Source organism: Paenibacillus oenotherae (assembly GCF_019443105.1).
Classification (GTDB): Bacteria; Bacillota; Bacilli; order Paenibacillales; family Paenibacillaceae; genus Paenibacillus_Z; species Paenibacillus_Z oenotherae.
On sequence record NZ_JAHZIJ010000012.1, the window covers coordinates 1 to 57,671 of the forward strand.

Genomic DNA, 57,671 nt, shown 5'->3' on the forward strand with positions numbered 1-57,671 from the left:
AGCCCCCCTCAAGATGAGATTTCCCAATTCGTAAGACCCCTGGTAGACGACCAGGTTGATAGGTTCGGGGTGGAAGTGCAGCAATGCATGCAGCTGACGAATACTAATCGGTCGAGGGCTTATCCTACTTTGGTATAAACCAGCTAATATTTACGCAAACCTTTCGTATCCAGTTTTCAGGGTGTAATTACCCGTATCGTTCCCTGATAGCTCAGTTGGTAGAGCACTCGACTGTTAATCGAGTTGTCACAGGTTCGAGTCCTGTTCGGGGAGCCATATATGCTCTCATAGCTCAGTCGGTAGAGTGCATCCATGGTAAGGATGAGGTCACCGGTTCGATCCCGGTTGAGAGCTCCAGTATAATTAGGGCCCGTTGGTCAAGGGGTTAAGACACCTCCCTTTCACGGAGGTAACAGGGGTTCGAATCCCCTACGGGTCACCATAATATTCCCAATTGTGAGCTGTACTTAATGTGTATACATTGTCCTTTTTGAAGACATACTATTCACTTACGGAGGCTTAGCTCAGCTGGGAGAGCATCTGCCTTACAAGCAGAGGGTCGGCGGTTCGATCCCGTCAGCCTCCACCATGACGATGGGGATTAGCCAAGCGGTAAGGCAACGGACTTTGACTCCGTCATCCCTAGGTTCGAATCCTAGATCCCCAGCCATTTTAATTATGAGCCATTAGCTCAGTTGGTAGAGCACCTGACTTTTAATCAGGGTGTCGTAGGTTCGAGTCCTACATGGCTCACCATTTTCACCTAACGAAAATGGAACTTCATACTTCGCGCGTATGGCGGAATTGGCAGACGCACCAGACTTAGGATCTGGCGGGCAACCGTGGGGGTTCAAGTCCCTCTACGCGCATCAAACAAAGAAAGAACCCTTGATTGATTATCAAGGGTTCTTTCTTTGTTAAGCGGAAAGGCCCATGGAATGGGCCTTTCGCGCTTTTGATAAGGTGATGGGGCAGAGGCTGCGTAATATGCGAAGATTGGGTTGTAAAAGTTGAGGACGTTTTATTAATAGCCTTTGCCATAGCCGCCAACGAAGCCCATGCAGCTACAAGCGACAATCACCAATAAAATGAAAAGCACTAGAATTGTTCCAGTATTTGTGAAAGCACCACCAACTTGACTGGACATTATCCCTTCACCTCCTTGCGTAAAGCGTATGCTGTAATCTATGTCAGAGGCCTGCTTTGTGATTGGGTGTTTGTTACCGAGATATTTAAACAATGCCATTCGTTTAGATAATGGTATACCGTCCAAGCTGTTAGCCTTATGAAGGTGAGAGAGCCTGAATATTAATGGCGCTTATTGTTGACGGTTTGAAATATTTTCATAAAACCGTGCAGTCCTATTCAAACTTTATTGGAAGATCGCCGTCGTATATGAAAGAGAATGAAAGGCGGTGCTGCTGTTATGGAAATTAAAATCACTTCATTAAGCAAGCGATACGGGAGTGAGCGCGTTGCTTTGAAGGATATCAATCTGGCATTCGGAAAAGGGTTATTCGGGCTGCTGGGACCTAATGGTGCTGGAAAAAGCACACTGATGCAAATTATGGCGACGGTAATGCCTCCTACTGGCGGCACGGTGGAGTATGGCTCTTACCGGATCGGCAAGAATGATCATGAGATTCGCCGTATTCTGGGGTATTTGCCGCAGAGGCTGGGGCTGTACGATAAGCTGACAGGCGAAGAGTTTCTTAATTATATTGCCTTGCTCAAGGGGATGAAAGACTCTGCAGCCAGACGCATTAAGGTTCTTGAGATGCTGGAGAGGGTGAATCTGCAGGATAAGGCAAGGCGCAAGATTAAAACCTATTCAGGCGGAATGAAGCAGCGAATCGGAATCGCCCAGGCATTAATTGGCGACCCGCAGGTGATGATCGTCGATGAGCCTACGGCCGGACTTGATCCTGAAGAAAGAATCCGGTTCCGTGATCTGCTGGAGGAGCTTGGACTGGAACGGACCATTCTGATATCGACCCATATTGTCGCTGATATCGAGACAAGCTGCAATGCGCTTGCCGTGATGAATAAGGGGGAGATGGTATATCAGGGGACGATTCCACAGCTGCTGAAGAAAGTCGATGGCAAAGTATGGACAGGCCAATTGGAGGAAGGGGACCTGCATGGATTGGTGAACAGGAGCGGTATTGTAAGCCGGCGCAAAACGGCGACAGGGTACGATATCCGCATCGTTGCAGATGCTTGTCCTTTCTATAGCGCCATTCCTGCTGTACCGGGATTGGAAGATGCTTATATTTTCCTGACGGGAAGTGGACATCATGCGTGAGTGGTGGGGACATTGCAAGACAGAATGGCGTCTTTCTGTCCGGGGAGCCCATCTGTGGCTGCTGCTCTTCGTTGGAGCGACGCATGCATGGCTCGTCCATTCCTTGAATAAGGATTGGAAGCATTTTGGCTATTACATCCATCAATTCGAATTTCTGTTTCTGGGAGCATTGGCCATCCTTGCGGTGTTGTCTGGCGTCTATTCTGCAAGGAGAGATCGTGCGAATGGCGTGGAGCAGCTAATGGGCAGCATTCCCTATAGCTCTGTGTCGCGCTGGTCTGCAAAATTTATTGTATTTACGATACCGTTTCTATTATTTGCTATAGCTCCTGTCGTTATTTATTTGTGGGGATGGAAGACAAGGTTCCCGGATGCCAGCTTGTATCCTGCCCTATTCCTGCTGTCCATGATCGTCCCGATGCTGTATGCTGGCATGCTCGGCTGGTTCCTCGGCGTACTGCTGAATAATCGTTTCGGTTATTTCCTCGGGTTCCTGCTCTTTTTCCTACATATCTATGGCGGTATGCTGATGATTGTGCCGAATCTGCCTAAGGCTGCCAGACTGCTGCCTAATTTTTTGTTGCTGGATTACAAGTCAATGAGCTACTTCGATGATCAATGGGGCTTCTCTCATGATCTATCATTTTGGATGCATAGGGGCTTCTATTTCTTTCTTGCTGGCACTCTCTTCTTCTTGTTTATTCTAGCTGCGGCCAGCAGGAGGAAGGAACGGGGGATTCGAGTTCATCGGACGGCTGCCTTTCTGTGCTTGATGGCAGCAGTTGTCTGTCTGATCTCCCATGTCGCAATAAAATCCGGCCAGAAGGAGATTGGAAGTTCGATGGCTCCTCTGAGTGCGGCAGACTTTGCAGCTCTATATGACACCGAGGTTGTTGTGGTGAAGCCGGTTATTGATTATGAGCTTGCGATAGAGCCGTTGGGAGGCGAGAATGTCCGTATTAAGGCAACCTTGCTCAATCCAGATGCTTTGGAACCAGCTAACTCAACTGTGAGTCTGTTATTGAACCCGCTATTTGAGGTTGAAACGGTAAAAGCAGACGAGAAGATCCTGACGTTCCAACGCAATGATAATCGTCTTGACATCGAGCTGCCGGAAGCTTTGAGCAAAGGGACTGCTCTAACGGTTCTATACAAAGGAAAGATAAAGGATCATCACACGACCTCGGACGGTCTTATGACGCCGATTCATGCTGCGAATAAGTGGAAGGTTAATCTCCCGGCGGATTTTGAATGGTATCCGCAAGCGGCTAATGGCCATTCTGGTCCGAGAAGCGTGACTGTAACGTATCCGGAACCGATCAGGCTGTTCAGTAATTTTGATCGACTAGAGCGAGCTGTTGAGGCGAAGCAGCAGGTTGTCCGGTTTCAGTCGAAGGATGCAAGAGGCTTTAGTCTATGGGGTGGAGCGCTCAAGGAGATTGCAGTAAGCTCTGATGGCTTTCACACGAAAGCCGTTGTGAACGAGCTGGTTGATGATGAATATGCGAGGAAGCAAGTGAATATTTTTCATCACGCCAATAGAATGATGGAGGAGCTGTATCAGCCTGAAAGTATGACTCCAGCGGCCGCCCTCTTGCTGAGAGATTGGATTCAAAGCGGGGTCAGGGGCAGTTATTTGACTCCAGCGGGTTATTTTCAAATGCAAGGCTACCTGTTCAATGGCCTGTATAGTGATGAAGAAGCAGTGAAGAGAATAATCTCCTGTTTGGTTGCCTCGTATGAGCTGTTCTCGGGGCCATTGGGAGAGGAGAATGAAAGCATCTTCCTCGGAGCACTCTCTGCGTACCTGGAACAGCAGCTGGATGGGGAGGGGTATCAATTCTCTGCGTCCTCAGCCGGGATGGAGGGGGTAGAGCCACTGATTGCTTATATAAAGGCGCATGGAAAGGAACAGAACGAACGGCTTCTGAGAGACCTCTATAATGAGCTCAGAAATAATGAGTCTGCCGTTCCAGATATCGCTGCTCTCCTGCAGAAGGCAAGGTGACAGGATGAGCCGAATCTGGTTGAATGTAAAGCTGATCAACTCATCACTCGTCTGGGCAGCTGCCGGAGTGGCCGTTGTTCTTGTGCTGCTGGCCTTGCTTCTTGAGCCGTGGCATTTTGTCGAGAGGGCGGAACTCTATCATATACAATCGATCTATGAATATATGTTTCCTCTTGTGGCGGTCTTTATGATGTCACAGCTCTTTGCCGAAGAGCTGCAGCCGGACGTGGCCGGATGGCTGATGTCTCTTCCATTCCGCAGCTGGAAGCTGCTGCTGGGCAGGTGGCTGCTCGGCATGGCCATGCTGGCGCTGCTCTATTTGGGAGGAATTCTGATCATTCATTATTGCGTGCTGCCGATTTCACTCCCTGCTTTGTCGTATCAGGTTCTTCCTCCGGCATTGTGGCTAGGGCAGCTGGCTATGCTGGGCAGCATAGCAGGAAGAAGCTACGCGGTGGGGCTGGGGATTCCGCTGTTCTACTGGGTGCTGGAGACGCTAACAGCCGGTGTGTTCACGAGGAGACTATATTTGTTCGCTGGGAAAATGCCGGAATATGCGGAATGGGTCTGGAATCGGAATATGCTGCTCGCTTTAAGCGGATTGGCGCTGCTGCTGAGCCTGCTTATTTTCTCAAGGCGATCCTACTTTATCAGATGACAGGAGGTGCGGAGATGACCGATGAGGAGCTGTTGAAGGAATTGAGCAGGGGCCATACTTCCGCACTGGAAACGCTGGTTTTTCGTTATCACGCTGCAATCCGTACGTATGTATACCGGATGCTTCAATCACGAACGCTGGCTGATGATGTGACGCAGGAAAGCTTTGTTCGTGTTATGACTTCCATCAAGCAGGGGAGACTTCCCGAGAAATTCAAACCATGGCTGTACAAAATTGCGACGAACCTGTGCCGCGACCATTGGCGAAAGGCGTACAACCGCGAGGAGCCGATGAGCGATGAGACGCTTCAGCAATTGTCTGCACCGGATAATGTAGCGCTTATCTATGAGAAGCAGATCGATCGCGAGAGGGTAATCAGAGCATTGAATGAGCTGCCGGATGAACGAAAACATCTGATGATTCTGCGGTTCTATCAGGAGCTTAAGCTTGAGGAAATTGCGGATATTCTCGATATCCCATTGAACACGGTCAAGTCGAGGCTCTATTATGGCATCAAACAGTTGAATCGAATCCTGTCTGGCGGCCTTATAGAAGAGGCTGAGATTGCAGCTCAGCCTCGACAGGCGGCAGCAGGCACTGCAGCAGCTGTCCGGCGGGATAGCCGCAGCAAGGAACAGATCCATGACGGCAGGGAGGGGAACAAGGATGAACGATAGGGACGACAATCGAACGAAGGAGCCGAAGCTGGCGGCCAGCGGCTCCGTTGAAACGTGCCCGGACGCCGAGGAGAAGGAGCTGCTCCGCTTCCTGGAGAGGTACACGGTAGAGGTTCCAACGGTTAAGGAAACGGCCCAATTTGCTGAAGGTCTTCTTCAGCAATGGGAGAGGACAGCGGCTCCCGCTCCTGCTGCCAATATGAGAAAGCCGCTGTACATACTGAGAATAATTCAATCGCATCTCAAGCTGTTCCAATGGTCCTTCTGGCTTGCTTCCGCCGCTGTGCTTGTGCTGGGTTTGGTCGCGGATGTAGCATCGGGCACTGGATCCGAGGTGGAGCCGTTTATATTCACCGCACCGCTGCTTGCTGCATTAGGGGTATGTTTTGCCTTCCGTGCGTATGGGACCCCGATGTTCCAATTGGAGATGTCGCTGCCGGTCATGCCAATGATGATGATTTTCGGCCGTTTAACGATCATTATCACCTACAATTCCGCGATCGGGTTGCTGCTCTCGTTGTTTCTTCATGGAGCTGACTCGGCATTGAGCCTGTACGTCTTTAGTTGGCTTGTTCCACTTGGGGTATCCTGTCTGCTGGCGCTGATTGTGATGTTATATTTCGGTCTATATGCCGGTGTGTTTACTTCGATTGTTGTATGGAGCATTCAGCTCTGGATGAATAAGCATCTGGGCATGCTGTATTTGTTCAGCGGGAAGACAAACGGCTACTGGATCGAGAGTAAGCTGATCGGCGTTCTCTGTATACTGCTGCTCACAGCTCTCCTGTGGTTTAGAATCCGCCGGCTGCATGCCGGAGGAAGGATGGCTGTCCAATGACAGTTAAACTCAATAAGGTAAGGGGCCAGGCTGCGGACGGGAATGCTGCGGGAGTGATCGGCCCTATCAGCATGAAGCTGTATCCCGGGCTGACTGGTCTCGTAGGAGCCAATGGCGCAGGCAAAAGCATCCTGATTGGACTGCTCGCCCAAGTATGGAAGCCGACAGCAGGGAATATTGTGTATGAGATGAACGGCCTGCCGCTGAATGCCTTTGAAGTGCGTCAATATTTGGGCTATGTGCCCCAGGAGATTGCGATCTACAGTGATATGACCGTTGGAGCTTACTTGCAATATATCGCCGGGCTCAAATGTCTGGATAAGTGGGCTGTTGCAGCCACAATAAGAAAAATGAGCGAAATCTTCGATATTGCGGCTATCCGCGATGAAAGATTAGGCCAGCTGTCGGTAGGTCAGCAGCGCTTGGTGGTGATCGCTCAGGCGTTACTCGGGAATCCGGCCTTTCTCTTCCTTGATGAACCGTTCGAGAATCTGGATATCAGGCAGAGAAGGGACTTGCTGGGCATGCTGTCGGAGGCAGCTCAACATGCAGTCGTGCTTGTCTCAAGCCATATAACAGAGGAGATGAATCGGGAATACGATACTATCATCAAGCTGGTGAATGGGAGCATTGAAGAGCCGGCGGCAGAATTCTGATCAAAAATGCCTGGAGAGCAGCCGCATGCGCAGATTGAACCATAAAGCTGCTCTCCAGGCAGAACATGAACTATTTATGCAGTGTTTTATTAATGGGACGAATCATACATGATGTCTAGCTTGTACTGCTCATAAGCCGCTGTATATTCCATCGTCCGGGCGACATCCGCAATAAAGGCCTCGTCATACCCTGCTCTCCTTAGCAAGTGAAAGCCCATTTCCATCCCCGAGGCGATGCCGCCTGCGGTAATTATACGTCCGGCATCCACTACCCGCGCACGGGATATGCGGCAGGCTGGAGCTATTTCGGCCAGGCGGTCTATCGGGATCATACCGGTTCCCGATGCCTCCAGACGATCCGGCTCCTTGCGGTTCGTTGCCGCGATCCCATCCAGCAGCCCCATCCTGCCGTATACCCATGATCCTGTGCATACACTCGTCAGCAGACATGCCTCAGGCAGCGCTTTAATGAAGGAATGCAGCTTGCCGTTATACATCTCCTGTCTGGTGCCGAATCCGCCGGGGATCAGAAAAGCGTCCATATCCGGAAGGTCCTGGAAGGAGTAGTTAGGTACAACTGTCAATCCTGCCTGTGTCTGCACGGTACGCATCGCATCGCTGATCAAGAAGGCGTCCAGTGATGGATCCAGCCGTCTTGCAACCGAGAATACACCGTAAGGCGCAGCATAGTCGATTATTTCCGCATCCTTGAACACATAAATGCCAAGCCGAAATCCTTGTTTCAACGTCATCGCAAGCTCATCTCCTTGTAAAAGCTCAAGTTAAGTTCATGCTTCAACGATAACAAAGGAATTGATATTATAATAACGAATAGTTATGATGTTACATATTCGAATACTGAATATCAGGTGATGAGAATGATTGATAAGCTTGATGGCCGCATCGTGCAGACGTTCATAGCGGTGTGGGAGGAGAGAAGCATTAGCAGAGCGGCTGAACGGCTTGGTTATGTCCAGTCCACGGTAACGATTCAGCTGCGGGCGCTGGAGGAAGCCTTCGGCGGGAAGCTGTTCGAGCGATTGCCCAGAGGAGTGGAGCCGACCGCTGCGGGCATAAAGGCTGCTCCGTTCTTCTACCGCTTCGTACAGCTTGGCGAGGTGATGCAGGAAGCGATGAATAACTCGGGGGAGCCGGACGGAGAGGTGCGCGTTCGTCTGCTGGAATCCTTTTGCGTAACGCACATGCCGTCCTTCTTCCACCAGTTTCTGCAGGACAATCCCCGCATTAAAATTCGGCTGGAGACGGGATTTCAACAGGATATCGTTCAAGAGCTGCTCCGGCATCGGGTTGATTGTGGCATAGTGCCTGCACAGCCTGATGATGATCAGCTCTCCTACTATCCGCTGGTGATGGACGAATTAGTATGCGCTGCGCCAAGACGGCTGGCGGATGCTTCAAGTACTGACCGAACATGGCTGGAGCGGGAGCCGGTCATATCGTTCGGGGGCAGATGCCTGTATCATACTGTAGCGGCTCAGGCGCTTGCGCGGCTTGGCGTGGGGACGGCGAATCATCTGGAATTCGCCAGTCTTGAGATGATAAAGCAGATGGTAGCAGAAGGAATAGGCGTGGCTGTCCTTCCGGTATCAGCCATAAGGGATGAGGTGGAGCGGGGAGATCTATGCGTGCTGCCGCTGGATCGGCCATACCCGCTGCAGCATGGCCTCATCGTTCACCGCGACCGCGAGCTGGGAGCAGCGGCAGTGCGCTTTCGTGATGCTGTTATCGCATGGTTCGGCAGGCCGCAGGATGCGCGCGACGACAAACGGACAGAGTAGCTCGCCATAATTAACTGGCAGAGAAGAAGCAGCAATAGAATAGGCAAAGAAATGGGCATCGTCAAATTCTGCAGCATGCAGAGAGTTGACGATGTTCTTTTCTATATAGAGCATGCAGTTCACTTGACGTAGATACTGAGAATCGTTATCATGTAATTATTGAGAATAATTATCAACCTTTGATGATAAATAAGTTGAACGCGAGAAATGACAACAGGGCGGAACAGGGGAAAGGATTGTGGAGATGCGTAAGCGCTCGCCCTTGTTCCCAGATAATGGCTAGTTGAAGGGAGAAGAATGGGATGATACGGTTATCCACCTCGCAATTGAATATCGGCTATGATGAACGACTGATCGTCGAGGATCTGAATGTTGCCATTCCACAAGGGAAAATTACGGCTCTGGTTGGAGCGAATGGCTCGGGAAAATCAACCATACTGAAGACAATGGCCCGCATTATGTCGCCGGCCAAAGGGACGGTTATGCTGGATGGCAAGTCCATTCATAAGCAATCGACTCGTGAAGTGGCCAAACAGCTGGCTATTCTGCCGCAAAATCCGACAGCTCCAGATGGCCTCACGGTATCGGAGCTTGTTTCCTATGGGCGCTTTCCTTATCAGAAAGGATTCGGTTCCTTGACCCGCGAGGATCGTGACGTGATCCAATGGGCAATCCAGGCGACCAGAATGACTGAATTCGCAGACCGTCCCATCGAGCAGCTGTCCGGCGGCCAGCGTCAGCGGGCATGGATCGCGATGGCATTGGCCCAGCAGACCGATATTCTCTTCCTGGACGAACCAACCACCTTCCTGGATATGGCTCATCAGCTTGAGGTGCTGGAGCTGCTGCAGGAGCTGAATGCGAATTCAGGCCGCACCATTATTATGGTTGTGCATGACTTGAATCATGCTTCCCGCTATGCGCAGCATGTGATTGCGATCAAGAAGGGGAAAGTAGCCGGAGAAGGGTCTCCGCAGGCGGTCATCACCAAAGATATTATGCGTGAGGTATTCGGTATTGAAGCAGATATCATTCCGGACCCTCGGACGGGCGTGCCTCTGTGTCTGCCCTATTCACTTGCCGGAAATACAAGCAGCCATGGCGAAGAACTGATGGTTGAGGGTGCTCGGTCCCTCATGAAAGCAGCAGGTGCCTGATGAGTACGAAGCAGAGCAATGCAATCGATATCCCTTTCATTGAGGATCAATATGCTGTCGTATTCCAGCGGCCGGAACAATTTAAATCTGAATTCTCTTTCCTTGAATTAACTAATTCTGAGGTTGCCCGGAGCTTATTGCTGTCGTATGCGGAAGTGTTGAAGGCATCCGATATTACTCCTGCCGCGACTTATTTCGTTTCATGGCTGCGCGGGCTGAGCGTCACGGCTCAGCTGCTATTGTCCGCGCATGATTCCACCCTGGATTGGTCGATCAGCAATTGGAGGCTGTTTGTAACCGAGGAGGATGGGCGGATGGGTTTTGCTTTCCACCCTATGAATGCAAGCATTGTCTCGGCCAACCCGCTGAACGGGGCTGAACGCGATAGCTGGCGAAACGGGCTTCTGGAGGATCTGTACTCGAATACGCTGCGTCCAATCGTTGATACGATGGCACAAGCGGCAGACTTAAACAGCGGGCAGCTGTGGGCGCTTATGGCGAGCGGCATGTATTACTGCCGGGAACGCCTGCTGACGGTATACGGCGAGGATTCCCCGGAATTTGCCCAAGTGGAGGCAGACTATCGTTTTACGATGCAGGAGATGAAGGGAACGGTCTTTGGCCGCTCAAGGAATCCGCTTGCGGTTAAGTTCCGTCTGGTGGAGAATCCGCGCTGCAAGGGGGAGATGCTGCCGCTCAAGGCGTCCTGCTGCCTGGCATACAAGACAGAGGGCCACGGCTATTGCTATACCTGTCCGAAGCTGTCGGAGGAGCAGCGTCTGGAGAGAGGCCGCGAGCTCGCGGCGAAAGCAGCGCACTGAATAGAAGGGTCGAATTTCGAAGCCGAGCATAGCGAATATGCGCGGCTTTTTCTTTATTTTCGAAGGTGCCTGAAGAGGCGAAAATAGCCCTAAAACCGACTAGAATATTCTGAATAGTTTTTCTTTAAAAAAACATTTGCATTCTGTTTCGGAAGGTGATATATTATTACTTGTCGCTCGGGACAAACGGTTCTGACGAAAACGACAAATGCGGAAGTGGCTCAGCGGTAGAGCATCGCCTTGCCAAGGCGAGGGTCGCGGGTTCGATTCCCGTCTTCCGCTCCATAAGTGCCCTTAGCTCAGCTGGATAGAGCGTTTGACTACGAATCAAAAGGTCGGGAGTTCGAATCTCTCAGGGCACGCCATTTACACAACATAGCAGTTAATAACTTCGGGACGTAGCTCAGCTTGGTAGAGCACCTGGTTTGGGACCAGGGGGTCGCATGTTCAAATCGTGTCGTCCCGACCATATTTATTGCGGGTGTAGTTCAATGGTAGAACTTTAGCCTTCCAAGCTAATAGCGTGGGTTCGATTCCCATCACCCGCTCCATTATAACTGCGACAAAGCCTTGTATATCAAGGCTTTTTTTATTTATTTTACCTTAAAAAAACCGGATCGAAAAGCTTCAACCGTGCACTATTTTGTAGTATGATGTAGAAAGTGATTTTGTGTCCGAAGGGATACGAGCAAATTTGTTGTGAGTTGGGTTTGCCAGGGCAAAGCCTTAAGGAGGATCAGTATGTCGGACCAAGCTGCATCGACATTAGTGACGAGCCGGCCGCAAGCGAATAACCTGCTGCGTCGTGATGTTCGTTTTCTAGGGAATATATTAGGGGATGTACTCGTGCACCAAGGTGGGCACGAGCTTCTTGAGATTGTTGAGAAAATTCGTGAGATGAGCAAAGCGCTGCGTGCTGAATTTGTTCCCGAGCTGTATGAGGAATTCAAGCAGGTCATCAATTCGCTCAATACGGAGAAGCGCCATCAGGTCATTCGGGCGTTTGCGATTTATTTCCAATTAGTTAATATTGCCGAGCAGAACCATCGTATCCGCCGCAAGCGGGATTATGAACGGTCAGCTGGCGAAACGGTTCAACCCGGCAGCATCGAGAATGCTGTGCAGGTTCTTAAAGAGCAGGGCATTCCGGCCGAAGAGGTTCGGACGATGCTGGAAGGAATCTCGCTGGAGCTCGTTATGACAGCACATCCTACAGAAGCGACCCGCCGCGCGGTTCTCGACATTCACCAGCGCCTTGCGCATGATGTGATGGAGCTGGACAATCCGACGCTTACTTACCGTGAGCGCGAGAAGCTGCGTGAGAAGCTGCTCAACGAGGTGCTGACACTGTGGCAGACGGATGAGCTTCGTGACCGCAAGCCTACTGTTATTGATGAAGTGCGAAACGGCATGTATTACTTTGATGAGACGCTCTTCGAGGTGCTTCCAAGCGTGTATGAAGAGCTGGAGCGTTGCCTTGACAAGTGTTATCCCGGAGAGCGCTGGCATGTGCCTACTTACCTGCGCTTTGGCTCGTGGATCGGCGGGGACCGGGACGGCAATCCGTCCGTAACCGCGAAGGTTACGTGGGAGACGCTGACATTGCAGCGCGAGCTGGTGCTTCACAAGTATGAGGAGCTGCTCAAGGATCTGATGGGCATTCTCAGCTTCAGCACGAATATTGTTAATGTGTCGGATGAGCTGCTTCGCTCGATGAAGAACGACCGGACACTGGTGGAGATTCGCTGCGTTGATATCTGGCGCAATGAGAAGGAGCCTTACCGTATCAAGCTGGGCTACATGCTGGAGAAGCTGGCGAACACGCTTGACGAATCGCTCAAGGGATCGCCTCAACGCTACAACAGCCCGGATGAGCTCAAAGAAGATCTGTTAATTATCGACCGAAGCCTGCGCCATCATTTTGCCGACTATGTAGCGGATACCCATATCCGCAAGCTGGTACGCCAGGTGGAGCTGTTCGGCTTCCATCTTGCGGCACTGGATGTAAGGCAGCATAGTCAGGAGCATGAGAGCGCGATGACTGAAATCCTCGCGCACATGAACATTGTGGAAGATTATGCTTCCCTGTCCGAGACGGACAAAATCGATCTGCTTCACCGTCTGTTGAATGATCCGCGTCCGCTTACTTCACCGCACTTTGATTATACGGAGAGCACACGTGAATGTCTGGATGTCTACCATACGATCTACCGCGCCCAGCAGGAGTTTGGCGGCAACTGTATCTCCAGCTACTTGATCAGTATGACCGAAGGCGCCAGCGACATGCTGGAGGTTATGGTATTCGCGAAGGAAGTCGGATTGTTCCGCAAGGAGATGAACGGTCAGGTTCGCTGCACGCTTCAAGCGGTGCCGCTGTTCGAAACGATCGACGACCTGCATGCTGCACCGGCTATTATGGAGACGCTCTTCGAGCTTCCGATCTATCGCCAAGCGGTTGAGGTTATGGGCAATATGCACGAAATTATGCTGGGCTACTCAGACAGCAATAAAGACGGCGGCGTAGTGACTGCGAACTGGGAGCTGCGCGTTGCGCTGAATGATATTACGCATGCAGCCAAGAAGCACAATGTGAAGCTGAAGTTCTTCCATGGCCGCGGCGGAGCGCTCGGTCGCGGCGGTATGCCGCTGAATAGAAGCATTCTGGCACAGCCTCCTCATACGGTTGGCGCCGGAATCAAAATTACGGAGCAAGGCGAGGTGCTCTCCTCCCGTTATTCCATGCAAGGCATTGCTTACCGGAGTCTGGAGCAAGCGACCTGGGCGCTTATTACAGCGGCCCGGCTTGCCAAGTATCCGCAGCAGGAAGCGGTTGAGGAAGCGGAGTGGGATGAGATTGCGAAAGGAATATCAGAATCCGCACTGACGAAATATCAGGATCTGATCTTCCGCGATCCGGATTTCATGACCTTCTTCAAGGAATCGACGCCACTTCCCGAAGTGGGAGAGCTGAATATCGGCTCTCGTCCTTCCAAGCGGAAGGGAAGCGACCGGTTCGAGGATTTGCGTGCCATTCCATGGGTGTTCGCTTGGACGCAAAGCCGTTATTTGCTGCCAGCATGGTATGCGGCAGGCACGGCGATGCAGGGCTACATTCAAGGAGATGAAGGGAAGCTGGAGACATTGCGCGTCATGTACGCGAAATTCCCATTCTTCACTTCACTTATTGATAATCTGCAGATGGCGCTTGCCAAGGCGGATTTGGTCATTGCCAAGGAATATGCCGGCATGATTACAGACAAGACGATTCGTGACCGTATCTTCACGCAGATTGAAGAGGAATATGCGCAAACTTCCGCCCTCATTCTGCAAATAACAGGGCAAGCGGAGATTCTGGATAATGTTCCAGTCATTCAGGAATCGATCCGATTACGCAACCCGTACGTTGATCCGCTGAGCTACATGCAGGTTCAATTGCTTGCTGAGCTGCGCGATCTTCGTTCCCGTGACGAGGATGATCCGGAGCTGCTTCGTGAAGTGCTGCTTACGATCAACGGAATTGCAGCTGGCCTTCGCAATACGGGCTAATCGAACATATAGGGCGCAGCTGCATCAGTGCGCCAATGCATGAAGGAGGCTGGATACCCGGCGGGCGGTTGTCCGCACGGGTATCCAGCCTTTATTGTATGGAGGGGGCGTCAGGAGATGAAACGAACGCCGCTCTACTGGATGTCGGTGCTATCTGTGCTGCTTGGGGCATCAAGCTATGGCTTTCTATCGCCTTTTATTAAGGAGGCGTATGATGCAGGCTTTACTTTTGAGCAAGTAACACTGTACCAGACGGGGATCGGCACGCTGCTGCTGTGGATCATTGCACTGGTGAGGATCAAGTGGTGGAGAAATCCTTTTCGCGGCCCATGGATAAAGCTTGCGGTTATTGGAATTGTCGGGTTGATGTTGACGACGATACTGTATAATAGGGCGCTTGAGAGGCTGGATGCTTCGCTTGCGATTGTGTTGCTTTTTCAGTTTACTTGGATTACCATTTTGTTAGATAGTATAAGGCGGCGGACATGGCCGGGCAAGTTCCGGATCATTGCGATTATCGTTGTGATGGCAGGCACGCTGCTGGCTGTAGGTCTGTTGGAAGCAAAGGTTGCGAATATGGATGCGGCAGGTGTTGCATTCGGCTTGCTTGCAGCGGTGACCTATAGTTTGTTCCTTTGGCTTACGGGACTTGTGCAGGAGGAGATGGATCCTGTCATCAAGTCAGCCGTTATGATGAGTGCCGGGTTTTTATTGGTGGCGCTGTTATATGGCTCCAAAGCCGTTCATGACGGAGCAGACGGCAGCTTGCTTGGATGGGGGCTTCTGCTTGGTGTGCTTGGTCAAGTTATCCCGACGATATTGTTCAATATAGGCATCCCGACAGTTGGCAGCAGCCTGGCGGCGCTTCTTGGTTCTATGGAGCTGCCGGTTGCAGCTATTGCGGCATGGCTTATATTGGGCGAGTATCTTAGTGGATGGAAAGTGGCAGGCATTGCGCTTATTCTGGCGGGTATTGTCATTGCCGAGCTGCCATCCGGAGAGAGGGAAGGACGTTCGAAGCGTCTGGAGGAGAATCGGTGAAATCAATTGAGGCGCGCTTAGCGCGAATGGCTCTTAAGGGCGATCAGCATGCGTTCGCCGAGATCGTCGGACTGTATCAGGACAAGCTTTATTATATGTCGTACCGGATGTTGTACAATCGTCAGGAAGCGGAGGATGCCGTGCAGGAAACTTTCCTGCGTGTCTACAAGAACCTTGACCGCTATGATGATACGATGAAGTTCTCCACATGGATATACCGGATAGCTACGAATCTGTGCATTGACCGTCTCAGAAAGCGGAAGCCGAGCTTCTCGCTTGATGCGGAATCGGGAGATCATGACGGTCTTGACGGCTATGCGATGATTCCTAGCGATAACCGGACGCCGGAGAGCGAGCTGATGCTGTCGGATACGCAGCGTATTATACATAGTGCAATTGAGACATTGCCGGCCAAATACAAGTCGGTTATGGTGCTTCGTTATCTCCAGGATATGTCGCTGCAGGAGATCGGCGATGTATTGGAGCTGCCGGTAACGACGGTTAAGACGCGAGTGCATCGCGGGCGGGAGTTTCTTCGCAAGAAGCTGGAGCATAAGCTGTAAAGCCACTTCCGTTATATATTCGAAGGGCCTCTGTCGATGGAAATAACTTTTTCGCGAAAAAATGAAACATCATTGAACAATGTACGTAACGTATATAGCTATGTCTGGGTCCAGCTTGTGAGGGACCGGGAACGCTAGTGTTATCAACAGACTCGGATGTGTTGGGGCAAGTATCATCTAGAGGAAGAAAGGAATGGCTGCTATGAATTGCAACGTCGCCATCGTTAGTATGCATGATTACTTAGACGGTGAATTGATTCGTGAAGATGTAGCGAAGCTGAAGACGCATTTGATTGCTTGCCCGGAGTGCCGCGCAAGGTTCGAACAGCTTGAGCGGACCGAAGCACTCATCCACACTACGCTTGAGACGCGTGGAGTGATGGAAGCGAGTGAATCAGCTGTGTTGACACAGCGAATCATGAGCGGGCTTCCGGTGCGGCGCCGGAAAGCAATGGGCTGGACGCAGTGGCTGCGTAATCATCCGGCCATTACAGTTGCAGCAGTATTCGCTATTGTCATGTTATCCAGCTTCATAACGATGTGGGAGCAGGATGATCAATTGACGGTTCGCGGGAATGATCTCACGCAGCTGGTCATTGATGGGGATACGGTTACTGTTCCAGAGGGCGTCCATGTTAAGGGCGATTTGACAGTGGAGAATGGTAAGGCCAACGTGCTTGGGGATGTCGAGGGCAACGTCACGGTCATTGAAGGTTCATTGTATCAGGCATCAACCGCACATATTTCTGGACAAGTGACGACGATTGATCAGGCGCTTGACTGGTTCTGGTACAAAGTGACGCACTCGTTTAGCAGTTTGGCTTATTAATGAAGCAGCCTCCCTGAAGCGGGGAGGCTTTTTTGTGAAAAAAAAGGATTTACAATCCCCTTTCTAGAAAATAATAAGGTTATGAATCCGATATATAGGATTAGAGAAGCCTACGCGATTGGTTGTTGGGGGTTGATATATGAGTTATTTTGCCGATTTGACATGGAATGAATGGATCAAGGATATTATTGATATCTCCATTGTCAGCTATATTATTTACAAATTGATTCTGCTTGTACGGGGAACTAAAGCGGTTCAACTGGTCAAAGGAATTTTCGTCCTCATCGGCACCTGGGCCATTAGTACCTGGTTCAACCTGTATACGCTCAAGTGGCTCATGAATCAGATGTTTCCGTTCGGTGTTATGACGGTTCTTATTATCTTCCAGCCAGAATTGCGCCGGGCACTGGAGCAGCTGGGAAGAGGGAAGTTCTTTAGCCGTTCATCTGTTGTGGAGCGGGATCTCGGGGACCGGATCGCTGAGATTATTAAGGCTGTCAATTATATGGCCAAGCGGAAGATCGGGGCATTGATTGTATTCGAACGCAGCACAGGCCTGTCCGATTATGTAGAGTCGGGCATCAAGATGGAGTCGATTGTCAGCTCTGAGCTGCTCATTAATATATTCATTCCGAATACTCCGCTTCATGATGGCGCTGTTATTGTGAGGGGCAATCTTATTATGGCAGCGGGCTGTTATTTGCCTCTGTCGGAGAATCCTTTCATCAGCAAGGAGCTTGGAACCCGCCATCGGGCTGCCATCGGGGTTACGGAGGTCAGTGATGCCGTATCTGTCATTGTGTCGGAGGAGACAGGACAGGTGTCGCTGGCGGTCGGGGGGATGATTGTGCGTGATATTAAGGAAGAATCGCTGATCTCCAAGCTGTTCGAGGAGTTGAATCCGAGGCCTAAGGAACGTGAGCTCGTAAGCTCTAAGCTGCCTTTCTGGAGACGGAAGGGAGGCAAAGAGAATGGATAAATGGCTAAGCCACCCCACCTCGCTCAAAATTCTATCTCTCGTCATGGGTATTTTGCTCTGGGCGGTCGTTCATTTTGACTCTGATTCGCCTCCTAATACAGTCGCATCCCTGACGGAAACGCAAGATATAGCCGCAGTCAAGATTAAGGTGGTCGGTCTGGATGACCGGAAGTATGCGCTGCGGCTGCTCGAACCAACGACGGTGAAGCTGAGGGTGACAGGCTCGCGCTCCGACCTGCTGTCCGCCTCGCCGGATGATTATAAGGTAACGGTAGACGTTACCGGAATTGCGGAAGGAAGAACGACGCTGCCCGTAAAGGTTAGCCTGCCTAATGGAATTGATTATGTGCGGGTAGAGCCGCAATCGGTGAATGTCGTGCTGGAGCAGATGCTTACGAAGGAATATGAGGTGAGCATTAAGACAGATGGCTTGCCGGGCAAGGGGTATAAGACCGGAACTCCGATCGTGAAGCCCAACAATCGCGTTCATGTTACGCTGCCTGAGGATCGGATGGACAGTGTGAGCTTTGTGGGGGCGCGTGTTTCGGTTGAGGGCGAGGAAGAGACGGTTACGGAGAAGAAGGTGAAGCTTCTTGTCCTGGATAAGAACGGCAAGGAGATGACGGATGCGATCATCAACCCGAGTGTGGTAGAGGTCGAAATACCGATAACGAAGCCGTTCAAGAAGCTTCCACTGCAGATCGGATTTACCGGGAAGCTGCCTAAGGGACTGGCTATCGCTTCCTTTGAGCCCGGTGTGGAGCAGGTCACGGTATATGGTCCGCAAGACGTGCTCGATAAGTACGATTTTTACGATGGAATTAATATTGACTTGTCCAAGCTGACACAATCGGGTACGATTGAACTCGATATCAAACCGGAAGAGGGAATTGCGACAGTCGATCCTGCAACCGTTACAATTACATACCGGATTGTAAATGCGGAGTCGAAGCTGCTGTCGCAGCTGCCAGTAACGATCATCGGTCTGTCGGACGGTTTGAAGGCGAAGCTGACCTCACCTGCTGACGGTACAGTCGATCTGCCTGTAGAGGGTGCGGCGAATGTGCTTACCGGTGTCAGTGTCAAGGATGTGCAGCTGATCGCCGATCTGAGCGGGCTTGGCCCAGGCAATCATGTTGTGCCGATTGATATTCACCTGCCGAGATTTGTTGCGCATTCCGCGGATATACCGCTTAGTATTACGGTGGAGATTACGGATGCTACGGCGGTCTCAGCTCCGGGAGAAAGTGAGCCGGTGGAGGGTACTCCGTCAACGGAAACGGAAGGCGGCTCTCCCACTAATGGATTCCCTGCTGATCCGGGCGGTACGAATAGTACGGATGAACCATCACCGGAGGCTGGAGCCGGCAATGAAGCCGGGAGCCATTCTTCTGGCAGCGGAGCAGGCGGCTAAGAACAATAACGGCGATGCATACAGATGCTTCGCTGTATAGATTACCAGTTGCGGGGAAGCGCAGATGCCACGGGAGAAGGCGCTGCGCTGCTCCGCCGTACATACGGAACTAACATATCGTTCACAAAGGGGATAATACAACAATGGGTAAATATTTTGGAACAGATGGTGTTCGCGGTGTTGCTAACCGTGAGCTGACACCTGAGCTTGCTTATAAAATCGGCCGCTGCGGCGGTTATGTACTTGCAGGCCAAGCCGATAAGCCTAAAGTAGTCATCGGTCTGGATACGCGGATTTCGGGTCCTATGCTGGAAGCATCGCTTATAGCAGGCTTGCTCTCTATCGGCGCAAGTGTCATTCGGCTGGGCGTTGTATCTACGCCGGCAGTTGCATATTTGACCCGCGAGCTGGGGGCGGATGCCGGTGTTATGATCTCGGCTTCCCATAATCCGGTTGAGGATAACGGGATTAAGTTTTTTGGCGGAGACGGCTTCAAGCTGACTGATGAGACGGAGAATGAGATCGAGCGTCTGATGGATGCGGCTGTTGATGAGCTGCCGCGCCCTGAAGGCGGAGAGATCGGAACCGTTACCGTAGACGAGCGTGCTGGGCGCAAATATCTGGATTTCTTGAAAACGACCGTAACGCATTCCTTCTCAGGTTTGAAGATTGTGCTGGACTGCGCCAATGGCGCAGCTTATTCGCTGGCCCCTGCCGTATTCCGCGAGCTTGGCGCTGAGGTGATCACTGTTGGCGCGGAGCCGAATGGCCTTAATATTAATGATGGCGTAGGCTCGACTCATCCTGAATATGTCCGTGAGGAAGTGCTGAAGCATGGTGCGGCGCTCGGACTATCGTTCGATGGCGATGCTGACCGGTTGATCGCTATTGATGAGAACGGAGAAGAGGTCGATGGCGACTTTATTCTATGTATTTGCGGCGATGCAATGAAGCGCGAAGGCAAGCTGAAGGGCGACACGGTCGTAACGACAGTAATGAGCAATATCGGCTTCTTCAAGGCTGCTCAGAAGATTGGCCTGCAGACGGCGCAGACTGCGGTTGGCGACCGTTATGTGATGGAGGAAATGCGCCGCGGCGGATATAATCTGGGCGGAGAGCAGTCCGGACATGTTATTTTCCTCGATTATAATACGACCGGAGACGGCATTCTGACTGCGCTTCAGCTTGTGAATACGCTTGTCGGCTCGGGGCGCAAGCTGAGCGAGCAGAAGGCGCTTATGCGGAAATTCCCGCAGGTGCTGGTGAATGTGCGGGTTGCGGACAAGAGCTTGTTCAAGGATAACCCGGTAATTGATGCCTCCATTGCTGCTGTAGAGCAGGAGCTTGGCGATAACGGCCGTGTTCTCGTTCGCGCATCCGGGACGGAATCGCTAATTCGTGTTATGGCTGAGGGCCCTGAGAAGGATCAGGTGGAGGCCTATGTAGCACAAATCGCAGCGACTGTCAGGGAGCAGCTCGGCGGCGTATAAGATTAGGGATGATGTGCAGTCTCGTGAAGCGCAGAAATTTGCTCTTCCCGGGACTGTAACTATTTTCACAGGCATATGATGAGTCCAGGAGCCTAAAGCAGCATGACGTTTGACGTATATCGCTTTCGGGTAATTCTTGCTTGCGTGCGCATTCTGTGTGGATACGGTAAAAATTGTGGTTGCGCGCCGTCATGAAAATGAATATGATAGGAAGTATGATTCAGAAATGGAAAGCGAGGGCAGATGTTGTCGAATTACAAGCGCCAGAGCTTATGAGGGCCCGTTATCGCATTGTCGGTCTAGCGACAGTGGGGATGAGCGGACAATAAGCTGACGAGGTGGAGGTGTTCGGATTGTTCGGCGGGGACCTCCCGGTTATGCATTTCAACCGTAAGCCGATAGATCTCAAAACGATCGGGCAACTGGTCGCACAAGGAGTCGGCAGAATGCTGAATAGAGAAGGCGGAGCGCGGCAGCATGGAAGGCTGTTGGCCGACGTCTTGAAGCACAGGCAGAGGAATGGTGTTGATTGACCGACTCTACCTGTCCTAGTAGTGCAGCTGTATGTCCAGTGTGACATAGAATAGGGCTGCTTAGATTTGATTTGTTTTCTTCCTGTTTGCTTGTGATGCCGGCTGAGGGCGCGGCTTCTGGCAGACTGGTTTCCTTCGTAGAACGAGACATTAAGCTGACGTTAACGACAGAAAACCTCATAGAGCCAAGTAAGCTTGTACAGTACTTTGCCGGACATTCGTTGAAGCGGGAAATACACCCAAAAAACGGAGGTCTATATTAATATGTGTGGAATAGTGGGATATATTGGTAAGCGTGAATCGCAAGGGATCTTGATCGATGGACTTAGAAAGCTGGAGTATCGTGGATACGACTCCGCAGGTATCGCTGTTTTTACCGAGAACGGTCTGGAAGTGCGCAAGTCGAAGGGGCGTCTTGCCGTATTGGAGGAGAAGCTTGGCGGCGAGCCGCTGCACGGTTCTGTCGGAATCGGGCATACGCGCTGGGCGACACACGGCAAGCCGTCGGATGAGAATTCGCATCCTCACACGGATAATTCGCATAAATTCTCGGTCGTGCATAACGGAATTATTGAGAACTATCTCGACTTGAAGGATGAGTTGATGGCTAAAGGCCACAAGTTCGTCTCGGAGACGGATACGGAAGTTATCTCCCACCTCGTTGCTGAAGAGTATGACGGGGATATCGTTAAAGCTGTACAGCGTGCGGTGAAGCGTATGCGTGGCGCATTCGCGCTGGGCGTATTGACTGAGTTTGAACCGGATCGTCTGGTTGCGGTCAGATTTGCAAGCCCGCTTGTTATCGGTATCGGCAATGGCGAGAATTTTATCGGCTCCGATATTCCAGCAATTCTTGAGCATACTCGCGATGTCTACATCTTGAATGATGGCGAGATGGCGATTCTGAAGAAGAACAGCGTCGAATTGATGACGATTGATGGCGAGAATATTTCCAAGGAAATATTCCATGTCGATTGGGACTTGGTAACGGCGGAAAAAGCCGGATTTGATCATTTTATGCTGAAAGAGATTTATGAGCAGCCTAAAGCATACCGCGACACGATGATGGGTCGTATCTCTGAGGACGGACGCAAGGTAGTGCTGAAGGAAATCGGCATGACGCTGGAACAGATCCAGGGTATTCGCAAGATTCAAATCGTTGCTTGCGGTACGGCATTCCATGCGGGACTCGTGGGCAAGACGGTAATTGAAAGCCTGGCGCGCATCCCGGTTGAGACGGATGTTGCTTCGGAATATCGTTACCGTTCGCCGATCATTACGCCGGATACGCTTGTTATCGTTGTCAGCCAGTCCGGTGAGACGGCTGATACGCTGGCAGCGCTTCGTGAAGCGAAACGCAATGGCGCTCGTGTAATGGCCATTACGAACGTAGTGGGCAGCTCGGTTGCCCGCGAAGCGGATGATGTTATTATTACACAAGCAGGCCCGGAGATTGCGGTCGCATCGACGAAGGCTTATACCTCGCAGCTGATCGCGTTCTATCTGCTCGGTCTTTATCTGGCGGATAAGCTGGAGACTCGTGATGAGAAGTGGATCGCGGATGTATTGACGGCAATGAACCAGCTTCCAGAGCAGGTTGAGAGCATTCTTGACCAGGCTGTTGTGCTGAAGCAAGTTGCAGATTCGATCTCGAAGCACAGCAACCTGTTCTTCATCGGTCGCGGCATGGACTTCGCTGTCGCTCAGGAAGGGTCGCTGAAGCTGAAGGAGATCTCGTACATTCACTCCGAAGCCTATGCAGCTGGTGAGCTGAAGCACGGTACGCTGGCGCTGATCGAAGACGGAATTCCGGTAATCGCGCTGATTACGCAGGAAGAGCTGTATGAGAAGACGCTTAGCAATATTAAAGAAGTGAAGGCGCGCGGCGCTCACGTGCTTGCTGTCATCAACGCAGGCCACGAAGGCGAAGTGAGCAAGTCTGTGGATGAGATGTTCGCTATTCCGCGTACGCTGCCTCTGCTGGCTCCAGCTCTGTCCGTTGTACCGCTGCAGCTAATCGCCTACTATGCGTCGCTGGCGCTTGGGCATGATGTTGATAAGCCTCGGAACTTGGCGAAGAGCGTGACGGTGGAGTAGGGATTTGGGGTAGTGGTGAGAAAGATGTGAGTTGTTCAGTGATAAAAAAGTGTGGAACCAGTAAAAAAGTCTGGAACTAGTAAAGAAACTATGGAACCAGTTAATAATGTTTGGAACCACTAATGAAATGATTTATTAAAAACATCTTGAGGGTAGCCTGATGAAATTAACTCGGGCTACCCTGTTTTCGTTATTAAGAATGGTTTGAATCTCGAAAATGGAGTTTGTGTTCAGTGGCATAAAAGTTTATTTTTTGACAATATAGTGCTCAAAGAAAAAATGTATCATACTGAAAAAAATAAAGCGATAGATTACCTCAACCTCATTAAGCTATGGGCAGATACCTCAATACCTCGTTTAATGTCTCAAAGAGTCAAATGGAATATTTGTTTTGCTAGTGAATTACGAACATAGGAAAATTCGATATTCAGATCAAAAAGCTGCCTGAAGATCATGGTATGGTTTTTGACCTCCCAGTCGAATATCTAGCCTATTGTGATCAGGTAGCATCAGAACCAACACTCGCTCTAATGGTGGATACAGTAAATGAAAAAATATATTGGTTCCATATTACGAAGGAATGGATTCGGGTATCCAATTACGCGACTAATAAAACGAGCGTGCGCATCCACTTAAGCAGTGAACGTTGTTTTGATCGAACCAATAAAGAATATTTAAAACAATGGGAAGAAATCGCGAAAGAAAATCGAAGACACAATGCAGCAACTGCTCGATGCACAGCGGTGAAAAACCTTCCTACGCATAAATATTTTGGACGCATCCTATTCACCAATCTTATCCAACATTTTAAGATGAGCGTGATCACTAGACAAGAAAGTGAAGATGGGTCCTTCACATTTGTCATGCAAACACATACGAATTTGAAGAGTCGGTTTTTGTTCAAGTTGCTGTACATCTTTCACCTGACTTAACCCCAACAGGTTCAGATCAAAATATCGCCGATGAGCAGGGAAAACGCCTTTCAAAACATGATGTATTTCAAATGCCTGGCGCAATTAAAAAAGGGAGGCGTGTTCTATCTGGCAGATAATCATTCTGATTTTTGGGCCTCGGGCGTAGTTGAACTTGATGAGAAACTTGAACACATCGAGCATAGCATCAAGTTTACCAGAACTGTTGTAGACCTCGAGCGGCAAATCAATGAAAAGCTGCCTCTTTCGCAGTCAAGCTTACTGAAAATGAATTAAGTTATGTTGATGAATTGGTTTCGATTACTCAATCAGGCTTTGTGGTAGCAACTGTGCGAGGAATCAGTCTTCCTTACCCTTCTCACGAAATTGATGTGAATGATGCTCTGGGGATGGATTTCCCAGTAACACCAGCCGAGCTCCATTGGGGAATTAACCTTGGTAAAAAAATATTTGCCAGTTCAAAACCGTTTATTATTATAAGGGCTGAAGCCAATGAGACACTTCTCGAGGCAAATCCTGAGGGAAATGTGTTTTCATATTCGAGAAGTTTTACAAGGGAGAGCATTCGGAAGTATTTGAAAGGCTCGAGAATAATTCTTCATCAAAAGAAGATACCGAGTAAATTAATAATTGTCCAGATACCATTAGATGTTTGTGGGGAGAAGTATTAAATCGTGAGACATAGAGCGGAGAACGATAGTTGAATGACAACAGTGGCAGTTCAGACAATGATTCTTGGTCTGTGATATTTTTATTAATGTATCAGTCTAAAACTTATATTTCAAAATCTAACGATTCTTCAATTCAAAAACCAAACTTAATCAACTACCTAAGTCTAACACTTTATTTTACCGAACGTTACCTTTGCAAATAAGTATGTGATTTAACATTAGATCCAACTAGAATGTCTATTAATGCAGTAAATCAATCCCGATGATGAAAATTAAGGACGTCGTGATTGATTTTGATTTTTAAACTTATTTTTCAAGTCAACGATCATAGAATTTGTGATATGATGGTCTTGTAATGCATTACATTTGTCTTTGCAAAGTCTTGCAAGTTCCTTAGCACTTGAAAAATGAAAAAACGGATCAGATGCTCGAACACCTGAATCCGTTTTTATAACAAGAATCGTGGGGCTCCCTCATGATTCAGAACATAGCTCTTACCTTGTGCTTGGTGGCCTAGGGTAAGGGCTATTTGCTTAGTTCAATGATTGAAACGATCAGAGCCAGAAAAGCAACTAAAAATGTTCCGAACATAAACATTGTTTGCAGTTGATTTTTTGATTCTATCCTGATCACCCCCTCATTTTAGAGGGCCCGCGATCTTGTATACTAGCATATGGGCTTGGTCTACGCTCTTTCTCCTATTTTCTGCTGGAATGCCGATGTGGATGGAGTTGCTTTAATTGGCCGTCAATCTTACCCAAACGAACCTTGGCTTACCGGAATCCGTGGCCGAAACAGCTCGCATAATCAATGAGCCCCCAAATCCACCTTGGATAGGGTCCGTAGCGGGCTATGATGGTGCTTAAGACATACTAGAGGATTAAGCGCAGACTATCCGTATTAGAATAACGACAGTTATATACGGATAAACTCATTCAGATATGTAATAATCCGTCGGAATAAAGTTTTTGTCATAACTTCCATCATACATAATTTCAAGGATTTCGCGATAACTTTCATCAAATTTATATGTAAAATAAATCCCATTTTTCGGTATTGTAGATGATGTATGCAGTCCATTAAAATACTCGGAATTCAAGTCTTTTTCGTCACTTAAAAAAAGCTCAATTTCAATTTTAGGGAGGGTATCAATAGATGGATTTTTTCTAAATTGATTAACATTATCAATATTAAAGTATTTTTCTGAGTTATTAGTAGAGTTGAAAAGTCTTTGATTAAGTACGATGTCAATAGCCTCTAAAATGGTACTTTTACCAGCCTCATTTTCCCCAATCAGCACATTTATATGTTTATTGAAGTCAATATTAAATGTTGAGAACTTCTTAAAACCTCGAATTTTTAAATGTTCTATATACATATAATCACTCCTCAACTGGCTAATTTAGTATCAGTATACAATAATTTTACTATGGATGTTTAGTTGTGTGTGTATCTGGCGGATATTTCGATGATGAGGCTGCCAGTGGTTTAAAATCTAGGTAAGGCAAAGTCAAATGTTGATTCGAAAAGATTTAATTACCAGGATAGAGAGTTTTCTAATTTAGAGGAAAGAGAGCAATGGGTTATGGAAACTGAACAATAAGTGAACTCTACATGTCCATTGTGTTGATATTAAAGGTAATTACAGGAATTGTGTCGAAATACCTATAAAATAGGTATTGAGACTATCTACATTAAGTAGGTGAATGAATGGAACAGGATCAGTTGCTAATACATGTATTGCGTTCAGATCAAAATGATTCGTTGAGAGCGGCTTTATCTGACTTTATTAGTCTTAGCGGTATATTGGCTGAATTGGCATCATCTGATTTTTGGCTAGATACTGATAGAGTACTAGAAACGTTAAGATTATTAGATATAATTATGCAAGCCACATTGTATAAATCAGAATGGCAATTACGCGATGATGATGCTGTTATCCACAGATACAATCGCATATACGGGCAAAGGATAAGATTAAATGTTAAGCAATTCTTAAACGTTTGCAGAAAATATAATTGGATAACTACAGTTAGAAATCCCCCAGTCAGGTTTTTACCAACAGGAAAAAGAATGATAGCTCATTTATTTAGAATTGCTAACGATGCATTAGCGTATCATATGCAGCCTCAAGATCAACAAGCATTGTATTTGGCGATACATGATTCGAAAATTGGAGAAGCATATGAAGACGAGGGGATCGGTGCTGGTGACTTACTTGCAGGTATGATTTCTAACCTAGAAGATGCATCTGAAGATCTTGAAATGAGTATGCAAAGATATGTTTATGAAGGAAGAAGTATACAGAAGGTTGAAGAACTTGGACATCTACTTGATAGGGTAAAAGTTCAAATTGATGAAAGATTAGAAAGATCAGTTGATTTAATTCCTAACAATCGATTACAGCTTTTACATGAAAGAGCCCAAAGGGCTTTTGCAGACACACACAGTACTGCTTATCCTGTACTTGGTCATACGGCGTCTTCTAGCTTAAATCGTCAAGAAAAGACGATTACCCAAATTGATGTAAATTTATTTTTAAAATTTATATCTGAAGCTGCTCAACAAACTTATCGACCTATTGAGGGACAGATAGGATTAATGAATATACTCTTGCCATTAGAGAATAATGCTAGTGATTATGAGGAGCTTGGGATATGGTGGCCTCAACAACTTCCTATGCCTTTAAGTGAGGAAATGATAAGAACTGGTATGAAGACCATAGAAAAAATAATTAAAATGGAACGGCCAACTGAACCCCAGACAATCGAAGATCTTATATTTGAACCACCACAGACGATTAGTCAAGAGGAATTAAAAAAAATTCAAGGTAACATAGCCGGACTCTCTAATCAAGATATCGTCGATACTCGTGTTATTCAGAATTATCTGAAGCAAAAACCGAAAATTGATATTCAATCAATGATTAACGACGTAGCAGAGAATTGGGAAGACGCAGCAAATCATCTTTTATCAGTTTCTGCTGTAATCTCACAACATTTAGCGTACCTAGAAAAAGAACTAAAGGCTAAAAACCATCCTATAGGTAAGCTTGTAATTAGTTCTCCAGATGATGAAGGCGAATATATTTGGGCAGTACAGGCTTCAGAAAAGCTGCTTAGAAAGGAGTAGAGTATGTCTGAAATTGGAGAGATGGCTCTAGAAGATATTAAAGAATACGGCTCACTTTCAAAGTATGAAAAAACCGCTATAGCAGTTATACTTCAGCAAACTGCCAGAAAAGCAGGTGCTACTAAAAAGGAAATTATGAGGATTCTGCAGATACGAACAGATGAAGCCTTTGAGTTATTCATAAAGAAAGTAAACAGCCTTATGGGTGATTTACTACGTATAGTATACGACGATGAACAACAGCGATGCATTGCAATGACAAGATTGGTACAGTCAACAGCTAGATATGTACTAAATGAATTTGATCTTGCACTCTTATTATATATCTTCTACTGTGAACGTGTCGCTGGACAACCATTCGTTAGGTTCGAATCAATACTAAGACAGTTTGAACAAGTTGACCTTCATGCAGAAAGAAAATTAAAAAGGCATCTTACAAAGTTAGTCCAAGAAGAGTTACTCCGATTGTCGGAGGAAGGTGGACAGGACGAAGAAACCTCGTACTGTTTAACTGCAATAGGAAGATGTATTTTTCCAGAATATTATCTAAAGAGAGTATTATCGGTATCACAAGGTGGAGACGTCAGCCTTGAGCAGGTTAGGGACTTCTTTAAGCTAGGTACCGTGGATGATCAAAATAGAGTTGACCTAGAAGATAATTTACAACAGTTGGATTTGTGGTCTGGAGGTGAGAATTAATGTATCCTGTGAAAATCAGATTGTTTGGCATTAGAGATATAGACACTGTTGAACTAGATCTAGGGGAAAAGAAGGATATGCTTTTATTTGGAGGAGTAAACGGTACAGGTAAATCAACACTTTCATTTGCAATAGCCTATGCTCTTGGAAGTGATCAAATTAGTTCAGAAACTCTCCGTTCAAAGGTCATTGATACAACTAAAGTTCATTGGAATGCTATCGTGGAAGTGATTTTTCATAATCCGTTTGAGCTGCGAGAAATTGATGCACCTGAATGGATTTCATTAGGAGTATCTATTTCTCAAAAACCCAATCAACAAGCTTACCCTCAATATTTCGCTAAACACGGCGATCTTATTAGCGAATTGATTTTTTTTAGAAAATATAGATCACGCGAAGAAGCGAGAGAAGACTATGAATTAAAGTATGGGATATCGCCAGATAAATTTTTTATGTTTTGGTTTCAAAATACTATCACCAGGTTTGCTACTATGAGAGACCGTGAGCGATTTGAATATGTTGCAGAAATGTATGGACTTAGAGAGACGCAAGAAAGCTGGGAGAGAGCTAAAATAGGACGGCAAGAAGCTCAAGAGGACTTCGAACGAGCCAAGATGCAATTAGATAAAGAGAAAATAAGGGTTAACCTTGCTGAAAGGAACTTCAATTACTGGAGACAATGGAATAAGCTTAGAAAAGAAGGCGTTTTTTTAAGGAGACAGTACTGGATAGAGAATCAAAGGTGGATCTCATATAATTATAAAAAAATTAGTGAACAGCTTGATCAGCAGAATAATGAAATTTCAACTATACAAATGGAATATAAATCTCTGGATCATCAGAAAGCGGATGTCAAACATAGCATTGAACTAGAGAACAAAAAGATGGAAGAATTGAATGAAAGGAAAAGATCCAAAAAAAATGACCGTGATGGGTTGAACTATGAATTAGAGAAAAATCGTAATGAGTTTAACAAGCTAGATGAAGAAACTAAAGAAATACAGGAGAAATATAAGGGGATACGTCCCCTAATAGAGTTGACTGTTGAGAAAGAAGAAGTTGCAAATAAAATTGAGCAAAGTAAATCACATCTTAAAGAATTAGAGACTGAGTTGGTAGAAATAAAAGAGAAACAGAATCATTTGCTTCAAAAAATAGGTGGCCTAAAAGAAAATAAGAAGAGACATGAGGAGCAAATTGACGATTGGGAAGAATACTTTGCAAATGAGGAATCAATTGATTTACTTTTACAGATTGAATCAAAAGCCAGGGATGATTATTTTAAGAATAAACGAGAGTTAGAACAATATACGGCGAAATATATTGAGTTAAAAAGAGATTTTGAACAGATTAATGAAACAAAAGCAGTTTCTCATCCTCTTCAGGACCAAAGTATAAGGTTTTTTAAAGACAAAGGTTATGATGTGTATCGTTTTGGTGAATTGTTTGAAATAAATAAATTGGCTGCGTCAGAAGAAGCAGAATTTTTATTAGATGGGATTAAGTATGCAGTATTTGTAGATGGACCCATTGAAACAGTTCCCAATCAACTTTTGCATGTTTCACTTACTGAATTGAAAATAACTATGCAGAATGTCGAAATGTTTTCCTTAAAGTTTAATAATATTAATGAGTTGTTAGATTGGAAGCCAGATCTTCATTTGTCCGCTGACAATAAAAGTGTAATTCGATGTTGGTTAAATCTAATTAATTCTGATGATAGCAGTACACAACTAGTTAATTCGGCAATCATTTCTAATGGGGCAGTTAAAGAGATTCTTGGGTGGAGAGGAGCCCTTTCTACAGGAGCAGCAATTGGTAGGGATGCCTGGATACAGAGATGCAATTGGTTAACGTTTGAGATTTCAGAATGTGAATCAAAAATTTCAAACTTATCAAGTCTTGAAATAATCACTAATAAAAATTGGAAAGACTTAGAGAAACGACGAGAACTACATGAAGATCGACACGTTAAACTACCACATTTACAACGAGAGTTGCGGGATCTTAACGATGAGATTAATAAATTGGAAGAAAGCCATAATGATTATGTTATAAATATTATGGATTTCGAGAAAGAAAAATTAGAAATTCAAGAGGGTTTAATCCATCTAGATATCAGTAAAAACTCTATCAATAATGAGTTATTAATTCACGAACAGTTTAGTCATTTATCAGAGAAAATAAAAAGAATTCATGAACTTGCAGATGAAATCTCTGGTAAAGCGGTCTTAAGAGACAAATTAACATACGAAATAAACGATATAGAAGAATCAATAGAAGGCTGTACAAGAAGAAATAGACAAGCAATTGAAGAAAATCAATCAATTGAAAGACAACAAAACGGATTAAGGATTACCATATTGGAAATTAATAATAAAATTGAAGTGATCAGGAGAGAAGCAAATTCAATAAAAGAGAAAGAGTTTGAGGACCAATCATTATTTAAAGAGTTTGAGAATGAATATAGTTCCATTTTGGATACTCTAATGCCCTATGAGTATCAAGATTTTGAAACAATAAGCGAATCTAGATTGAAGGACTGGGACGATAGTGCTAGGAGGAAGCTGAATGATGCAGAAAGCATGATAATCGATGAGCTAGCAGAAGAAAAATATAATGCTGTCTTAGTAAGCTATAATAATGCGGAGAAGGAAACATTAACTGCAGAAGCGATTTTTATGAAAATGCAAAAGCAAGAAGAACAACTACGAGATCTCTTTAAGAAGATGGTATATGATCGATATCAAAGAGTTAATCAACATTTTCAGAATTATATACAGCGAATTGGTTTCAGGGGGAAGATTGAACAAATAGAGCCTGATGATTCCGATCCTCGTCGCAAGTATTATGAATGGAGGTTACATATTGCCACTAAGCCCGGACACGATATGGAATATCTACGACCTACTGAGGGCTTACGACAAAAAATAGTGAGCGGACCATCCGGTGGTGAAATGGCTGTAATCTCATTAATGTTTGCGCTAGCCCTGTTAACGGATATAGAAAAGCGTCCTCCGTTCTATATGTTGGATGAATTTGATAGTGCTTTAGACGAATGGCGAAAAGGTATTGTAATAGACCTTTATACTGAAATATTAAAGCGAAAACTAATGATAATATCCCCAAAGTCACATGCGTCAGATTATCTAAGTCGGTTTTCTTTATTTTATGCTTTTGTTTCCGATCATAAAGAAGGTAAGCGTCCTGTTAGTAAGATACTGAGATTGGAACGAGAATCTTATAAGAAGATATCAAGTGATTTTGAAAAATAGTGTGACTAGCAATCCTCTACATCAGTTTATAAGGGGGATTGCTAATTATGAAATACACTATCCCATTGGATGGTTGATCCTAACATTTGTTCTTGTTCAATCATTCTCCCTTGAAATATTTGATCTTTAAGATCGTTGATTGTCCCCCCTTTTTCAGGTTCTGTTAAGGACTTAGATAATACGAACTTGAGGTCTGGGGGATTACCGAGAATATTTTGTAATGACTTAGCAATATCAAGGCCAGATTTATCGTAGTCAACCCAGATGTATATGGGAATGTCTTTATTTTTTATTTTTTGGAGTAGTGATTTATGTGCTGAGCGAAGTTGTCCATCACAACAAATAACTAATACATTCCTAGATTTAGTCCACCCTTTTATAGCCATTTTAACTAAAGGCGATCGGTTTTCGGTAATGATAATGAAGTTGGACGATGTATGAATAATATTAGCATTGTTTATTTCATAATCAGTTAAAGCGCTAATTGTATTAGAATCCCTGTTGGTTTCGTCAAGTGAGATAGAGCCTGAATAATAGACAGAAACGATTTGGCCCAGTGAAATAAATCCAAGTTGGTCAAGTGAAACATTAGTATCCTCTTGAAGGCGTTCAAGTAGCCATTCTTTCTCAGAGTCATACATCTTTGAACCACCAATTTCTTGATAACCTACTGCTCCAATTTCTTTCCAATCAAATTCTTCTTTTCCTTGGGTCTGTAGCTCTAGAAGATGAATGATAAATTGGAAGTACAACATATGTTTGTTTAATTTATATGAACTCAAATGAGTATCCATAATGATTTGTTGTTGGCGGACAGCTAGTTCGAATAATATTGTTGCAGCATAATTAAGATCGGCCCCCATGTATTTTGTTAATGCAGTGAACCATTCATTCTTCCAATTTTCTAACTGCTCGGTTTCTTGCAATCTATAATTTTCAATTAACCTGTAGCCCATTGGTCCAATAGTGTATTCAATGTTTTTAATCACTCGGCCGTCTTTTCCATACCGAATCCATTCAGCAAGTAACCCTGTTTTTATGCCCTTAATTATTAGATTGGGGGAGTCAATATTTCCCGCTTTACTTTTATTCGTAAAAATTGTAACGAGAATCTCTTTTGTAAAAAGAGGATTCTTCTTTTTAGAAAGGGCTTTAATTACTTCTATCCAAATTTTTTCTTGTGTTATTTCGTGTTCTTTTGTAATTCGTAATGATCCAATTTTACGTAATGTACGTTTAGACTCTTTTAAAACATCGCAATAGATCTGCGAATTACTTTCATACGAAACGCTAAAGTATTCATCTTTACGTAGAAGAAAACGATAATTGTTATGGAATATACTGTCCTGCATATAAAGATGTTCACCTCACTCATTGTACACTCCTCAAAATAGAATATCATAAAACTGCGAGCTTAAGGGAAAGGATTCAAGTAATCTAATGTCGATTAATAGATACGGGGCACACACAGTACTAAAGGTGTGAATTATGTACATTTTTCATAAAAATGAAAATGCTAATGAGTTGGCTGAAGCTTTAGAAGAAAATCGTTAAAAAGTAAAATTTGCAAAATCGAAAAGGTATGTAGATATATAAATTTGCGGGCGACATCTTACAAGGTTATTTTTCTCTTTTATAATGTTATAGGAGAGGCCTTTAATTCAAAGGAGTGTACAGTAGATGAATCTGAACAATGATGAAACGAGAAGTATAGAAGATGAAGTGGACTTACATTTATATGAATTATTAGATGAATCTATACCTAGATATAAATTTATTTATCATATGAATTTGGTATATATTGATTACGTTATTGATAAGAATTTGTGGTTTTCGACATCGGAAAAACATTTTTTGTTTTCACTAAGTTATAGCACATTTTTAGCATATAAAAAACTTATTGAGGAAGATGTTTTTGAATATAAGTTTGATAAGGATTTATATAAATATTGCTATCATTTTTTCATGAAAGGTATGCAATACTCATTGTTATGTGAGGAATTTCCGGGTGTGTATTCGGAAGTAAAGAAAGTGAATTTTGATGATCAAAGAAGAACAATTTCATTTAATGAAGTAAGAGAGATTCCTCGAAAATTTAATGAATTTATCTCTAAATATACAATTAGAAAAGCTTTGAGTTATACATTACAAATGGCATCTGGACAACTAAGCGATAAAGATGATGAAGAGGCTGCTGTCGAACTCTCAAAACTATATTTTCACTTTTGGAGTGAAAATATGCTATATGAAGATTTCGAACCATATTCTAGACTTGACTGGGGTGGAATAGAAAATTTCTTCATCCTAGCAGCAATGAGGCGCTTTATTAAATTATACAGAGCAGACTTTAATATTGAAAAATTTGGTTCTCATAAAATGATGATAATTATTTCTCCTAAAGGGAAAGAAAGAATAAAAGAGTTTACTCTTACTAAAGATCAAGAGATTATTGATAAAGTGTTAGAAGACTTTATTTATAAGCCGCTTGGAAAAAATCTCTTCCCGAAATCAAGTGTTTCGGATGCTCCTCTTATTATAACAAAAGACGGATATATAATAGTTAATCCACTCGTGTTGTTAAATAATGATTCAGGAGAAACTAGATATTTAAACTATCTACGAAAATATGATAATAATCGTCATCAAAGGATAAAAGATAAACTGAAGGAGAGAGTAATACCAATCATTGAGCATTTATGTAAGTTGAAATATCCGAATACTACGGTTGTAACTAATTTTAAGGTGCCTATACCCAACAAGAGAAACCAATCAAGAGAACTTGATATATTGGTAGTTGATGAATCAAGCGGGTTTGTATTGTATATAGAGGTAAAGCACTTTTTTAATCCTATGTCATATTCGGAGATGAGAAGTATCGATAGTCAATTGAAAGAAGCATTAAAAAAAACAACTGCACAACTAGATGCCATTAGACATAATTGGGAGTTAATCAAAGATAGATTTGAAGTAAGAACCAATATAAATAGAATAGAGTCAATTATTTTATCACATCATTATATAGGTTGCGATGTAGCAATTCACGATAGTGTCCCAATTGTTAATACACAAGGGATATTCGAAAGCATAGGTGAATCAAATTCGATCCAAGAACTTTACGAATCAATTAGGGAATTTGATCAAATATATAGTTCTATAAAAATGATAAGTAGGAATATTGAGTTTGAATTTGCAAAATTTAAATTTGAATTGAAAATGGAAGCTCTTAATCCGGAATTTGAAACATTATTTTTAAGATCTTATCGGAACAACATAAGGGATACTATTGATTTAAAAGAGAAGAAGATATTCCAAAATTATGAAGACTACTCTCGTGCATTATTAACTAAATTACAAAGTGAATCAGAGGATACGTATATTTAGATGTTAGAACGTATAATTGATTATTTATTTGGTTTTCCACTTTCTTTTCATGGTAATATTTAGTGGTTCCAGACTTTCTTTTTTTCACTTTTATCATGTACTCTGGCAAACCCATTAAAATCAACAAAATTGGTTCCACTGTTTTATTTCACCTGACAAAAGTGTTAAGTGAAAATAAAGTATTAGACTGAGTAAATAAAGTATTAGACTGTTGGGTGCGACAGCATTTACTCCGAATAACAGACATCATGAGCTTGAACCCCGTAATTGTAACTAATTACGGGGTATTTTTGTATTCTGGAGCTGATACAGTTGAACCTCGGTGAGAAAGTCAGATTTACCGGTTATTGAATTAATAAGGGCCTTGCTCATTAACTCGAGGTACTTAGCCTACTATTTGCTAAAACCCCATGGCTTGGACTTGTTAATCGATAATAGCTATTGGCAGGGTGAAACATTACATTTCGACTTGAGTAATCGGGTTCCAGCTAAACTGGCTACAGATAGTAATGTTCGCCATCTATCATGGATCTACTCAGACCCGATGATACGGTCATTGTGGGACTCCGTTTATCAAAATATGTTCGGTCAGGCTGTTAAAAGTTCACCCTATAATCCAACTGCTACTTTGAAGAAAGGTGTTCCTCTAAACATTGATCTTCCGCCCTTAGGCCCTATTGAAATGCATACTTGCGGAGTGCAATTTATCGATTACGTGTTGGTCAAAGTGATTATTGCCATAGGCGGATTTCAGCACCCATCAAATGAGATTCTCTTTTGGCATCCCTCTAAGAAACGTCGCGAATGGAGCTCAGTCGACAAAACGATTCGTATGATTCCGGGCTCTAAAAACACTGATTTTGTGCTGAACGATCAAAGTGACAACGCCAAAGAGGATTCAAATCAAGATATTTTAGAAACCTCTCCTACAATAATGCGGTTTGCCAATTATCCTGTAGTGGAAACTCGTCGTTCAAGTGTAGGCATTCGAATACAGGAAATGAAGTCATCGTTTCGACTAGACGTGGTGGAAAACACGCAGCTGCTTCTAAGGAAGTCAGTATACAGGATTCCGTGGTTGGCGGAGATACCTCTCTTATCGACTTTCAGACACTTGAAACGAGTCCGGCCTCTGAAGCAATTGGCTTAGAGCCATTTTTCCATATGATTGAGATGTTGAAGAAGACGGTTTCTGTAAACGTGAGAATGTCAGTAGTAAGAGTGCCGCCCGGCAGGCGTTTCTCTGTTTGCATAGATGGCTCTCGTCGGACGTGTGCCATTGTACAGGTGATTAATAAAACCTCAATATCCTATATTGTCGAAGTTGCAAGACCAGATGACTGGTCCATTTCCACACTCATCCTCCGACCAATGAATCAATTATCATTTACTTTAATTGAGCGTAGCATCAAGCAGCTTCTTGATGGGTTGGTTCAAAAAGGTGGTCATTGGGATCAGTCAGTTCTTAACCAATGTAGTGATATGAATATTGAAAAGGTAAAGCATTATCAGAATGACTCACTTAGAGATTGGGCATCTAGAATGAGCATAAGGTTACTTAGTTGATAACTCATCTGAGCTCAAAAATTTTTTCAAGGAACGGCGAGAGCTTCTTATCATTCTACTAAATTAAGAAATTTGTCTTCGATATAAGAAAACGGCTTAGTTTGTTGCTGGATAATCAGGCTTTTTGAAGATATTGCTGATAATAAGTTAATAACTAAGCGGACTGATTTAGGTTTAGACAAAGTATGCTCTATGGCCTTAATCAGTATAGTGGATGCTGTGCGTGAATGGATGTTTAGACTCAAATTAAATAAGCTGACCTCGTTATTCTACCGAGATCAGCTTATTTAATATGGCCATTGATAAAATGTAGAGTTATTATTAATATGAAACAGCAAATGGGTTGGTCTTAACGACTTCAATTGGTGGAATTTCTAAATTAGATATTAATAATTCCTACTCTTTTTTTGTTCCACCAGCGGAGTAATCGAAAAAGAGTGATTGTTGTTTTACATTCTTACGTTGATTCTCATATAAATGTGAAATAAATTTGCAATTGTCATAGCTTAACAACCAAGGGGCGGATAATTTCGTAAGTGCCTTGGATAGTTTAATATGATCTTGATCATTAAAAAACTTTCTATAGAGGGATTTACCTTGTCCATAGTACGGTGGGTCAACGTACAAAAAAAAGTCTTATCAAATGTTTTCTGCTTGTTAAAGTTGTTAATGAACTGAATTGCATCAGCCCATTTTAAATCATGGGCGTGAGGGCTTAGGATAATCAGAAATCGCGACCTGCGTAAGCTGCAGCATGCGTCCTGCGAAGAACGGCAAGCCGCATGCTGCAATCTCGGGATCTACACAGATGTCTTGCGGAGCAGTCGGGACTGCAATCAGCGACTACTGCAGACAGGAGCAACTGCTCGCAACTCCAATTCGGCAAAGCCGGTCGGTGCAATCGGCGTCTGAGCTTGTAATTTATTTATTTCCTCAATAAATTTCATTTAGCGGCCTCCTTTTCATTCATTTGGAAATTTTATCTCTATTCCACGGAGTTCGGTCATAAAGGGCAAATCAAAAACATCAAACCCGATATGGACGATCGTCGCAACCTCCTGCGTTTTCGTATCCCAAACCGTCTAAACGCCTTCGGATTCCTTCGCGACTTTAATCATGTGTCATCCCTCCTTTTTCGTAATATGAGTGGTTCAGCAGCAACCGATTGTTCGTCGCTCCAAACCCTACCTTATGAGCCGCTGCGGCCCCCTCCTATCTGTCGGGCCTCGACCTCCCCCCGACATTCGGGTTGATGTGCCTAGCCCCCGCGGCGATGAGCGGATTCATTTAAGGTGTTTTGGAGCAGTTTTCCCTCTGTGGTGGTGCATGAAAGCTTATGAAGTTTTCAAGGAACGAACATTCGTGTCGAAGCTGCCAAGCGTGGTGCTGGTGTGGTTTGCTTGGGCCAGCAGATTCGACGGTTACGAATGGTCCCGCCGAAAATGTAATAGCTTCATGCCGCGCCGCAGGTAGGAAACGCGTTCAAACCATGCTTTTGATCTTGAGCATGCCGGCACAGTGCAGCGATGCCGGCATGTGCCCTTCGCTTTTTCTTTTTGGCTTCGGAACGCAAAGGAGGAAAAGAAAAAAGGGGTTGTTCGTTTGAGATTTTTATTCGGCCGCCCGCAACTGCTTCACCGGCTGCGGACGAATAGTTTGGAATTCCGTCCCGCCCCGCTGTGACGGGCTTTTCGAGTGATTTTCCGAGCAGCTGATCGAACGTTTCGCAGATAGCTTCGACCGCTATTCTATGAAAAAAAATTTTGGAATAGGCTGTTAGATTTGAAGGATATTTCGTGCTATATATAGATGAGGAGGCAAAAAAACCAGCCTCACCCTTTGCAGGCAAGTGGCGAAGAACGATTGCAACAACCGACAGCAGGAATTAGACAAGGTGACAGGCGCGGGTAAATCGCAAGAAGCGGAGGAAACAAACATGCATTACAATCACATTTAACAAGGCGGAGATATTGATGGGGAATCGTAAATATCCGGACCGCTTCACCGATGTATTTCAATACTATCGTGATGAACAGTCCCAAGGAGCACCTAAAGCGCGTATCCGCGAATTTCAAGAGGTAATGGTCAAGATAATCCGACACGAATGCTCAGGATTATCAGCCGCAGCGGTCAAGGAAATCAAGAATGAAGCTTTCCTTCTAACCGTACGTGACGTAAGGAACGGCAAAATTAATCAAGATATGCTCGGCGGAGCTTACTATCGCATCAAACGAGCGATAGCAGCTTTTAACAAAGCCAACACGGTACCTCAACAGCACGTACTGACGGACGACTTCGAGCAAACCAAGCATAACGGCATCCTGACCGAAGATCAGGTTGAACACGAAGAAATGCTTGGCGAACTAAGAACGGCTTTGGCACAGCTAAGCGATCGCGAACGAACCATCATCTACCGCCACCAGGTTAAAGAGGAAGCTCTAGCCGACATCGCTAAGGATCTTGGTATCAAGAACATTTACAAAGTTCACGCTGATGCAAAAGCTCGCCTTCGCAAGCTGCTGCAGGCGGAATGGGAAATGTACAAGGAAACCAAGGATCGCGAATACATTATCGCGGTACCTAAGGCAAAACCGAAATATTAAATATATCTTATCCAACCTGTAACTATCTGTAACAACTTGAAACTGGTAGAAGGGGCTTCATCCTAAGCCCCCTCCCCCTGGTACCAAGGTGCCTCTTCTAAAAGGAGTTGAATGTATGACTATTAAATTTGAAAAACTAGATCAAATTCTCCGGCAGAATGCTGGGACATTGTTTGAAAAGGAAATCGAAGATGATATGTTCTTGGATTACGCTATTTCGTTAAAAACAATGCCTCTAGAGGAAATGACTAAACGGTCTTGGAGCTTGCCGGAAAGTGATCTAGATGAAGAATCTGACTATGAGGAAGAACCGGTACTTCCGGAGTTATTAATTAAGTATCTGGAAAAGGAAGCAGATGAGGAATTATAAAGGGTAATTGATTCTAGGATATATTTCTGGCATGTAAAACCCAATACGGCTGCTCATCTATTCCAACAATTTGGATTAGGATTAGATCAAGCTATCGATACAGTAAAAGTAAATTACTACTCTGAGTTTTATAGAGATAATCAAACCAATATACTAATAAATCATGATCAAACTAATTCAAATAATAGTTCTATTGAAGTGTACTCATTCGAACAAGAAGAGACTAAACGTGATTTGTTTCTAATGGAATTAAGTAAATTATTTACGAAATAACCTTCCCCCCATAAGGTTAACGCTATTGGATAAATTGTGAGTTGTAATATTAAATAGACGGTGAGTTTTATACTCCTGAAGATTGTAGATATCTCAGGTAAATAACAAACAATACTTTTATTTCGTCATGACTATTTACGGGAAAGATAAGTGATTTTATCTACAAAACAAGTGATTTAAGGGACATTTTAAAAAGTTGATGGATATTAAATTAAGAAGAGGAGTGAGTGAAGAACTATCTCAGTAGAAAGTTTTAAAAGTTCTACTTTCGATTATTCAGAGAAATATGCATGCTCAGAAAATAATGATACTTTCTTTAGTCATGGCATTTTCCTGAAAAATCAATCAAGAAACTTCAATTAATACGAACGTGTATATGCAATATGTTCGTTTAAAAACTATACAATTTTCATTCTCTTCCGGAAAAAGAGAATGTCCGATCCAACTTATTGAATACAACGTGGGATTGGGTAGTATTTGCAACGAAACTAACTGAATCTACCCAATTCCACAAATTGTTGCCGCAATCGTATTCTAGGCTTTCCGAATGAATAAAGGAGGTGAGTACATTCTAAAACATCAACAAACCTGTTAATCTGTCGCATCGGAACAAAAAAAATAGGCCAACGCATTTGCAGATGCATCGACCTAGTTTGCCCCCGTAAGGAGCCGATGGTACGTAACCTAATGCTAGTATAGCATGTGCCTCCGGTTAAAAAAATTAAAACTTTGGAGGTAATTTAAATGAATACTACGATTCCTGTCTTAACTGTTGCTAATCCCATTGATATGACTTGGAGCCATGTGAGCTGCACCGTGCTTTCCAGCTCGAAATATGGCCTTCCATATGACCGCGTAAAGGTCTTGCATGAGATTGGGCTTGCTTCCCCTCTCACTCAAGACGAAAGCTTTTACGCGCCGGCTGTGGGCCGTCCGATCGATGTCCGTACGGTATATCCGGACGGAAATATCGTAACCTTTGTTGGCCAGCGTTTCGCTGATCTGCAGGACGAGCTTTCTAAATATGGCCAAGCGGTAGCAAGCGGCAATCTTGACGAGTTGAACCGCCTGCATGAACTGTTTAAATCGGTAGCCATGCTTACGCCGGTTCTCTTCAAACAAGGTACGCAAGTGCTGACCTTTGAATATGAGCTTGCGCTGCACCCGATGGCTGAAGACTCCACAGATTTCGAGCTGACGCTTTTGGCACCAATGCCGAGCTTCCGCCCTGTTGGCCAAAGCCAAATTACGGTGCTTATCACCCTCCCAAGCCCGAACAATGTTGGATTTGGTGCAACCGTAATAGAGAAAAACGGTTATGCGTTTGATCCAGCAACGGGTCAAGTAACCGGCGAAGTGCCTCTCCAACTCGAACAGGACTACGGCCTTCGTAAAGTGCTTGTATGGAACTGGCAGCAAGATCCTTATTTCCGCGTTCATTACCGTTACAACTAATGCCTAATAGCTAAGCGTTTCCTCCTGGCCCCCGATCCCTGCCTTTCGGGGGCCATCTTCATATCTACAACAAGAAATACATGCATACAAAAATCCAACAAACTGAGGAGTGCATAAAGCATGGGAGAAAACCAGGTAAATCTATTCGAAAAACAAATGAAGAAAGATAATGTCGTTAACATCGATAAACAAACGCTAAGGATTATGACACGGAAATTTGATTGAATTAGAATTGGGGTAAATGTCTATATGAAAATGTCAAAAGTGATAAAGCCACTATTAGCAACAGCAGGAACGGTATTTCTTGTTGGATATTTTGTGAAAAAAGGGAACATCCCTGAATCGTCTAGGGTTGTTTCTGATGCTACAATTAATGCAGAAACGTCTTTTGGTGGACTCAAGCAAAGTCAGATAAGCAGGAAAGTTTGTATGTACTTTTCTTTCGTATTCTGATGCTAAATCACCACGTTTTTTTATTGAGAGTTTAGAGGCAATGAAAGCTAACGGGACACATAGTTGAATGACACCGGCGGCAGTCTAAGACTTTATTTTCAAGTCTTGTTCCGCCGCTGTTTCATTTTTGTAGTCAGTCTAATACTTATTTCTCGAAGTCTGACGAATTCAATCCTCATAACCCCCGTTAGATCAAGTCTTTCAGTCTAGAACTTTATTTTCACTGAATAGAAAGAGTTGTTCAGTGATAAAAAAGTTTGGAACCAATAAAAAAGTCTGGAACTTCTAGAACAGTCCCGATGATGCTTAGTTAGATCATCGGGACTTTTTTATGAAGAATGAGCTGTAGTTAATGTGAACAGAAGAAGTACAAAAACTCCGAGAGTGGTACTACAGCCGTTAGGCTGGGGTGGAACGCCGATTGTGGGTGAAAGCAAATCATTACATCTCGCCGTTATGCCCTCGCATCTATCCTCATTTATTACTAATGACATCCCCATTACGATTTGAGTAAGGCGAAATAGCGTCGTTGTGAGGCTGACAAATAGTTTGGACCCTCGAAGATTTGTAGCGAGCGGTTCTAAACAGCTATATTTATTTGAGTTATAAGAAAAATATGGGAATTATAAGGTTATTAATGTATACTGAAACTACTTGGGGAGGAATATCATGTTGAAAATTGGACCATCTATTATGTGTGCCGACTTCTTTCGCTTGAAAGAGCAAATCCAAGAACTTGATAAATACGGTGCTGATTATTATCATGTTGATATTATGGATGGACATTTTGTTCCGGGTTTTACACTCGGTAAAGAATTTGTGGAACAATTAGCAAAAAACACAAAAACTCCATTAGACGTTCATTTAATGAGTGACAATCCATTTGAACATATGGACCATTTCTTAGATCTTGGAATCACCACACTGACTATTCATGTAGAAGCAACACCGGACATACTAAAATGTATTCAAAAGATCAAATCAAAAGGGGTTCGGGTAGGAGTTGCTTTAAATCCTGGAACACCCTTATCGTTATTAGATGAAATATTAGATGACGTAGATCAAATATTAATTATGACAATAAGTCCTGGGTCTGCAGCACAACCTATGATCAAATCTTGTCTGCAAAAAGCAGCTCGATTAGTTCAAAACCTTCGTGAACATCAGTTACATAATGTAGAAGTTATGATTGATGGTGGAGTAAAGGCACATAACATTCATGAAGTATCTGAATGTGGGATTCACTCAGCAGTAATTGGATCAGGGGTTTTTCACTCAGAACATCCAGGTCTGATGTTAGAGAAAATTAAAAACTCTTTGCTGCCCGTAGTCTAAGGATAAGTTAAAAATTGGAACAATAATAAAGCCTGTTGAGATACTTCAACAGGCTTTATTATTCGAAGAGAATAAAGTTGTCGACTGATTGAACAAAGAATCTGACTCTGCGCTAGGAGCGATAAAATGTCTTTTAAAAGAGAACATGTAACAAATAATGATGCAGAGATCATAGATAACCTAAAGGAACAGTTCGGATACCCTAAAAAAGATCATAAATTCAGTACCTGGATCATTGATCGAGAAACGAATGATTTCCTGGTTAAGATTGGAGGAGACGGGTTCCATAATAAGAAAAAACCAGGAGTATTTATTTATGGGAGCAGGGTAGGCATCACCAGAATCGAAGCTGATTACACAGTGGCGGGCAGAGCTTTGGATGGGTGCGGAGTCTTTTGGAATATAATCAAAATCGTAGCCCCTATAGCGTACAAAGACGAGAAAGACATGCTTCTGAATAGTATTCATTTAGCTTTCAGATGTTACGGCATAGGCTTCGACCCTGCAATGATCCATGCGTTTGAACTGAATTATCATTGTGATCCTGAGTTTGTGTAAATAATATTTTTAGAATGTATCATTTGGTGGGTACATTGGCCAGTTGGGCATCAATGGCGAGCTGCTTGAAGAGATCTAGAATAACTGAAGCAGAAGCCTTTAGTTGAAAATAATATAATTACCTTTGGTAGTTGAATAGACTAAAAACTCGGATACCCGAGAGCAGAGAGAGGGAGCTGCAAAGTAATGTGGAAGCTGCATTTGGATCAATCTAATCTGGCTCATCAACTGGCAAGGATGTCACTTTTGCCGCATCTTGCAATTATTACGGAATGGGATAATTCCGAAAGAGAACACTATTATTTGTTCTCTGCTCATCTGCAGCATGTGAATTTTCCGGGAGAATACAATCTGGCGAAATATAAATTTGAAGTGCTCCTCCTTATTCTAAACGCTGCGCTCAGCTTGGACGGGGACAAGCATCAGCTGCACGGCTCGGATATTCTATACACCTACCCTAACGGGGTAAGCCAAACTCATTATGGACATCAGGATCCAATGCTTCACATTGAACAGCTTCAGAATCCATTTGTGACAGCGGCAAGCCTGCCTGATGAAAGGCCTGATAACCGGGTCAGCAGGATTATCTCGTTAGCTCATGATGACGAACTGGTGAGGGAAGTCATTGTATTGTATGGATTATCACTGGGGGACTACCTTTACTTGCTGATTAATATATTCAAAATTAGTGAGAATATTGAACATGATTTTAAGCAGATGCTTACTCATCCCAAGATGAATGCAGCTATTCAAAAGCGTATTGAAGATGAACTGAAAAAATTCCGGAATGGAACGACAATAAGGCATTACATGAATACGCGGGCCGGTTCGGGCTTGCAAGCCCGTCATGGCGCCAATACAACTGTTTTTAATAAAAGCAAACCTACCGTGAATGAGATACTCAACGATGTTCAAAAGCTGATAAACGCTTGGCTGGATGCAAAGCTTGAGCTGGGCTGACGGAAGAAAGTAAATATTGTAATTGATGTATAAAAAATAAATACTTCATAGCTCAAACTAAAAACTACATGCTACTATCGTAGGAGCTTAGATTGAATAATAGAAATTTAATTTTCTAAGCATATAATGAAGGTACCACCCTTCGGGGAGATCGTTAAGGGAGGCCGCGATGAACGTGAACGAGACCGCATTTGACGAACCATTATTTGCAAGCTTGAAGCCGGGCTTAACCTCGTTCTGCTACCGAATGCTAGGCTCCATGGACGATGCGGACGATGCCGTTCAGGAGACGAGCATTCGGGTCTGGCAGAGCTGGAGCACGTTCAGACAGGAGTCCTCGTTCAAAACTTGGGTCTATCGGATTGCCTCCAATCTGTGCTTGGACAAGCTGAGACAATCCAAACGCCGCGCGCTTCCGGTTGACCTGTTCGACCCGGCCGTCGCCATCGTCGAGCCGCGCGACACGCTGCCGGACTCTGCCTGGATCTGGCCGTCTCCAGACTTTGGGGGCAATCCGGAGGATCGGCTCGTCCGCAGAGATACCCTTCAACTGTGCTTCATCGCTCTCCTGCAAACCTTGCCTCCGCGGCAGCGCGCGGTACTCGTTTTGAAGGATGTATTTGAATGGTCCTCCAAGCAGATCGCGGAAACGTTGGCGATGTCGCCGGCAGCGGTGAACAGCGCCTTGCAAAGAGCCCGAGAAACGATGGACCGGGCGCAGCTTCGCTCGGATGAGCTCAGCAGCATGGACGTTCAACCGGAGCAGCAGCTGCTGTCCCGGTATGTGGAGGCCTTCGAGCAATTCGATATTGCTGCGCTCGTCGCGTTGTTCCACGAGGAAGGCTGCATGTCGATGCCGCCCTTCGAGATGTGGATCCGCGGCAAGGAGGATTTGTCCGCCTTCTATTCGCTTACTCGCTGGCATTGCGAAGGTTCGCGATTTGTGCCCATTACGGTGAATGGCGGTTATCCGGCGTTGGCGCAGTATATGCCGGACAAAGAGGGTTCTGGCCTGGTACCCTGGGGCATCCACGTCATCGAAACCAAAGAAAATCAAATCCTGCACGTTCAAAACTTCATTCATGCGCCATTATTTTCGCGATTTGGGCTGCCTGAGCGAATTGACCGATGAATTTCGTCATTGGCTTACGTCTATATTATTGAGAATAACCAAACGACGAATATCATGAGAGAGGTGTCTATTTAAAATGGAAACGAATCAACCGACGAAATTAACCGTGCAAGCCGTCATTCAAGCCCCTGTCGAGAAGGTATGGCGCTATTGGACCGAGCCGGATCACATCACGAAGTGGAATCAAGCATCCGAGGACTGGCATGCGCCGAGAGCCGAAAACGATCTGCGGGTCGGCGGCAAGTTTCTGACACGGATGGAAGCGAAGGATGGCAGCATGGGCTTTGATTTTGGCGGCGTCTACGATGTCGTGAATCGGCATGAGGCGATCGGCTACACCATGGAAGACGGAAGAAGAGTGGATATTGCTTTCGTCGATCAAGGCAATGAGACGAAGGTCATTGAAACGTTCGACGCGGAAAGCTCCAATCCCGTCGAGTTCCAGCAAGCAGGCTGGCAAGCGATCATGGACAATTTCAAAGCCTATACCGAACAAAACTAATCATCGCGAAGAAGACGCCGGGGAAGATGCCCGGCGTCTTTCTTTTTGAACCCTTGTACGAGCGTGCTCTCCGTTAGCCTTAACCTTGTGCCGCATCCATGTTCATGTAGTTAATGGCCCACAGATGACCGTCCAAGTCCACGAAGCCCCAATGATACATGAACCCATGATCTTCAGGTTCAGCGTGCAATTTCCCGCCCAAGGAGACCGCGGTATTCACGATTTCATCGACCTTTTCCCGGCTCTCGAAGGCCAATGCGATCGTCATCTGCGCATACTTGCTCGTATCGACGGATTCCTTCTCCGTGAGCGTATTAAAGAATGCTTGATTGATCAGCATGACCTGCAGGTTGCCTCCGATCACGATGGCTACCGAATTCTCGTTCTCGGGGAATTGCGGGTTGAGCTCGAATCCGAGTCTGGTGAAGAACGCTTTCGATTGTTCTACGTTTTTTACAGGCAGGTTGAAGCTCGTGAATGCGGATGTTAATGCCATTTTCAAAACACCTCTTCATCAAATTAGTTTGTATTCATTGATGCCTTCATTTATATAGACGACAGCCGATCCGGGAATTCATCGGTGTCATGGATTCGGAAGTGTAAATTTTGAAAAATTCGACCTCAACTCAGTCCCTAAATGTTACTTTCAAAACAGGCTTTAAGCAAGAAGCGGCGGAGGCGCTGGCTGCAAAACTCGTGCAGGCTGTTTAACGAAAAAGGCGAAGCGAATTCCAAGCCGTTGACGACTGAGGAAGTTATCGAGGCTATGGACAGCAAAGGCAGAACGCATCTGCCATTCCAACAATGACGGATCAAATCGGGACTGTCAAAAGAAGAGATCGCCTATCTTAGCGAGCACCGCGACGAGTATCCGGACATGGAGATCGTGGAGGAGCGCATCCGCCAGTACAGTCCCGACCGGGTCGTAGTTCAATTGGTCGGCTATAAATTCTGAAAATAAGAATTTCGATGGATATACAATCGGAAAGGGGGTTGCTATTTCTTTCGTGTTTAATCATGTATATTGATAATTAACAGAATCAAATGATTAGGAATGAGGAATTCGCTAATGAGAAGCAGAGTATTCATGAATATAAATTACTTTCTGCTATTATTTTGGTTAGGTATCATTTATCTATCCTATTCTCATCCTTACTACGCTTTTCTTTTTAGCGCAATATACGTATTTTTAATTTTTTATTTCCTGGTATTTGCCGTCTATTTACTATTCTCTGCGGAATCGAAACAAAAGTTAATATCGATCGTTTTCTTTCTACCTTTCGCTATTTTTATTATTTTGCCGCATCTCCAAGACGAATTTCGATTAATCACATCTATACCGGATGACAAATTGATTAAAGAATACATTAAGAGCGAGCATGTCGGAAGTGTAGAAATTTTAGATACATCAATTTCAATTGCGGATTACGATTCCGTCAATAAGAATTTAAACCTAAAGTTGAAAATCATGCCAGATGTTTTCATAATGGACCAGTCAAATCTTTCTAACGAGCGTCAAAGTGTTCCTGTAACTTCGGCAAAAATGATGATGAATGAGATGTATCTCAATTTCATCGAGCTGCCGAAAAATGTTTCCAAAGTGACCAAAATCCCCAATACGATAACGGCGTATGGATACTGGGGAGATGAATTAATAATGAAGGCAACCTTTCAAAAAAACAGAAATAAGTATAAGTTAGTCCAACCATATCCTTTCGTTTCTTTGTTAGGTTCAGTAAATAACTTGCAATTACAATTTGAGCTCGATAATAGAAAGGGAAGTATCGATCTAGCTGTTGATCATTTTCCGAAGACCAACTTTCATTTCAATTTGGTCAAAGAGAATCTAAAGTAAAAAGGAAATATATTTAATGCTGAGAAGAAATTTTTTATATTACAACACCTACTGAATGGGCAGGCAGGTGATGAGCTTCTTTATACGTCATTGGAAAGAACTACACTTATTCTGATGAGAATCCGAGTATTAATTTGCCCCGAGAACTACTATTCTCATATTTTAACTCCGTGTTCTGATGTGGCTCTCGACAGGATTGAACCCTCTGACTATCAGAAATATAGCAAAAATCAGTTCGAATAAAGCGGTTGGCGTATTTAAAATAAAGTAAACTGGATTCGTTAATGTTATGACGTTCAACATCAAAATTACCGTAGCCGCAAGAGTGAATGAAGAACCAACAATCCCCCATATCGATAACCATCTTGGGACGAGTCTTATTTTATACAAGCAATAATAAAGGATCAAGCCGCCAATACTCCATGGCAATATCATTCCTATATGATTCAGAATATCTCTACCTCGTCTAAGCAATTCAGCTATGATTTCAAAATGCGCTGAGTCCATTTGGCTTGCAGAAGCATGACCTTGACTCAACCATAATAAAAGTAAAAGAGAACCTATACCGACAAAAAGAAATGCTGCTCCAATCATCCTGAAACCGAAATATCCCGCAGCTAGACTTTTATTGTATTCTTTAATTATGGGATATAATAATGCGGTTATTATGACATACACGACGGACATTGCTGCTTGGGAGAATATGGCGACATAAACTTGCATTTCGATCTCTGACAATTTACTAAGGTAATCTGGATGTTCTAATGCCGGAACAGAGCTAAGTATTCCAAATACAAAACTGAATATTAACAGTATCCCAAGAAAGATTGCAGTTCTTCTGTTTGAATTCATGATAATTCACTCCCTCTATATATTGACTTTAGATGGATTGAATCCTTTTATTATTAGCCACACCGCCATAAACATTTCCTGTAAAGCAAGCGGCAGCAAGACAAAAGCAGATACGGTTCCAAACAAGGCAAATACTCCTGTCACCAAGTAAATTATGCTTGCAATAAAACCCCAACCCGAAAGCCATTGGGGGATTAGCTTGGAACGGTACAATAAGTAATAAAACATCAAGGCGCCAATACTAAATATAATCATTGTAAAGGAATGAATCTGTTCACCTGAATTCGATAACAAATGGCTTATGCTCTGAAAACTGCTGCTGTCGGAAGAAACGGTATGCACATATTCCTTGCTGACTACCACGAGCAGCAGCCAAATGGCGGAAATAATATAAACAACAGTCTCAAGTGCTCCCCTGAAAATAACATATCCAAGAGCCAAAGCTTCATTAACCTTTTTTACAATTGGATAGACGATGACCGCAACCAATGCCAGTGAAATACCCATGATCAAAATAAAGAGCGTTCCGAGTTTAACTTGATTTACATTTGCTGAAACTTCCATAAGTACATTCGTACTCCCAGCTATTGGCCCAGTAAATACAACACTTAGTATTCCTGCAACGGTGCCAATGATATATAACACGCCAACAAGTCTAGCAATTGAGTTGTAATTATTCATTTGTATCCTTCTTTCTCGTTATTTCCTCTTCCCTTTTTTCATAATCAAATACTTCTCCGATCTTAACACCAAATGCTTCAGCGATCTTGAATGCAAGCTCCAAAGAAGGAGAATATTTTCCCGCTTCAGTGGCAATGATAGTCTGTCTTGAGACTCCTACTTTTTCAGCAAGCTGCTGCTGAGTCATTTCATTGGCGAAGAAACGCAGTCTTCGGATGTTGTTCGTAATATGAAGCTTCTTAGCCATTGGTTACTATACTCCCTTTCTGTAATAGTAAAGCTGAACCACGCCTCCAAGGAGCGAGGCTGCATAGAAGGATACAAACATGATGTTCAGCATGACTGCACTTGAATCGTGTATTACCTGCGACACAAGAGCGGTGATAAATCCAATGGCTACAATTATGAAGCCGATTCTCGCGGATTTGAGTTCAATTAACTTATCCATTTCATCGGCAACCATCTCTGATTCAATGGTTTTCTCAATTTCTTTACCATCACATTCGCCTTTGCGTATTTTTTCCTGTACAGCAACCCCGACAGAAAGTAAAATATGAAAAATAATTTGAATAACAATGGCAGCGACGATTCCTATGCCGACAAACATGAGCATAGCACCTGCCCAAAATTTCATATCATCTGGGGCAATTGCACCCGACTGAACCCTCCCGTATGCGTAGGTACTGTATGCTCCCAAAATTAATATCGCTGTGATCATTGAAACTAAAGATCTCAGTCCTTGATATGACATATCCAGCACTCCTTGTAATGGATGTAGTAAATTATATACATAAAGTATAGTATTATATTCATCATGTCAAATATTTTTTACACAAAGAGCTTTCGGTCAGGATGAATACATCGATGCAAATATTTTCTGGGTACCGAAGGACGCTAGTTAAAGGAACGTGTACAAAGGAGGGGAGTGCACGTATCAAATATTGGAGGTGTGAGTGTTGAACATATCCGTTTGTATCGACGCCGTATTGCGTGGCCGTCCTTTAGGCGAGAGCTTGGAGGCCATTCATTCTATTGGTATCGATACCTTTGAGTTTTGGAGTTGGTGGGACAAGGACTTGAATGTGATCAAGGCAAAGAAGGAAGAACTCGGTTTGAATGTCCTTGCATTTTGCACAAAGTTTGTGAGTCTGGTGGATCCCTCCGCCCGGAACGCTTATATCCAAGGCCTGGAGGAGTCGATTGAAGCGGCGCAATTTTTAGGCTGTCCTTCTCTGATTACACAGACGGGGAATGATAACGGTTATCCCCGGGAGGTTCAAAGAAAGTGCATCATAGATGGTCTTAAGGCATGCGTCCCCCTCTTGGAAAAGACCGGAATTTCGCTCTTGGTGGAACCGCTCAACGTGCTTATTGATCATCCGGGCCACTTCTTGTCGCGTTCTTCCGAGGCTTTCTCAATTATCGAGGAGGTGGGGAGTCCTAACGTAAAGCTTTTGTTTGATATCTATCATCAGCAAGTAACGGAAGGGAATTTAATTCCAAATATAACAGAAAACTTGAAGTTGATCGGTCACTTTCATGCTGCTGGACATCCAGGCAGAAGTGAGCTGGATTCGGGTGAGCTCTATTATCCGGCTATATGCCAAGCGATAGAAGATGCGGGTTACAACGGTTATATGGGTCTGGAATATTTTCCGAAGGATGAACCGCTAGAGGGGATGAAATACGCGCTTGGCATGAAAGGGTTTTAATGACAGACCGATTCAGTGGGTTACCCATTCGGTACGCCCCGCTTTGCAGAGGATGCGAATGCATGAAGATCATGCGCTCGCATCCTCTTTTAGTCATGTCGAGATTTTGATTAAGAAAACGGACATTCATCTTAAAAAACTGCCTGTAAGCAGCCGTTCCCAGGTGATAAATTTAAATATTATCCCCTTCCTGCCAATTATAAATCCGACATTAAGGTGTGAGAACAAATGCGATGGTTTCCAAACGATGCAATGAAAAGAAGCATTTTTGTCAAATTTGTGTTTTCCTTCGTGTTGGTTGGATTAATGCCGCTCATTGTTCTAGGTTATTTTCTTATGAGTGCTTATTTTTCTCAATCTCAGCGCTTCAATATCAATAATCTGGAACAGATGACGCTTTATATCGCCAAAAATTCGAGCCAAATTTTGACCGACTATAACGAAATATCCAAGATGATGTACGACGTGAACTGGTATGATCGCCTCAGCCAAGCGGCCAGAGGCAATCATAATCATATCATTGATAACTGGCTCGTATTTGCCCTTAGTTCAGACCCTTATATTGAAAACGCTTACTTTATTCCGCAATCCAGCATGGAGATTATGTACCGGTCCCGCCGGGCCAAACCATTTGTACCCAGTCAATTTCCCTATAACGAGTTGACCTCGGGACTTGAAGCAGCTCCCAAAGGCTTGTACCAGTATCCTGCTCATCAGGAAAGCTATTTCGTTAGCTCCAAACGGCAAGTAATGACTTTCTCCCGAAACTTGCTTGATAAATCTACATTGTTGAACGAGCATCCGACTGTTCTGGGCACCTTTATTTATGACGTCAGCGTCGACAACTTCAATGAAATTTGCGCGGAACTGCATCTAAATCCGGATGATGAGATTATGATCCTTAGCGACAGCAATATCGTCAACTACAGCAATAATGAGCAGCGGATCGGCACATTAGTTTCGATCGCGGAGGAGCGTTCCGCCGCAGAGAAGGGAAACAGGCATCTGATCACGATGGATATTGCGGGCACCGATCAGAAGCTGGTCGGAAGTTATGCAAGCACAGGCTTTCTGGCCACAATTGAACCATTCAAGATTTTGGTGATCCTTACAGCGACGAGCTGCATGTTGTTTTTATTGCTGCTTGCGATCGTATTCTCGCGCAGGTTCTCCCGTCCGATTCGAGAGATCATCAAACAAATGAGAAAGATGGAGTCAGGCGATTTCGATGTCATCCTTCCTGTTAAGTCGCAGGATGAGCTCGGTCTGCTTACCCGTGGAATGAATCGGTTGGCGGACCAGTTGAACCGGTTTATAGAAGAGGCATACGTTGCGGAGCTAAGGCAGAAGCAGTCTGAGCTAAACGCGCTCAAAAGCCAGATCCGTCCGCACTACCTGTACAATACACTCGAAGTCATCCGGATGAGTGCTGTAAGCCATGGGGCGATGCGAGTGGCTGACATGATCCACGTGTTGTCCAATCAGCTGCAATATGTGCTTGATTACGGAGAAAGCATGGTGACGCTGGAGGAAGAGATTGCGAATGTCAGTAATTATTTCGAGCTGATTCAAGTTCGCTTTGAGGAGCGGGTTGGATTGCAGATTCATAGGGATCCCGATGTCTCCATGAATTGGGGTGTCCCCAAGCTGTCTATACAACCTTTGGTAGAGAACGCCGTCTTGCACGGCATTCTGAAGAAGCGGGAAGGTGGACTAATCAGTCTGGAAATCAAGGCTGAGGAAGGAAACTTACTGTCAATCCGGATTATAGACGATGGCATCGGCATGGACAGCAAGAAGCTCAAGTCGCTAAGAGAAAGGCTGGAACAAGGGACAGAACGGGGAGAGGGGAAGGGGACCAGTATCGGTCTCAAAAATGTGCACGACCGCATTCAATCCTTGTTCGGTAGCGATTCCGGTATTCACCTTGAAAGCATTCCTGCCAGGGGAACCTCCGTCCAGATTAGAATTCCGATAATAAGGGAGATTGATCGTTATGCTAAGCGTATTTCTGGCTGATGATGAGCCCGCAATTCTGCGCGGGTTGCCCATGTTGGTAGATTGGAAGCAGCTTGGATTACAAATCGTCGGAGAAGCGAGCAACGGGGATGATCTGCTTCAGGCGATTATGGAGTACGATCCCGATATCGTGATCACCGATATTTCAATGCCGGGAATAGACGGCATCGAAGTGCTGAAACGTCTGAAGGAGCTGAAGAAGAGAACAAAGGTTATTTTTATTAGCGCTTACCGTGATTTTTCCTACGCGAAGGATGCATTGTCTTATGGGGCAGTGGATTATCTGATCAAGCCTGTTGATCGGAATAAACTGGAGTCGGTTCTGGAGCAGACGGTGACGGATATTCAATCGGTTTCCCGGATTATGGCAAGCAGCAGCAAGCTTCGCCATTATGAAGATCGCCACAAACGGCTTGAACTGATGGACGGGCTGAGCAAATGGCTGGAGCATAAGCAGTTTCCGCTTAATCCGGAGATTATCCGCGAGATTAGGGGAACTCGCTCCGACATGCTGTTCACTTGTATGGTGGCGGAGATTGATCATTCACTGCATCCATCCGGCAGCTGGCGAGAGGGGGAGCGGAAGCTGCTTCATTATGCGATGCAGAACCTTACAGAGGAGCTGATAAAAGATGCAGCGGACGGGTGGATACTGCCAGAGGGAGATTACGTATATTTGCTGATCCGGCATCTGCCGACTGCCATGATCAGGAATCTCGCTGAACATCTTCGGGATCATTATAGAAGCGTGCTCAAAATCAGTGTGTCGATGAGCGTTGGCAGCGCTGTTCCCTTGGAGGAGCTGCGTCGAAGCTGCGTAGAGGCGGAGGAGGGCATGGCGCTCAAATTTTTTCTGGGGGCGGGAAGTCTCGTGACTCCTGCGGATAAACCGGACGTTCCCATGCATAGAGGCGAGGATTGGAAACAACTAGAAAATCAATTGCTTCGCGAATTTTACTCTCCCCATATGGACCGCTTTGAGGAGCTGCTTGAGGATTGGCTGGAAATGGTCAAGAAGGCTGCCTGGGGGAATCGCGCCTATGCGCTTCAGCTTTCCGGCTCTTTGCTCATTCACGCTATCCGTGAACATGCCGCAGACGGCGAGGAGACGAAGCAAGCGGAAGCCGAGCTTGCAAGACGTTTGCAATCCCAAGAGACGTTTCATCAGATGTCGGTCATGATCCGCGAAGACCTGGAGCGAATTCGCGCCTGTCTTTATCAGGGGAACAACGGGAGAGAGTCGGAGCAAATCCGCCAAATCAAAGCCTTTATTGAGGAGAACTACAGGGAGGTTGACCTGGAGACGATAGCGGCGAGATTTTATATTAACCCGTATTATTTCAGTGTTTTTTTCAAGAAACATACCGGGCAAAATTTCAAACAATATGTGACGAATATCCGCATGAACTTGGCGGTCAAGCTGCTCGTCCACTCGGATTGCCTGCTCTATGAGATCGCAGAGCAAGTGGGGTATCAGAATGCGCGTCAGTTCAGCGAAATGTTCAAAAAAAATTACGGACTTCTGCCGAATGAATATCGCCAGCAATTCAAATAAGTCGTCGGGAGGCGGCAAAATGCCAGCTAAGAATAGACCGCTGCAAGCGGTTATGATGATCCTTATTTCAATGGTGTTGACTAGCTGTTATGCCGGCAACGGCACGGAATATAGCGATGCTGCGCCTTCTGCGGAAGCGGTATCGCTTTCCTTCGTTTATTCAGGCGGCGATCCCGACAGGAGCCAGGTGATGCAGGAAATCGCCGATGCTTTTAACGCTGATCATCCGGACATCCGCATACAGGCCATCCCGTCTTCGGCCGGCGTGTCATCCTACGAAGATTATTTGCAAAATCTGAATGCGGTGGGGGAATTTCCTGATTTCCTGGAGCTGAAAGATCCGGAGCCCTATATTAAAGCGGGGTTTATCGCTCCCATGCCCGACGAAATTATTGATTTGCTGGATCATCCGGCCCGATTTAACGGCAGCGTATATACGGCCCAACTGGCGTCCAGTCTGCCCTACGCTATTTATTACAATAAGGATGTTTTTCAACAAGCTGGTATTGCCGAAGAGCCTGCAACATGGAGCGAGTTTCTGGACATCTGCGCCCGAATAAAGGCTGCGGGCATAAGTCCGATTGTCGTCGGCGGCAGAGAGGTATGGCATCTGGGATATTGGTCCAACTTCTTTTTCGGAACCTCCATGTATGCGGACAACCCGAACTGGAACCGGGATGCAGCCGCCAAGCAGGTTCAGTTTGCCGACGCCGGTATTGTGCGAGCGCTATCGGATATGGAGGAGCTGTGGGTCAAGAAATATGTGAATCCGGGCTGGCTGTATACAACGGACAGCGATTCGGCAACAGAGCTGGCTAATGGGAGGGCCGGCATGCTGTATACAGGCCCGGAGGCGTTGAAGACGATTTATCGGATCAACCCGGATGCGAATATCGGCATCTTTGCCCCTCCTGACCGCAAGGGACGAATCGTGATCAACGGTTCGGAGCGGCTGCAGGGATTCGCTTTGACATCAGAAGCCGGGAAAGATCCGCGTAAACGTTCCGCTTTCATTGCGTTTATGAAGTTGTTCTATTCTCCCGAGCCATACAAACGTTATATTCAGGCCGGACATGCGCTTTCTGTAACCAAGGACAACATGGAATATGAGGCTGTGAATCCTCTTGTGGAGGAGCTGATTGCAATCTCTCAAAATCCGCATGCCGTAAAAGTTCAGCTCATGCAGCAATATTGGGCGTCCAACGCAGCACCTGAGGGATTTCTCGATTGGTTTCTAGGTATGATGCAATACACGCTGGCGACCGGCAGACCTACCGTGGAGCAGCTGCTTCAGCAGGCCGACGAACAATGGGCCAAACGAAATTATAAAGACTGACAGCGGCAGGCAATATCTAAAAAATGCGCATACGACACTAAAAAAACAACGTTCTCGTCCCCCCTGTGTCCCCTCTATAATTAGGAGCAAGAAGAGGCAATATCGGAGAAAGGGGGCAAAAAAATGAGAACTAAGGGGCTATTGTCCGACCTGAATCGAAACAAAGCACTATATGCAATGGTATTGCCCGGTGTTGTGCTGATCCTGTTATTCAGTTATTTTCCGATGTTCGGTCTGCTTGTTGCTTTCAAAGATTTTAACTTTCGCGACGGCATATTGGGCAGTCCCTGGATGGATCCGATCTATGGAAACTTCAAGTATTTATTCTCGTCCACTTCCTCGGCGTTGCGGGCAACATGGAATACCCTTTATCTGAATACGCTTTTTATTATTTTTGGCATTCTGTTTCAAGTCGGAATCGCTCTGATTTTCAATGAGGTTGCGGGAAAATATTTCAAAAAAATTACGCAGTCGCTCATGTTTCTCCCGTACTTTATCTCCTGGATTGTCGTTGGTGTAATCGCTTACAATCTGTTCAGTATGGATACCGGTGTTATGAATACGACCCTGTCCAGTCTCGGGCTTGGCTCGGTGGATTGGTTCGCCACTCCGTGGGTATGGCCGATCATTCTCGTGTTGTTCTATATCTGGAAATCGACGGGCTATGGAATGGTACTGTATTTGGCTTCTTTGACGGGAATTGACCCCTCCTATTACGAAGCGGCCAAAATTGACGGCGCAACAAAATTTCAGCAGATCAGATATATTTCCTTGCCTTTCCTGATGCCTACGATTGTCACTTTAACCTTGCTGCAGGTCGGCCGAATTATGAATGCGGACTTTGGCATGTTCTATGCGATCGTCGGCGAGAACGCGGCTATCTATCAGACAGCCGATGTCATTGATACCTTTATCTTCCGCAGTCTCCGTCTGAATGGAGATATCGGCATGGC

51 protein-coding genes, 11 tRNA genes and 1 rRNA gene (1 of these 63 running past the window's edge) are annotated in these 57,671 nt (G+C 45.0%); 52 read left to right on the forward strand and 11 right to left on the reverse strand.

The window, feature by feature from the left end:
- The 8 genes from K0T92_RS16090 to K0T92_RS16125 form a co-directional block, all read left to right on the forward strand.
- Positions 1 to 127: ribosomal RNA gene (locus K0T92_RS16090) — 23S ribosomal RNA — on the forward strand; the annotation flags it as partial.
- A gap of 73 nt (positions 128 to 200) precedes the next feature.
- Positions 201 to 276 (forward strand) — tRNA-Asn (locus K0T92_RS16095).
- Between the two features lie 5 nt (positions 277 to 281).
- Positions 282 to 357 (forward strand) — tRNA-Thr (locus K0T92_RS16100).
- 10 nt (positions 358 to 367) lie between these two features.
- Positions 368 to 442 (forward strand) — tRNA-Glu (locus K0T92_RS16105).
- A 71-nt stretch (positions 443 to 513) separates the two neighbouring features.
- Positions 514 to 589, forward strand: a tRNA-Val gene (locus K0T92_RS16110).
- Positions 590 to 595: 6 nt separating this feature from the next.
- Positions 596 to 670 (forward strand) — tRNA-Gln (locus K0T92_RS16115).
- A 10-nt stretch (positions 671 to 680) separates the two neighbouring features.
- Positions 681 to 756: transfer RNA gene (locus K0T92_RS16120), tRNA-Lys, on the forward strand.
- Between the two features lie 33 nt (positions 757 to 789).
- A tRNA-Leu gene (locus K0T92_RS16125) sits at positions 790 to 869 on the forward strand.
- A gap of 155 nt (positions 870 to 1,024) precedes the next feature.
- Here the strand turns inward: K0T92_RS16125 and K0T92_RS16130 are convergent.
- Positions 1,025 to 1,147 (reverse strand): YjcZ family sporulation protein, encoded by a 123-nt coding sequence (locus K0T92_RS16130; RefSeq protein ID WP_219873512.1) that lies wholly within the window; start codon positions 1,145 to 1,147, stop codon positions 1,025 to 1,027.
- A 279-nt stretch (positions 1,148 to 1,426) separates the two neighbouring features.
- Here K0T92_RS16130 and K0T92_RS16135 point away from each other — a divergent pair, with 279 nt between their 5' ends.
- From K0T92_RS16135 to K0T92_RS16160, 6 genes are read left to right on the forward strand one after another with little or no spacing between them, the layout of a single operon-like run.
- Complete coding sequence (locus K0T92_RS16135; protein ID WP_246628208.1) at positions 1,427 to 2,305, forward strand: ABC transporter ATP-binding protein; 879 nt, start codon at positions 1,427 to 1,429, stop codon at positions 2,303 to 2,305.
- Entirely contained in the window at positions 2,298 to 4,313 is a 2,016-nt protein-coding gene (locus tag K0T92_RS16140) for a M1 aminopeptidase family protein (RefSeq protein ID WP_219873513.1), read from the forward strand. Before K0T92_RS16135 ends, K0T92_RS16140 begins: the two co-directional genes overlap by 8 nt.
- A gap of 4 nt (positions 4,314 to 4,317) precedes the next feature.
- Positions 4,318 to 4,971, forward strand: coding sequence for a hypothetical protein (locus K0T92_RS16145; RefSeq protein ID WP_219873514.1), 654 nt, complete (start codon positions 4,318 to 4,320; stop codon positions 4,969 to 4,971).
- Positions 4,972 to 4,985: 14 nt separating this feature from the next.
- Positions 4,986 to 5,648, forward strand: a complete 663-nt coding sequence (locus tag K0T92_RS16150) for an RNA polymerase sigma factor (RefSeq protein WP_219873515.1) — start codon at positions 4,986 to 4,988, stop codon at positions 5,646 to 5,648.
- Entirely contained in the window at positions 5,638 to 6,486 is an 849-nt protein-coding gene (locus tag K0T92_RS16155) for a hypothetical protein (RefSeq protein WP_219873516.1), read from the forward strand. Before K0T92_RS16150 ends, K0T92_RS16155 begins: the two co-directional genes overlap by 11 nt.
- Positions 6,483 to 7,142 carry an ATP-binding cassette domain-containing protein gene (locus K0T92_RS16160; RefSeq protein ID WP_219873517.1) on the forward strand — a complete coding sequence of 220 codons (660 nt, stop codon included), beginning with the start codon at positions 6,483 to 6,485 and terminating at the stop codon, positions 7,140 to 7,142. Before K0T92_RS16155 ends, K0T92_RS16160 begins: the two co-directional genes overlap by 4 nt.
- Before the next feature lie 89 nt (positions 7,143 to 7,231).
- Here K0T92_RS16160 and K0T92_RS16165 read toward each other — a convergent pair whose 3' ends face one another.
- Positions 7,232 to 7,894 (reverse strand): DJ-1/PfpI family protein, encoded by a 663-nt coding sequence (locus K0T92_RS16165; protein WP_219873518.1) that lies wholly within the window; start codon positions 7,892 to 7,894, stop codon positions 7,232 to 7,234.
- A gap of 126 nt (positions 7,895 to 8,020) precedes the next feature.
- Here K0T92_RS16165 and K0T92_RS16170 point away from each other — a divergent pair, with 126 nt between their 5' ends.
- From K0T92_RS16170 to K0T92_RS16250, 17 genes are all read left to right on the forward strand, one after another.
- Positions 8,021 to 8,941: a LysR family transcriptional regulator gene (locus K0T92_RS16170; RefSeq protein ID WP_219873519.1), complete on the forward strand. Its 921-nt coding sequence runs from the start codon at positions 8,021 to 8,023 to the stop codon at positions 8,939 to 8,941.
- Between the two features lie 302 nt (positions 8,942 to 9,243).
- Positions 9,244 to 10,098 (forward strand): ABC transporter ATP-binding protein, encoded by an 855-nt coding sequence (locus tag K0T92_RS16175; RefSeq protein ID WP_219873520.1) that lies wholly within the window; start codon positions 9,244 to 9,246, stop codon positions 10,096 to 10,098.
- On the forward strand, positions 10,098 to 10,919 hold the full coding sequence (locus K0T92_RS16180; protein WP_219873521.1) for a (2Fe-2S)-binding protein: 822 nt from the start codon (positions 10,098 to 10,100) through the stop codon (positions 10,917 to 10,919). The genes K0T92_RS16175 and K0T92_RS16180 overlap by 1 nt, the downstream gene beginning before the upstream one ends.
- A gap of 210 nt (positions 10,920 to 11,129) precedes the next feature.
- Positions 11,130 to 11,204: transfer RNA gene (locus K0T92_RS16185), tRNA-Gly, on the forward strand.
- Positions 11,205 to 11,207: 3 nt separating this feature from the next.
- Positions 11,208 to 11,284 (forward strand) — tRNA-Arg (locus K0T92_RS16190).
- Between the two features lie 27 nt (positions 11,285 to 11,311).
- Positions 11,312 to 11,388, forward strand: a tRNA-Pro gene (locus tag K0T92_RS16195).
- A gap of 8 nt (positions 11,389 to 11,396) precedes the next feature.
- Positions 11,397 to 11,470 (forward strand) — tRNA-Gly (locus tag K0T92_RS16200).
- A gap of 190 nt (positions 11,471 to 11,660) precedes the next feature.
- Positions 11,661 to 14,465, forward strand: coding sequence for a phosphoenolpyruvate carboxylase (gene ppc, locus K0T92_RS16205; RefSeq protein ID WP_219873522.1), 2,805 nt, complete (start codon positions 11,661 to 11,663; stop codon positions 14,463 to 14,465).
- Between the two features lie 117 nt (positions 14,466 to 14,582).
- On the forward strand, positions 14,583 to 15,506 hold the full coding sequence (locus K0T92_RS16210; RefSeq protein WP_219873523.1) for an EamA family transporter: 924 nt from the start codon (positions 14,583 to 14,585) through the stop codon (positions 15,504 to 15,506).
- Entirely contained in the window at positions 15,503 to 16,069 is a 567-nt protein-coding gene (gene sigW, locus K0T92_RS16215; protein WP_219873524.1) for an RNA polymerase sigma factor SigW, read from the forward strand. Before K0T92_RS16210 ends, sigW begins: the two co-directional genes overlap by 4 nt.
- Positions 16,070 to 16,271: 202 nt before the next feature.
- Positions 16,272 to 16,898, forward strand: a complete 627-nt coding sequence (locus K0T92_RS16220; RefSeq protein ID WP_219873634.1) for a zf-HC2 domain-containing protein — start codon at positions 16,272 to 16,274, stop codon at positions 16,896 to 16,898.
- 139 nt (positions 16,899 to 17,037) lie between these two features.
- Entirely contained in the window at positions 17,038 to 17,877 is an 840-nt protein-coding gene (gene cdaA, locus K0T92_RS16225) for a diadenylate cyclase CdaA (RefSeq protein WP_219873525.1), read from the forward strand.
- Positions 17,870 to 19,291, forward strand: a complete 1,422-nt coding sequence (locus K0T92_RS16230) for a CdaR family protein (RefSeq protein ID WP_219873526.1) — start codon at positions 17,870 to 17,872, stop codon at positions 19,289 to 19,291. The genes cdaA and K0T92_RS16230 overlap by 8 nt, the downstream gene beginning before the upstream one ends.
- A 143-nt stretch (positions 19,292 to 19,434) precedes the next feature.
- Positions 19,435 to 20,781, forward strand: a complete 1,347-nt coding sequence (gene glmM / locus K0T92_RS16235; protein ID WP_219873527.1) for a phosphoglucosamine mutase — start codon at positions 19,435 to 19,437, stop codon at positions 20,779 to 20,781.
- A gap of 353 nt (positions 20,782 to 21,134) precedes the next feature.
- Positions 21,135 to 21,314, forward strand: coding sequence for a hypothetical protein (locus K0T92_RS16240; protein WP_219873528.1), 180 nt, complete (start codon positions 21,135 to 21,137; stop codon positions 21,312 to 21,314).
- A 264-nt stretch (positions 21,315 to 21,578) separates the two neighbouring features.
- Positions 21,579 to 23,411, forward strand: coding sequence for a glutamine--fructose-6-phosphate transaminase (isomerizing) (glmS, locus tag K0T92_RS16245; RefSeq protein WP_219873529.1), 1,833 nt, complete (start codon positions 21,579 to 21,581; stop codon positions 23,409 to 23,411).
- A 1,321-nt stretch (positions 23,412 to 24,732) separates the two neighbouring features.
- The gene (locus K0T92_RS16250) at positions 24,733 to 25,014 is read left to right on the forward strand and encodes a hypothetical protein (RefSeq protein ID WP_219873530.1); all 282 of its coding nucleotides are present in this window, start codon (positions 24,733 to 24,735) and stop codon (positions 25,012 to 25,014) included.
- Positions 25,015 to 25,539: 525 nt separating this feature from the next.
- On the opposite strand, the gene K0T92_RS25670 is transcribed toward K0T92_RS16250, so the two are convergent.
- Both K0T92_RS25670 and K0T92_RS16260 read right to left on the reverse strand, forming a co-directional pair.
- Positions 25,540 to 25,611, reverse strand: a complete 72-nt coding sequence (locus K0T92_RS25670) for a putative holin-like toxin (protein WP_425517660.1) — start codon at positions 25,609 to 25,611, stop codon at positions 25,540 to 25,542.
- Positions 25,612 to 25,945: 334 nt separating this feature from the next.
- Positions 25,946 to 26,392: an AAA family ATPase gene (locus tag K0T92_RS16260; protein WP_219873532.1), complete on the reverse strand. Its 447-nt coding sequence runs from the start codon at positions 26,390 to 26,392 to the stop codon at positions 25,946 to 25,948.
- A gap of 332 nt (positions 26,393 to 26,724) precedes the next feature.
- Between K0T92_RS16260 and K0T92_RS16265 the strand changes: the two genes are divergently transcribed.
- Genes K0T92_RS16265 through K0T92_RS16275 form a run of 3 tightly spaced genes read left to right on the forward strand, consistent with a single transcriptional unit; the run spans position 26,725 to position 32,120 of the window.
- Positions 26,725 to 28,146: a hypothetical protein gene (locus tag K0T92_RS16265; protein ID WP_219873533.1), complete on the forward strand. Its 1,422-nt coding sequence runs from the start codon at positions 26,725 to 26,727 to the stop codon at positions 28,144 to 28,146.
- A gap of 3 nt (positions 28,147 to 28,149) precedes the next feature.
- Complete coding sequence (locus tag K0T92_RS16270) at positions 28,150 to 28,845, forward strand: hypothetical protein (RefSeq protein WP_219873534.1); 696 nt, start codon at positions 28,150 to 28,152, stop codon at positions 28,843 to 28,845.
- Positions 28,845 to 32,120 (forward strand): hypothetical protein, encoded by a 3,276-nt coding sequence (locus tag K0T92_RS16275; protein ID WP_219873535.1) that lies wholly within the window; start codon positions 28,845 to 28,847, stop codon positions 32,118 to 32,120. Before K0T92_RS16270 ends, K0T92_RS16275 begins: the two co-directional genes overlap by 1 nt.
- A gap of 41 nt (positions 32,121 to 32,161) precedes the next feature.
- Here the strand turns inward: K0T92_RS16275 and K0T92_RS16280 are convergent, their stop codons facing one another.
- A complete protein-coding gene (locus K0T92_RS16280; RefSeq protein ID WP_219873536.1) occupies positions 32,162 to 33,472 on the reverse strand; it encodes a DUF2399 domain-containing protein in 1,311 nt (436 codons plus the stop codon).
- 328 nt (positions 33,473 to 33,800) lie between these two features.
- Between K0T92_RS16280 and K0T92_RS16285 the strand changes: the two genes are divergently transcribed.
- The 3 genes from K0T92_RS16285 to K0T92_RS16295 all read left to right on the forward strand — a co-directional run bounded on the left by K0T92_RS16285 (position 33,801) and on the right by K0T92_RS16295 (position 37,067).
- Positions 33,801 to 35,501, forward strand: coding sequence for a hypothetical protein (locus tag K0T92_RS16285; protein WP_219873537.1), 1,701 nt, complete (start codon positions 33,801 to 33,803; stop codon positions 35,499 to 35,501).
- A 544-nt stretch (positions 35,502 to 36,045) separates the two neighbouring features.
- Positions 36,046 to 36,651, forward strand: coding sequence for a hypothetical protein (locus K0T92_RS16290; protein WP_219873538.1), 606 nt, complete (start codon positions 36,046 to 36,048; stop codon positions 36,649 to 36,651).
- 14 nt (positions 36,652 to 36,665) lie between these two features.
- Positions 36,666 to 37,067, forward strand: a complete 402-nt coding sequence (locus tag K0T92_RS16295) for a Tn7-like element transposition protein TnsE (RefSeq protein ID WP_219873539.1) — start codon at positions 36,666 to 36,668, stop codon at positions 37,065 to 37,067.
- 396 nt (positions 37,068 to 37,463) lie between these two features.
- Here the strand turns inward: K0T92_RS16295 and K0T92_RS25675 are convergent, their stop codons facing one another.
- Positions 37,464 to 37,694, reverse strand: a complete 231-nt coding sequence (locus K0T92_RS25675; RefSeq protein WP_219873540.1) for a DNA adenine methylase — start codon at positions 37,692 to 37,694, stop codon at positions 37,464 to 37,466.
- A 1,346-nt stretch (positions 37,695 to 39,040) separates the two neighbouring features.
- Between K0T92_RS25675 and K0T92_RS16305 the strand changes: the two genes are divergently transcribed.
- The 8 genes from K0T92_RS16305 (at position 39,041) to K0T92_RS16340 (ending at position 46,708) form a co-directional block, all read left to right on the forward strand.
- Entirely contained in the window at positions 39,041 to 39,670 is a 630-nt protein-coding gene (locus K0T92_RS16305) for an RNA polymerase sigma factor (protein WP_219873541.1), read from the forward strand.
- 115 nt (positions 39,671 to 39,785) lie between these two features.
- The gene (locus K0T92_RS16310) at positions 39,786 to 40,040 is read left to right on the forward strand and encodes a hypothetical protein (protein WP_219873542.1); all 255 of its coding nucleotides are present in this window, start codon (positions 39,786 to 39,788) and stop codon (positions 40,038 to 40,040) included.
- 1,017 nt (positions 40,041 to 41,057) lie between these two features.
- Positions 41,058 to 41,768: a hypothetical protein gene (locus K0T92_RS16315; protein ID WP_219873543.1), complete on the forward strand. Its 711-nt coding sequence runs from the start codon at positions 41,058 to 41,060 to the stop codon at positions 41,766 to 41,768.
- A gap of 1,122 nt (positions 41,769 to 42,890) precedes the next feature.
- Positions 42,891 to 43,556: a ribulose-phosphate 3-epimerase gene (locus tag K0T92_RS16320; protein ID WP_219873544.1), complete on the forward strand. Its 666-nt coding sequence runs from the start codon at positions 42,891 to 42,893 to the stop codon at positions 43,554 to 43,556.
- Between the two features lie 126 nt (positions 43,557 to 43,682).
- On the forward strand, positions 43,683 to 44,114 hold the full coding sequence (locus K0T92_RS16325; RefSeq protein WP_219873545.1) for a hypothetical protein: 432 nt from the start codon (positions 43,683 to 43,685) through the stop codon (positions 44,112 to 44,114).
- A gap of 186 nt (positions 44,115 to 44,300) precedes the next feature.
- The gene (locus tag K0T92_RS16330; RefSeq protein ID WP_219873546.1) at positions 44,301 to 45,074 is read left to right on the forward strand and encodes a hypothetical protein; all 774 of its coding nucleotides are present in this window, start codon (positions 44,301 to 44,303) and stop codon (positions 45,072 to 45,074) included.
- Between the two features lie 169 nt (positions 45,075 to 45,243).
- Positions 45,244 to 46,206 carry a sigma-70 family RNA polymerase sigma factor gene (locus K0T92_RS16335; RefSeq protein WP_246628209.1) on the forward strand — a complete coding sequence of 321 codons (963 nt, stop codon included), beginning with the start codon at positions 45,244 to 45,246 and terminating at the stop codon, positions 46,204 to 46,206.
- Positions 46,207 to 46,282: 76 nt separating this feature from the next.
- The gene (locus K0T92_RS16340; RefSeq protein WP_219873547.1) at positions 46,283 to 46,708 is read left to right on the forward strand and encodes an SRPBCC family protein; all 426 of its coding nucleotides are present in this window, start codon (positions 46,283 to 46,285) and stop codon (positions 46,706 to 46,708) included.
- A 79-nt stretch (positions 46,709 to 46,787) separates the two neighbouring features.
- Here the strand turns inward: K0T92_RS16340 and K0T92_RS16345 are convergent, their stop codons facing one another.
- Complete coding sequence (locus K0T92_RS16345; RefSeq protein ID WP_219873548.1) at positions 46,788 to 47,204, reverse strand: VOC family protein; 417 nt, start codon at positions 47,202 to 47,204, stop codon at positions 46,788 to 46,790.
- 327 nt (positions 47,205 to 47,531) lie between these two features.
- On the opposite strand from K0T92_RS16345, the gene K0T92_RS16350 reads away from it, so the two are divergent.
- Both K0T92_RS16350 and K0T92_RS16355 read left to right on the forward strand, forming a co-directional pair.
- Positions 47,532 to 47,663 (forward strand): hypothetical protein, encoded by a 132-nt coding sequence (locus tag K0T92_RS16350; protein ID WP_246628217.1) that lies wholly within the window; start codon positions 47,532 to 47,534, stop codon positions 47,661 to 47,663.
- A gap of 396 nt (positions 47,664 to 48,059) precedes the next feature.
- The gene (locus K0T92_RS16355) at positions 48,060 to 48,563 is read left to right on the forward strand and encodes a hypothetical protein (RefSeq protein WP_219873549.1); all 504 of its coding nucleotides are present in this window, start codon (positions 48,060 to 48,062) and stop codon (positions 48,561 to 48,563) included.
- Between the two features lie 162 nt (positions 48,564 to 48,725).
- On the opposite strand, the gene K0T92_RS16360 is transcribed toward K0T92_RS16355, so the two are convergent.
- From K0T92_RS16360 to K0T92_RS16375, 4 genes are read right to left on the reverse strand one after another with little or no spacing between them, the layout of a single operon-like run.
- Positions 48,726 to 49,415: a DUF4386 domain-containing protein gene (locus tag K0T92_RS16360; protein ID WP_219873550.1), complete on the reverse strand. Its 690-nt coding sequence runs from the start codon at positions 49,413 to 49,415 to the stop codon at positions 48,726 to 48,728.
- Between the two features lie 15 nt (positions 49,416 to 49,430).
- The gene (locus K0T92_RS16365) at positions 49,431 to 50,096 is read right to left on the reverse strand and encodes a DUF4386 domain-containing protein (RefSeq protein WP_219873551.1); all 666 of its coding nucleotides are present in this window, start codon (positions 50,094 to 50,096) and stop codon (positions 49,431 to 49,433) included.
- Entirely contained in the window at positions 50,089 to 50,343 is a 255-nt protein-coding gene (locus tag K0T92_RS16370; protein WP_219873552.1) for a helix-turn-helix transcriptional regulator, read from the reverse strand. Before K0T92_RS16370 ends, K0T92_RS16365 begins: the two co-directional genes overlap by 8 nt.
- Positions 50,344 to 50,349: 6 nt before the next feature.
- Positions 50,350 to 50,847, reverse strand: coding sequence for a hypothetical protein (locus tag K0T92_RS16375; RefSeq protein ID WP_219873553.1), 498 nt, complete (start codon positions 50,845 to 50,847; stop codon positions 50,350 to 50,352).
- 205 nt (positions 50,848 to 51,052) lie between these two features.
- Here K0T92_RS16375 and K0T92_RS16380 point away from each other — a divergent pair, with 205 nt between their 5' ends.
- The 5 genes from K0T92_RS16380 to K0T92_RS16400 all read left to right on the forward strand — a co-directional run.
- Complete coding sequence (locus tag K0T92_RS16380) at positions 51,053 to 51,808, forward strand: hydroxypyruvate isomerase family protein (protein WP_219873554.1); 756 nt, start codon at positions 51,053 to 51,055, stop codon at positions 51,806 to 51,808.
- A 336-nt stretch (positions 51,809 to 52,144) separates the two neighbouring features.
- A complete protein-coding gene (locus K0T92_RS16385) occupies positions 52,145 to 53,827 on the forward strand; it encodes a cache domain-containing sensor histidine kinase (RefSeq protein WP_219873555.1) in 1,683 nt (560 codons plus the stop codon).
- Positions 53,805 to 55,382, forward strand: coding sequence for a response regulator (locus K0T92_RS16390; RefSeq protein ID WP_219873556.1), 1,578 nt, complete (start codon positions 53,805 to 53,807; stop codon positions 55,380 to 55,382). Before K0T92_RS16385 ends, K0T92_RS16390 begins: the two co-directional genes overlap by 23 nt.
- Positions 55,383 to 55,401: 19 nt before the next feature.
- A complete protein-coding gene (locus K0T92_RS16395; RefSeq protein WP_219873557.1) occupies positions 55,402 to 56,718 on the forward strand; it encodes an ABC transporter substrate-binding protein in 1,317 nt (438 codons plus the stop codon).
- Positions 56,719 to 56,841: 123 nt separating this feature from the next.
- Positions 56,842 to 57,671: the 5' portion of an ABC transporter permease gene (locus tag K0T92_RS16400; RefSeq protein WP_219873558.1), read on the forward strand. Its footprint extends 100 nt past the window's final position; the window shows 830 of its 930 coding nt (coding positions 1-830); it begins with the start codon at positions 56,842 to 56,844; its stop codon lies off the right edge, out of view.

What these genes read in the sequence shown, in the direction of transcription:
- K0T92_RS16130 (WP_219873512.1), bottom strand. Translation starts at nt 1,147, where the DNA reads ATGTCCAGTCAAGTTGGTGGTGCTTTCACAAATACTGGAACAATTCTA.
- K0T92_RS16135 (WP_246628208.1), top strand. Translation starts at nt 1,427, where the DNA reads ATGGAAATTAAAATCACTTCATTAAGCAAGCGATACGGGAGTGAGCGC.
- K0T92_RS16140 (WP_219873513.1), top strand. Translation starts at nt 2,298, where the DNA reads ATGCGTGAGTGGTGGGGACATTGCAAGACAGAATGGCGTCTTTCTGTC.
- K0T92_RS16145 (WP_219873514.1), top strand. Translation starts at nt 4,318, where the DNA reads ATGAGCCGAATCTGGTTGAATGTAAAGCTGATCAACTCATCACTCGTC.
- K0T92_RS16150 (WP_219873515.1), top strand. Translation starts at nt 4,986, where the DNA reads ATGACCGATGAGGAGCTGTTGAAGGAATTGAGCAGGGGCCATACTTCC.
- K0T92_RS16155 (WP_219873516.1), top strand. Translation starts at nt 5,638, where the DNA reads ATGAACGATAGGGACGACAATCGAACGAAGGAGCCGAAGCTGGCGGCC.
- K0T92_RS16160 (WP_219873517.1), top strand. Translation starts at nt 6,483, where the DNA reads ATGACAGTTAAACTCAATAAGGTAAGGGGCCAGGCTGCGGACGGGAAT.
- K0T92_RS16165 (WP_219873518.1), bottom strand. Translation starts at nt 7,894, where the DNA reads ATGACGTTGAAACAAGGATTTCGGCTTGGCATTTATGTGTTCAAGGAT.
- K0T92_RS16170 (WP_219873519.1), top strand. Translation starts at nt 8,021, where the DNA reads ATGATTGATAAGCTTGATGGCCGCATCGTGCAGACGTTCATAGCGGTG.
- K0T92_RS16175 (WP_219873520.1), top strand. Translation starts at nt 9,244, where the DNA reads ATGATACGGTTATCCACCTCGCAATTGAATATCGGCTATGATGAACGA.
- K0T92_RS16180 (WP_219873521.1), top strand. Translation starts at nt 10,098, where the DNA reads ATGAGTACGAAGCAGAGCAATGCAATCGATATCCCTTTCATTGAGGAT.
- ppc (WP_219873522.1), top strand. Translation starts at nt 11,661, where the DNA reads ATGTCGGACCAAGCTGCATCGACATTAGTGACGAGCCGGCCGCAAGCG.
- K0T92_RS16210 (WP_219873523.1), top strand. Translation starts at nt 14,583, where the DNA reads ATGAAACGAACGCCGCTCTACTGGATGTCGGTGCTATCTGTGCTGCTT.
- K0T92_RS16220 (WP_219873634.1), top strand. Translation starts at nt 16,272, where the DNA reads ATGAATTGCAACGTCGCCATCGTTAGTATGCATGATTACTTAGACGGT.
- cdaA (WP_219873525.1), top strand. Translation starts at nt 17,038, where the DNA reads ATGAGTTATTTTGCCGATTTGACATGGAATGAATGGATCAAGGATATT.
- K0T92_RS16230 (WP_219873526.1), top strand. Translation starts at nt 17,870, where the DNA reads ATGGATAAATGGCTAAGCCACCCCACCTCGCTCAAAATTCTATCTCTC.
- glmM (WP_219873527.1), top strand. Translation starts at nt 19,435, where the DNA reads ATGGGTAAATATTTTGGAACAGATGGTGTTCGCGGTGTTGCTAACCGT.
- glmS (WP_219873529.1), top strand. Translation starts at nt 21,579, where the DNA reads ATGTGTGGAATAGTGGGATATATTGGTAAGCGTGAATCGCAAGGGATC.
- K0T92_RS16250 (WP_219873530.1), top strand. Translation starts at nt 24,733, where the DNA reads ATGGATTTCCCAGTAACACCAGCCGAGCTCCATTGGGGAATTAACCTT.
- K0T92_RS16260 (WP_219873532.1), bottom strand. Translation starts at nt 26,392, where the DNA reads ATGTATATAGAACATTTAAAAATTCGAGGTTTTAAGAAGTTCTCAACA.
- K0T92_RS16265 (WP_219873533.1), top strand. Translation starts at nt 26,725, where the DNA reads ATGGAACAGGATCAGTTGCTAATACATGTATTGCGTTCAGATCAAAAT.
- K0T92_RS16270 (WP_219873534.1), top strand. Translation starts at nt 28,150, where the DNA reads ATGTCTGAAATTGGAGAGATGGCTCTAGAAGATATTAAAGAATACGGC.
- K0T92_RS16275 (WP_219873535.1), top strand. Translation starts at nt 28,845, where the DNA reads ATGTATCCTGTGAAAATCAGATTGTTTGGCATTAGAGATATAGACACT.
- K0T92_RS16280 (WP_219873536.1), bottom strand. Translation starts at nt 33,472, where the DNA reads ATGCAGGACAGTATATTCCATAACAATTATCGTTTTCTTCTACGTAAA.
- K0T92_RS16285 (WP_219873537.1), top strand. Translation starts at nt 33,801, where the DNA reads ATGAATCTGAACAATGATGAAACGAGAAGTATAGAAGATGAAGTGGAC.
- K0T92_RS16290 (WP_219873538.1), top strand. Translation starts at nt 36,046, where the DNA reads ATGATACGGTCATTGTGGGACTCCGTTTATCAAAATATGTTCGGTCAG.
- K0T92_RS16295 (WP_219873539.1), top strand. Translation starts at nt 36,666, where the DNA reads ATGATTGAGATGTTGAAGAAGACGGTTTCTGTAAACGTGAGAATGTCA.
- K0T92_RS16305 (WP_219873541.1), top strand. Translation starts at nt 39,041, where the DNA reads ATGGGGAATCGTAAATATCCGGACCGCTTCACCGATGTATTTCAATAC.
- K0T92_RS16310 (WP_219873542.1), top strand. Translation starts at nt 39,786, where the DNA reads ATGACTATTAAATTTGAAAAACTAGATCAAATTCTCCGGCAGAATGCT.
- K0T92_RS16315 (WP_219873543.1), top strand. Translation starts at nt 41,058, where the DNA reads ATGAATACTACGATTCCTGTCTTAACTGTTGCTAATCCCATTGATATG.
- K0T92_RS16320 (WP_219873544.1), top strand. Translation starts at nt 42,891, where the DNA reads ATGTTGAAAATTGGACCATCTATTATGTGTGCCGACTTCTTTCGCTTG.
- K0T92_RS16325 (WP_219873545.1), top strand. Translation starts at nt 43,683, where the DNA reads ATGTCTTTTAAAAGAGAACATGTAACAAATAATGATGCAGAGATCATA.
- K0T92_RS16330 (WP_219873546.1), top strand. Translation starts at nt 44,301, where the DNA reads ATGTGGAAGCTGCATTTGGATCAATCTAATCTGGCTCATCAACTGGCA.
- K0T92_RS16335 (WP_246628209.1), top strand. Translation starts at nt 45,244, where the DNA reads ATGAACGTGAACGAGACCGCATTTGACGAACCATTATTTGCAAGCTTG.
- K0T92_RS16340 (WP_219873547.1), top strand. Translation starts at nt 46,283, where the DNA reads ATGGAAACGAATCAACCGACGAAATTAACCGTGCAAGCCGTCATTCAA.
- K0T92_RS16345 (WP_219873548.1), bottom strand. Translation starts at nt 47,204, where the DNA reads ATGGCATTAACATCCGCATTCACGAGCTTCAACCTGCCTGTAAAAAAC.
- K0T92_RS16360 (WP_219873550.1), bottom strand. Translation starts at nt 49,415, where the DNA reads ATGAATTCAAACAGAAGAACTGCAATCTTTCTTGGGATACTGTTAATA.
- K0T92_RS16365 (WP_219873551.1), bottom strand. Translation starts at nt 50,096, where the DNA reads ATGAATAATTACAACTCAATTGCTAGACTTGTTGGCGTGTTATATATC.
- K0T92_RS16370 (WP_219873552.1), bottom strand. Translation starts at nt 50,343, where the DNA reads ATGGCTAAGAAGCTTCATATTACGAACAACATCCGAAGACTGCGTTTC.
- K0T92_RS16375 (WP_219873553.1), bottom strand. Translation starts at nt 50,847, where the DNA reads ATGTCATATCAAGGACTGAGATCTTTAGTTTCAATGATCACAGCGATA.
- K0T92_RS16385 (WP_219873555.1), top strand. Translation starts at nt 52,145, where the DNA reads ATGAGTGCTTATTTTTCTCAATCTCAGCGCTTCAATATCAATAATCTG.
- K0T92_RS16390 (WP_219873556.1), top strand. Translation starts at nt 53,805, where the DNA reads ATGCTAAGCGTATTTCTGGCTGATGATGAGCCCGCAATTCTGCGCGGG.
- K0T92_RS16395 (WP_219873557.1), top strand. Translation starts at nt 55,402, where the DNA reads ATGCCAGCTAAGAATAGACCGCTGCAAGCGGTTATGATGATCCTTATT.